A 57671-nucleotide genomic window follows, 5' to 3' on the forward strand; every position below is an offset into this window, starting at 1 on the left:
ATATGCCCTGGGTCTTGAAGGACGTAAGTTTTACCATCGGTCCTGATGAATGGGTAGCCATCATTGGACATAATGGTTCTGGCAAATCGACGATTGCCAAGTTAATGAATGGGCTGCTTTTTCCGCAAGAGGGAGAAATCATTGTGGATGGAGTGAAAGTGACCCCTGAGAACATTTGGGATGTCCGTAAGCAAGTGGGGATGGTATTCCAGAACCCTGACAACCAATTTGTGGGGACGACGGTCCGGGATGATGTTGCGTTTGGAATGGAGAATCACGGCTTGCCGCGTGAACTGATGGTGAAACGGATCGAAGAGAGTCTGAAAGCTGTACAGATGGAGGCCTACGAACGTCATGAGCCTCATCGTTTATCTGGCGGGCAGAAACAGCGTGTGGCTATTGCAAGTGTTCTGGCTGTTTCACCTGGATTTATCATTCTTGATGAAGCCACAGCCATGCTTGATCCTAAAGGCAGAAAAGAAATTATGAAGACGGTTCGTGATGTCCAGCAGGAAAGAGATTTGTCCTTAGTGACGATCACTCACGACCTTCAAGAAGTGACTTTGGCATCCCGAGTGATAGTTATGAACGGCGGGGAAGTTTGGATGGAAGGGACACCGCGCGACGTATTTTCCAGAAAAGAACAATTGACTGAAATTGGCTTGGATACTCCATTTGTCAGTAAAATGGCTGATTACCTGAAAGAAGAAGGTTTGAGCCTGAACCGTGAGCCACTCAATCACCAGGAGTTGTTGGAGGACATATGCACATCTCGTTTGAACACGTAAGTTACACCTATCAACCAAACAGTCCATTTGAATATAAAGCGTTGGATGATTTGACTTTCTCGATCCAGTCCGGATCATTTGTGGCTGTCATTGGTCATACGGGGTCAGGGAAATCTACACTCATTCAGCATTTAAATGGACTGCTGCAACCGACAAAAGGTAAATTACAAGTGGGTGACTATACCATCGAAGCTGGTGAGAAGAGTAAACACTTGCGTTCTCTTAGGGAGAATGTAGGAGTTGTCTTTCAATATCCTGAGCACCAATTATTCGAAGAGACGGTCGCCAAGGACATCGCCTTCGGTCCCCAGAATTTTGGTGTGCCGCAAGAGGAAATTGACAGAAGAACGAGAACTGCTGTAGAAGCCACTAAGTTACCGGAAGAATTACTGGAACGGTCTCCGTTTGATTTAAGTGGTGGCCAAATGCGCAGAGTTGCAATCTCGGGAGTGCTTGCGATGGACCCTGAAGTACTCGTCCTGGACGAGCCGACTGCGGGGCTTGATCCGAGTGGGCAAAGAGAAGTGATGGACATGTTCTATAATCTTCACCAGGATAAAGGGCTGACAACGATTCTTGTCACTCATAGTATGGAAGACGCTTTGAAATATGCGGATCATATTCTAATTATGAATAATGGGCAACTTTATAAAGAAGGAACCCCTTTAGAGATTTTCCGCCAAAAGGAAGCTCTTGAACAAGTTCAGCTGGATGTTCCGGAAGTCATTTCCTTTTTAAGTAAAGCAGAAAAAGAATATGGCATTGATCTGGAATATAGAGGTCAGACCATAGCTGAGTTAGCAAAAGAAATCGCCCGAAAAGTGAAAGGGGGCAGCGATCATGAGTAGTTCTATGATTATCGGTCAATACATTCCGACAGATTCCGTGATCCACCGCCTCGACCCACGTTCAAAAATCGCTATCATCTTTTTTTATGTTGTGATCGTATTTTTTGCTAACTCTGTTATGAGTTACGGAGTGCTTGCTCTGTTCGCAGTTGGAAGTGCATTGATGTCACGTGTACCTTTCCGTTATCTGATGAAAGGGCTGAAGCCTGTATGGTTTCTTATTATTTTTACGTTCCTACTTCATCTGTTTGTAACAAGGGAAGGGGAGGTCGCCTTTTCTCTCTTCGGCTGGGAGATTTACAGAGAAGGACTCGTTCAAGGGGGGGCCATTTCTTTAAGGTTCTTCCTCTTGATCCTGGTGACTTCTCTGCTTACACTTACGACTACTCCTATTGAGATTACGGATGCGATTGAGGAGCTTTTAGGGCCGCTTAAAAAGGTGAAGTTCCCTGTTCATGAATTGGCATTAATGATGTCGATCTCCCTTCGTTTCATTCCGACATTAATGCAGGAGACAGAGAAAATCTCCAAAGCTCAGGCTTCACGGGGTGTGGATTTTCGCACAGGGGCTCTTAAAGACCGTGTGAAGGCGATTGTTCCTCTGTTGGTCCCATTGTTCGTCAGTGCATTCAAACGTGCTGAAGAGCTCGCTATGGCCATGGAAGCACGTGGCTATCAAGGGGGAGAGGGACGGACGAAGTTAAGAGAACTGAAGATTTCGAAACTGGATTTCATGTTATATGCTTTATTTATCATAGTCGTCGTCGGCTTATTCCTGACGAGAAGCTGATGTGGAGGATCAATGTATGAATAGAATCCGTATGGTCATCCGTTACGATGGAACGAATTACGCCGGTTATCAAGTTCAGCCTAATGGCGATACAATCCAGGCCGAGCTGGAAAAAGCGTTGAGGAAAATGCATAAAGGAGAACAGGTCAAAGTAGCTGCCTCTGGTAGAACGGATGCACGGGTGCATGCAATTGGCCAGGTCATCCATTTTGATACACCTCTCCATATTCCAGCATCCAATTGGAAGCGGGCATTAAGCTCTCTGCTGCCGGAGGATATTCAGGTTCTTACTGCAGAATCAGTCTCCCAGCAATTCCACTCACGTTACGACGCCGTAGGGAAAGAGTATCGTTACTATGTATATAACGGAAAGGACCTTGATATCTTCCGCCGCCATTATACGTATCATGTACGGGCGGAATTAGATCTTGCACATATGAAAGAAGCCTGCCGTTATCTTGAAGGGGAACATGACTTCACATCGTTTTGTTCACCGAAGACAGATATTAAAGGGACTAAAGTACGGACGATTCACCAAGCGGATGTTTTGAGAGAAGGGCAAGACATACTATTTGTATTCAAGGGCTCTGGTTTCCTGTACAATATGGTGAGGATTCTTGTGGGTACGCTTTTGGAAATCGGAAGGAAGGAACGTGAACCTGAAGATATCAAACGGATCATAGCTGCAAAAAGCCGTATAGAAGCAGGGAAAACTGCACCCCCACAAGGGTTATTCCTTTGGGAAGTCTTCTACTAGGAGAGAAGAAAGTGTTCCGGCAATCCTCTCTTTCAAAAAAACAACGAATCCAGGTGTACATGCCCTTGACATTTAGTTACAAGGTGTTATATTATATTCTATGGCATTTTATTTCTGTACCACGGTTAGCCCCGGAAAACTAATCGTATTTGAGATAAATGATAAAGTAGTAACGAAGTCTATGAGAAATCAAACATTTCAGGAGGGAAACCGATATGCGCACAACTTTCATGGCAAATGAAAACAACGTTGAACGTAAATGGTATGTTGTGGATGCTGCAGGGCAAACACTTGGCCGTTTAGCGAGCGAAGTTGCTGCGATCCTTCGCGGTAAGAATAAACCAACATACACACCACACGTTGATACAGGTGATCACGTTATCATCATCAATGCAGGTGAGATCCAACTTACAGGTAACAAAATTAACGATAAGATCTATTATCGTCACTCTAACCACGTAGGTGGTCTGAAATCCCGTACGGCTAACGAAATGCGTACGAAATACCCTGAGCAGATGCTAGAGCTTGCTGTAAAAGGTATGCTTCCAAAAGGAAGTCTTGGACGTAAAATGGGCAAGAAACTTCATGTTTACGCTGGCGCTGAACACAAACATGAAGCACAAAAACCAGAAGTTTACGAACTTCGCGGATAATTAAAGGAGGTAATCTTAGTGGCACAAGTACAATACACAGGTACTGGTCGTCGTAAGAGCTCAACAGCTCGTGTACGTCTCGTTCCAGGAACTGGTCGTGTAGTAGTAAACAAACGTGATGCTGAAGACTTTTTCCCATATGAAACGCTTCGTATGATTCTGAAACAGCCTCTAGCTGTTACAGAAACAGAAGGTAACTATGATGTATATGTAAACGTAGATGGCGGTGGATTCACAGGACAAGCTGGTGCAATCCGTCACGGAATCGCTCGTGCATTGTTAAAAGCGGATCCTGAATACCGTACACCATTGAAACGCGCTGGTCTATTGACTCGTGACGCACGTATGAAAGAGCGTAAGAAATACGGTCTTAAAGGTGCTCGTCGCGCTCCACAATTCTCCAAGCGTTAATCGATGCTTATACAAAAGACTCTCAACCGACTCGGTTGAGAGTCTTTTTTTTAACTTTTGAAATGCTGAACGAAAAAAGAGGGCTGGATCATGGCAGACAGGGTGGGAGCACATATGGGTGCAGATCCGCTGCCTGTTTTTGTATACTGAAGAGAAAGAATGGAGGGTTTGAGATGCTTTTTCATCAAATAGAGAACGCCCATGTCACGCAAATCACGTTGAAGGTTAAGGATCTGGAGCATTCTGTTGAATTCTATACGAAAATATTAGGTTTTCAAAAATGGAAGGGGGCGGAAGGTCACGTCTCTTTGAGTGGAGGAGAAGGGAGACCGCTACTCCATCTGGAAGACGCTTCTGAGGCATTTCCCCCTGAGCGAAAGGCAACAGGATTGTATCATTTTGCTCTCCTATTACCCGAAAAGGCTGATCTTGCTGACTTGGTCAAACATTTGTCCAGGAACAACATCCCGTTGGCCTCGGCGGACCACTTCGTCAGTGAAGCTATTTATTTCTCCGATCCTGATGGAAATGGAATCGAAGTGTATATCGACCGGCCCTCTTCGTTATGGCAATGGACCGGAAATGAAGTTAAGATGACCGTCGACCCGCTGGACTTTGATCATTTGTTCTACTTTGGGACAAACGATGGCTGGTTCAGTCTTCCGGAACGTACGATCATGGGTCATGTTCATCTTCACGTTGCTGATTTGGAAGAAGCGGAGCGGTTTTACTGTGAGGGCCTCGGGTTTGATGTCGTCAACCGCTTCGGCAATCAGGCTTTATTTATATCGACAGCGGGCTACCACCATCATATAGGGCTTAATACGTGGAAAGGCGTCGGTGCTCCGGCACCAGGAAGAAGCGAACTCGGATTGAAATGGTTTGATATTCAATACCCGGACGCTGTATCCCTCGGAGAAGCGGTTATGAGAATCCGGGTGATGGGGGCTCCAGTCGAGGAGGAAGATGGAGTGTTTTATACAATGGATCCTTCGCAAAATCGCATTCGTCTCTATGTTTTCGATAACGGATGATGATGCCCCTCACACCTTCACATATTTCCCCTTCTTGTCCCATATAGTGGGAAGGGAGGAGTAAAAGGGAGTGTGAGGGATGCGAAAACCAAGGTTGAAAACATTTATATGGTTGGCGGGGATTATTGTATTGGTATGCGCGGTTTCTTACCCGATTCAGGAAGCAAAAGATGCCTGGACCGTATGGTCATCCCCTCTGTCTGGAAAAGTCATTGTATTAGACCCAGGTCATGGTGGCCCTGATGCAGGAGCTTCCGGCAAAGATGGGACAGAAGAAAAAGTCATCACCCTGCAGCTGGCGGAGTATCTTCGTGATTATTTGCAACAGGCGGGTGCCCTTGTGTACTTGACACGTGATGACGATAATGATCTCGCCTCGGATGAAGCAGAAAGGGCACGGCGCAGGCAGGCGGAGGATGTACGGAACAGGGTGCAGTACATCGAAGAAAAAGAAGCGGATTTATACATCAGCATACATTTAAATGCTATTCCTTCTGAGAAATGGAGCGGAGCTCAGACTTTTTATTATCCGAAAAACGAGGAAAGTAAAACCTTGGCCACGTTTATTCAATCAGAAATCAAAGAGAATGTAGGGAATACGGATGGGGCGCTTTTGGTCTTTCCAACATTTATATTCTTAAACATGCCAAAGCTCCTGGGGTATTGGTTGAAGCTGGCTTCCTGTCAAATCCTGGAGAACGGGAACGGTTAAAGGATGATGATTATCAAAGACAAATGTCCGCCTCTATTTATCAGGGCGTGCTCCGTTATGTAACAGAAAGAGAAATTCCTTCGGAAGACTGATTCAAGCATATCACTTAGAAAGCGTTTCATGTATGTTATACTAGCCGTAGTGAAACATTTTTCTAAGGATGGTGAACCGGCTTGTTGACAGAAGGAAAAGTACTAGAAATCCTCCATTCGATTGAAGACCCGTTTTTACATAAAACGTTGGAAGAAACCGGTGGAGTTGAAGAGATAAAAATTAAAGAAGAAAAGAACCATGTCAGCGTAAAAATTCTGATCGGAAAGACGAATACAGCTGAACAGATGGAACTGCAGCAAAAAATCGTCAATGAACTGAAAAGCGGAGGAGCGGCTACCGTCGGTCTACGCTTTGATCAGCTTCCTGACGAAGTGCTTGAAAGGTTCCAGCCTGAAGCGGAGCAGGAACAAGAAGCATCATTACTTGGCGGGAATACCGGGACGAAATTCATTTCAATCGCCAGTGGTAAAGGCGGCGTGGGCAAATCAACGGTGACCGTGAACCTTGCTGTAGCCTTGACGCGCCTAGGTAAAAAAGTCGGTATCATTGATGCAGACATTTATGGATTCAGTGTACCTGATATGATGGGGGTGGAAGAGCGCCCGGTCGTCCGAGGGGAGAAGATCATCCCTGTTGAAAGGTTTGGGGTTAAGCTTGTTTCCATGGGCTTCTTCGTAGAAGACAATTCTCCTATTATTTGGCGTGGTCCTATGCTTGGGAAGATGCTGACGAGCTTCTTTAAAGAAGTGGAATGGGGCGATCTCGATTACCTTCTTCTTGATCTGCCGCCGGGAACAGGTGATGTCGCATTGGACGTTCATTCCATGCTTCCGTCTTCTAAAGAGATTATCGTAACGACCCCGCATCCAACAGCTGCATTCGTAGCTGCCCGTGCTGGCCAAATGGCATTAAAGACAGACCATGAAATTCTTGGTGTTGTTGAAAACATGGCGTATTTCGAAAGTAAAGAGACAGGGAATAAAGAATTCGTCTTTGGTAGAGGTGGCGGCGTGAAGCTTGCCGATACTCTACAGACAGGAGTCCTCGGACATGTGCCGCTTCAGCAGCCTTATGAGGAAGAAGATGTTTTCGCACCGTCCGTGTATCAATCTGATCATCCAATCGGCGTCATCTATCGAAACATGGCCGCAAAAGTTATCGATAAATATTAATGAAAAACACGCACTTCTCAAAATAGAAGTGCGTGTTTCTTTAATTCTGCTGACTTTTTTCTCCGTCTCCACTGCTGCTGCCGGACTGTTCTTCGCTGCTTTGTCCGCCTTCACCTGAGGATTCAGAACTACCCCCGCTGCCACTTTGCATTTTTTCCGCTGCTTTCAATAAGGTTTCACTCATTTTCGCTTGGAAAACCGGGCTGTTCAACGTTTCCTCAATGGTTTTCTCTAAGTGTGAACGGAATTGCTGCCCTTCCATGACTGTAACCATTTCTTTCATCATTTCGGGGTTTTTATAGAGCTCAATCATCAATTTCTGATATTCAGCATCTTTCATCAGACCTTTCATCAGCTTTTTCTGCTGATCTTCAAGGACCTTACTGAATTCTTGAACGAACTTCGGGTCGGAGAACAATTTACTCCAAAAAGCTTTGCCTTCTTCTGATACGAGCGTCTTTTGGACGGCCTGTGAAACAACTTCAGATTCCAAAGCCATCGATTGCTGCATTTTTTCATCAGAAAGAACTTCGGTCATTGCTTTTTTCCCGTCGTCAGACTTAAGAATATCAACGATCATTTTTTTCGTTGTATCATAATCCGTCTGTTCACTTGCACTGGATGAGCCGCTGCACGCGGTTAAAAGTACAAGGATCAGGACAGGACCTAACCATCGGAGTTTGGACATTTTGGATGTCCCCTTTCATAAGTTCTCCTTACGTTTACTATCTGCGATTCGCCGGAAATTATACGAGTGCTGGAGGAAAAAAGCGCGAGTTCGTGGTAAAATACGGTGGAAAAGTCTTTTGAATAATAGGGGGAACTTTCGTGAATAGTCGTAAGTGGGTAAGGTTGTTTTTATCAACCTTATGGATTGGTGGTTTAACGACATTAATCCTCAGCTTCATTTTTAAATATGATTCATATGCCGACGTATTGGATCCATTCCAATTCTTCGAGCTCTTTGGTTTGTTGTTATTTTTCTCAGGCCTAGGTTTTATATTCAGTGTCATTAGTCAAATGGGATTCTTTGCTTATTTGACAGTAAACCAGTTCGGGAAAGGAGTTTTCCGATCTTTTTGGACGCCTGTCCAAGTATTTTTAATTGCATTTACGCTTTTTGATCTTGTTTATTTCAGATATCAAGCAGGGGAAGGTTCGTCCATATGGCCGTTTTTATGGACAGCTATAGGTTTACTTATACTTTCCGCCATCGTCTCCTACATAAAAGCCAAAGAAACAAAGTGGCACGCCTTTATCCCCGCTTTATTCTTCATGGTAGTAGTCACGAGTGTCGAATGGGTTCCGGCCTTAAGGGCTCAGGGGAGCGATTATGTATGGTTAATGATTATTCCGTTATTTATATGTAATGCCTACCAACTGATTCTGCTTCACCGTTTAACAAACTCTGCAGAAAAAGCTGCTTCATGAAAAAAACCACCGCCCGTCGGTGGTTTTTTTGTATTCTAAAAAGTTGTGGTTAATCAATTTGCGTTGTTTCTGATTCTCCGCCACTCACCAATTCTGTGATATTGACAAGTTTCAACCCTTTTTGTTTAAGTCCTGGGAGGATGACTTCCAGTGCTTTTGCTGTCTGTTTTACGGAGTCAGAAGCATGCATCAAAATTATATCCCCCTCTGCCCCGTTGTTTAAAACCGTGTCGATGATCGTATTGGTTCCCGGATTCTCCCAATCCCGTGTATTAATGCTCCATTGCACGGCCTGCATTCCCTCATTTTCCACCATTTTTAAAATATCTTTATCCATATGTCCATGAGGCGGGCGGATCCATTTGATTTCCTCAAAGCCCAATTTTTCAAAAGCTTCCTTCGCCTCGTTCAAGTCTTGTTGAACTTGAGCGGGCTTCCGTTCAAGGTAACTTTCATATTGATAGCCCATCATTCCGATTTCATGATTTCCATCGTGAATGGCTTTTATAATATCAGGGTGACGCTCTGCCCATTCCCCTGTGACGAAAAAAGTAGCCTGAGCTTTGTGAGCTTCCAGCTGTTTCAAAACATCGTGAACCTTTTCTGTCCCCCAGCTTATATTAAATGTCAGGGCGACATTGGAATTTTCATCACTGCCCTGGGTCAATGCACGTGGCTCGCCTTCATTGGAAAAGACGGGGAGCTGACTCCATTGTCCAATCCATAGCATTAGGGCACAAAAAAATGCCAAAGCCACGACGACACCATAACGTTTCATCTGCTCAGCCTTCCAACTGTAGAAACTCATCGTACCATTCACCTTCCTTCCAATATGTTCTATACATATGAAAAAAAGGACAACCTATGCTAAAAGGAGAGAAATTAGGGTAAAAATATAGAGAGTTGTTTAAGGGAGGTCCATGAAGATGCACGGTTTAATGATTAATGAACAAGAACGTCGTGAAATTGAATATCTGCTGAAAAGAGAAATGGAAGAAATCACGTTCGAATCTCGGAGACCATAGAATTGACCAGGGACTCAAGAGGGCTATGGAAGAAAGATACGAAGTGCTGTTCCAAATCTTCCGACGGTTTGCGACAAGAGAAGAGTGTCTTCAATATATGCCCCGTAAGAAAAAACAAAACTAAAGCAATAATGACTACTGTTTATCTATAATGAGACCCAATGATGAAGAAACCCTGAAGTATTGATCAGGGTTTTTCCTATGTTGATCGTTAACGTAAAAAAAACAAAAGGAATTTCATAAAAAGCATTGCTTTTCTTTTTAAGCCTATGCTATATTATTAAACGTTGTCGGAAAAACAAAACAACGCAGACACATCGATAAAACTTGTTTCAAAAAGTTATTGACACTGCGAGGCAGGCATGATAAATTATTAAATGTCGCCAAAACGACACCGAAAAAATCACAAAAAAGTTGTTGACACCAACAACTGGAAGTGATAAGATGATTAAGTCGCTGACAAAGCGGCAAACAACATTTTGATCTTTGAAAACTGAACGAACCAACCAGTACGTCAAAACATTTCTTCTTTTATAGAAGAGATTTGAAACAAAGCACATTCGGTGTGCAAATGAGCAAGTCAAACTTAACTTTTATGGAGAGTTTGATCCTGGCTCAGGACGAACGCTGGCGGCGTGCCTAATACATGCAAGTCGAGCGCGGGAAGCGAGCGATTCCTTCGGGGTGAAGCTCGTGGAACGAGCGGCGGACGGGTGAGTAACACGTGGGCAACCTGCCTGTAAGATCGGAATAACCCCGGGAAACCGGGGCTAATGCCGGGTAATACTTTCTTTCGCATGAAGGAAAGTTGAAAGATGGCTTCTCGCTATCACTTACAGATGGGCCCGCGGCGCATTAGCTAGTTGGTGAGGTAACGGCTCACCAAGGCGACGATGCGTAGCCGACCTGAGAGGGTGATCGGCCACACTGGGACTGAGACACGGCCCAGACTCCTACGGGAGGCAGCAGTAGGGAATCTTCCGCAATGGACGAAAGTCTGACGGAGCAACGCCGCGTGAACGATGAAGGTCTTCGGATCGTAAAGTTCTGTTGTTAGGGAAGAACAAGTACCGTGCGAATAGAGCGGTACCTTGACGGTACCTAACGAGGAAGCCCCGGCTAACTACGTGCCAGCAGCCGCGGTAATACGTAGGGGGCAAGCGTTGTCCGGAATTATTGGGCGTAAAGCGCGCGCAGGCGGTTCCTTAAGTCTGATGTGAAAGCCCACGGCTCAACCGTGGAGGGTCATTGGAAACTGGGGAACTTGAGGACAGAAGAGGAGAGTGGAATTCCACGTGTAGCGGTGAAATGCGTAGATATGTGGAGGAACACCAGTGGCGAAGGCGACTCTCTGGTCTGTTTCTGACGCTGAGGTGCGAAAGCGTGGGTAGCAAACAGGATTAGATACCCTGGTAGTCCACGCCGTAAACGATGAGTGCTAGGTGTTAGGGGGCTTCCACCCCTTAGTGCTGAAGTTAACGCATTAAGCACTCCGCCTGGGGAGTACGGCCGCAAGGCTGAAACTCAAAGGAATTGACGGGGGCCCGCACAAGCGGTGGAGCATGTGGTTTAATTCGAAGCAACGCGAAGAACCTTACCAGGTCTTGACATCCTTGGACCTCCCTAGAGATAGGGATTTCCCTTCGGGGACCAAGTGACAGGTGGTGCATGGTTGTCGTCAGCTCGTGTCGTGAGATGTTGGGTTAAGTCCCGCAACGAGCGCAACCCCTAATCTTAGTTGCCAGCATTCAGTTGGGCACTCTAAGGTGACTGCCGGTGACAAACCGGAGGAAGGCGGGGATGACGTCAAATCATCATGCCCCTTATGACCTGGGCTACACACGTGCTACAATGGATGGTACAAAGGGCAGCGAAGCCGCGAGGTGTAGCAAATCCCATAAAACCATTCTCAGTTCGGATTGCAGGCTGCAACTCGCCTGCATGAAGCCGGAATCGCTAGTAATCGCGGATCAGCATGCCGCGGTGAATACGTTCCCGGGCCTTGTACACACCGCCCGTCACACCACGAGAGTTGGCAACACCCGAAGTCGGTGAGGTAACCTTTTTGGAGCCAGCCGCCGAAGGTGGGGCCAATGATTGGGGTGAAGTCGTAACAAGGTAGCCGTATCGGAAGGTGCGGCTGGATCACCTCCTTTCTAAGGATATTACGGAAACGTACTGTGTTGGTTGTTCAGTTTTGAGAGATCAAACTATGAAAATATGATCTTCCTTCATTTGGATGGGCCTGTAGCTCAGTTGGTCAGAGCGCACGCCTGATAAGCGTGAGGTCGGTGGTTCAAGTCCACTCAGGCCCACCATTCAAAATGGGGCCTTAGCTCAGCTGGGAGAGCGCCTGCTTTGCACGCAGGAGGTCAGCGGTTCGATCCCGCTAGGCTCCACCATTTAAATGCAACACTTAAACACAAGAATCTATTTTGTGTTTTATATTCAACCCTGAATAAGGGCGTGAACCTTGAAAACTGGATAAGGAATCATTGTTTCATCTAACGATGAGGCAATTGATGACAAGACATCTAATTGAAATTGTAAACGTCTTTTCACGAAGATAGTTAAGTGAATAAGGGCGCACGGTGGATGCCTTGGTACTAGGAGCCGATGAAGGACGGGACTAACACCGATATGCTCCGGCGAGCCGTAAGTAGGCTTTGAACCGGAGATTTCCGAATGGGGAAACCCGCTGTTCGTAATGGGACAGCATCCTATACTGAATCCATAGGTATAGGAAGGCACACCCGGGGAACTGAAACATCTAAGTACCCGGAGGAAGAAAAAGCAAACGCGATTTCCCAAGTAGCGGCGAGCGAAACGGAATCAGCCCAAACCAGAAAGCTTGCTTTCTGGGGTTGTAGGACACTCCATTGGAGTTACCAAAGAGGAAGATAGGCGAATCGATCTGGAACGATCAGCCAGAGCAGGTAACAGCCCTGTAGTCGAAATCTTTCTCTCTCCGGAGTGGATCCTGAGTACGGCGGAACACGAGGAATTCCGTCGGAATCCGGGAGGACCATCTCCCAAGGCTAAATACTCCCTAGTGACCGATAGTGAACCAGTACCGTGAGGGAAAGGTGAAAAGCACCCCGGAAGGGGAGTGAAAGAGAACCTGAAACCGTGTGCCTACAAGTAGTCGGAGCCCGTTAATGGGTGACGGCGTGCCTTTTGTAGAATGAACCGGCGAGTTACGACCGTATGCGAGGTTAAGCAGCAGAAGCGGAGCCGCAGCGAAAGCGAGTCTGAATAGGGCGAGTGAGTATGCGGTCGTAGACCCGAAACCGTGTGATCTACCCATGTCCAGGGTGAAGGTCAGGTAACACTGACTGGAGGCCCGAACCCACGTAAGTTGAAAATTACGGGGATGAGGTGTGGGTAGGGGTGAAATGCCAATCGAACACGGAGATAGCTGGTTCTCTCCGAAATAGCTTTAGGGCTAGCCTCAGAATAGAAAGTCATGGAGGTAGAGCACTGATTGGACGAGGGGCCCCTATCGGGTTACCGAATTCAGTCAAACTCCGAATGCCATCGACTTTGTTCTGGGAGTCAGACCGTGGGTGATAAGGTTCATGGTCGAGAGGGAAACAGCCCAGACCGCCAGCTAAGGTCCCAAAGTGTGTGTTAAGTGGAAAAGGATGTGGAGTTGCTTAGACAACCAGGATGTTGGCTTAGAAGCAGCCATCATTCAAAGAGTGCGTAATAGCTCACTGGTCGAGTGACTCTGCGCCGAAAATGTACCGGGGCTAAACACACCACCGAAGCTGCGGATTGATCTTATGATCAGTGGTAGGAGAGCGTTCTAAGGGCCGTGAAGTCAGACCGTAAGGACTGGTGGAGCGCTTAGAAGTGAGAATGCCGGTATGAGTAGCGAAAAAAGAGTGAGAATCTCTTTCACCGAATGCCTAAGGTTTCCTGAGGAAGGCTCGTCCTCTCAGGGTTAGTCGGGACCTAAGCCGAGGCCGAAAGGCGTAGGCGATGGACAACAGGTTGATATTCCTGTACCACCTCCTTTCCGTTTGAACGACGGGGGGACGCAGGAGGATAAGGAGAGCGCGCCACTGGATGTGCGCGTCCAAGCAGTGAGACGGTCGGATAGGCAAATCCGTCCGGCAACGTTGAGCTGTGATGGGGAGGGAAATATAGTACCGAAGCTCCTGAGTTCACACTGCCAAGAAAATCCTCTAGTGAGGAAAGAGGTGCCCGTACCGCAAACCGACACAGGTAGGCGAGGAGGGATCCTAAGGTGAGCGGGAGAACTCTCGTTAAGGAACTCGGCAAAATGACCCCGTAACTTCGGGAGAAGGGGTGCTCCTCTGCCGAGGAGCCGCAGTGAAAAGGCCCAAGCGACTGTTTACCAAAAACACAGGTCTCTGCGAAGCCGTAAGGCGAAGTATAGGGGCTGACACCTGCCCGGTGCTGGAAGGTTAAGGGGATGCGTTAGCTTATGCGAAGCGTTGAACCGAAGCCCCAGTAAACGGCGGCCGTAACTATAACGGTCCTAAGGTAGCGAAATTCCTTGTCGGGTAAGTTCCGACCCGCACGAAAGGTGCAACGACTTGGGCACTGTCTCAACGAGAGACCCGGTGAAATTATACTATGTGTGAAGATGCACATTACCCGCGACAGGACGGAAAGACCCCGTGGAGCTTTACTGTAGCCTGATATTGAATGTTGGTACAGCTTGTACAGGATAGGTAGGAGCCTTAGAAGCCGGAGCGCTAGCTTCGGTGGAGGCGCTGGTGGGATACTACCCTGGCTGTACGGACATTCTAACCCAGGACCGTGATCCGGTCCGGAGACAGTGTCAGGTGGGCAGTTTGACTGGGGCGGTCGCCTCCCAAAAGGTAACGGAGGCGCCCAAAGGTTCCCTCAGAATGGTTGGAAATCATTCGCAGAGTGTAAAGGCACAAGGGAGCTTGACTGCGAGACCTACAAGTCGAGCAGGGACGAAAGTCGGGCTTAGTGATCCGGCGGTTCCGCATGGAAGGGCCGTCGCTCAACGGATAAAAGCTACCCCGGGGATAACAGGCTTATCTCCCCCAAGAGTCCACATCGACGGGGAGGTTTGGCACCTCGATGTCGGCTCATCGCATCCTGGGGCTGTAGTCGGTCCCAAGGGTTGGGCTGTTCGCCCATTAAAGCGGTACGCGAGCTGGGTTCAGAACGTCGTGAGACAGTTCGGTCCCTATCCGTCGTGGGCGTTGGAAATTTGAAAGGAGCTGTCCTTAGTACGAGAGGACCGGGATGGACACACCGCTGGTGTACCAGTTGTTCCGCCAGGAGCATCGCTGGGTAGCTACGTGTGGTCGGGATAAGTGCTGAAAGCATCTAAGCATGAAGCCCCCCTTGAGATGAGATTTCCCTTTGCTTTAAGCAAATAAGATCCCTCAGAGACGATGAGGTTGATAGGTCCGAGGTGGAAGCGTGGTGACACGTGGAGCTGACGGATACTAATGGATCGATGACTTATCTATCGAAATGATAGTGTTCGTGAAAAGCGTTTCTTCAAAAGATGTTTCCTTATCCAGTTTTGAGGGTTCACCTCAAACTTTATATTGATGTGGTGGTGAAGGCGAAGAGGTCACACCTGTTCCCATGCCGAACACAGCAGTTAAGCTCTTCAGCGCCGATGGTAGTCGGGTTTACCCCCGTGAGAGTAGGACGCCGCCACATTGATACTCTTTCCTTATTAATGCTTTTGATGATTGTACATTATTCCAACGTAGCTCAGTGGTAGAGCAATCGGCTGTTAACCGATCGGTCGTAGGTTCGAATCCTACCGTTGGAGCCACTTGCTTCCATAGCTCAGTGGTAGAGCACTTCCATGGTAAGGAAGGGGTCGCCGGTTCAAATCCGGCTGGAAGCTCTGAATTTTAATTCGATTGGCCCGTTGGTCAAGTGGTTAAGACACCGCCCTTTCACGGCGGTAACACGGGTTCGAATCCCGTACGGGTCACCACTAATGGAGGATTAGCTCAGCTGGGAGAGCACTTGCCTTACAAGCAAGGGGTCGCAGGTTCGAACCCTGCATCCTCCACCATTATTTTCATAAGCCGGCCTAGCTCAACTGGCAGAGCAACTGATTTGTAATCAGTAGGTTGGGGGTTCAAGTCCTCTGGCCGGCACCACTTATTTAATGAAAGTGGAGGGATAGCGAAGTTGGCCAAACGCGGCGGACTGTAAATCCGCTCCCATCGGGTTCGTAGGTTCGAGTCCTACTCCCTCCACCATTTATTTTTCTAACAAGAACGGCTGACATCCTTGATCAGCTATTTTTTATGAAAATGAACATGCCTTGTATAATGATCTTTAGATGGTATATACTATTTTTGTAACTGTTGGGCCATAGCCAAGCGGTAAGGCAACGGTTTTTGGTACCGTCATGCGCTGGTTCGAATCCAGCTGGCCCAGCCATTTTATAATAGATGTTATACTGGAGTTTAATCATTTATGTGAGCCATTAGCTCAGCTGGTAGAGCATCTGACTTTTAATCAGAGGGTCGAAGGTTCGAATCCTTCATGGCTCATCTTTCAATTTCATATGCGGGAGTAGTTCAGTGGTAGAACACCACCTTGCCAAGGTGGGGGTCGCGGGTTCGAATCCCGTCTCCCGCTCCATTCGGGGCCTTAGCTCAGCTGGGAGAGCGCCTGCTTTGCACGCAGGAGGTCAGCGGTTCGATCCCGCTAGGCTCCACTCTGTGAACCTGACATCAAAATTGATGTCAGGTTTTTTGTATGGGATAGTGAAACCTATGTATTTTTCTATCCTTCAAGCCCCGGATGAGCGATTCAGATTATGGGGGAACGGAATGTCCATTACGATCATCCATAATTTGATGAATGGTCACAAACCTTGTAAACATGCATGTTTACATACGTTTTCATACTGTATTTCGTATATATATGCACAAACATGTCCAGTTGAGTCATCTTAAGCAAAACGGATACAATTATAGTAGAGAAAAAAGGAGGAACTTTGATGAATAAACAGCTTTCCATTATAGGTGTACCTATGGACCTTGGACAGATGCGCCGGGGTGTAGACATGGGACCGAGCGCCATCCGCTATGCAGGAATGGTTGAACGTCTGGAACAATTAAAGTATGACATTGAAATCTAGGGGATATTGAAATTCCTCGTCCTAAACAAAATACGGAAGTGAAACAGGATAACTTGCGCAACTTGAATGAAATTGCCGAAGGAAGCCGAAGACTTGCGAAAGCGGTGGATGAAATCGTAGAAAACAAGCGATTCCCACTTGTTCTTGGTGGAGATCATAGCATCGCAATGGGGACTCTTGCTGGTGTTGCTAAACATTATGAGAACCTTGGCGTTATTTGGTATGATGCTCATGGTGATCTGAACACGGCAGACAGCTCTCCTTCCGGTAATATTCATGGGATGCCTCTTGCTGTAAGCCTTGGCATCGGACATGAGAAACTAACAAGTATCCATGATTATGAACCGAAAATAAAACCGGAGAATATTGTAATCATCGGTGCCCGTTCATTAGATGAAGGGGAAAAAGTGTTAATTGAGGAAAAGGGCATTAAAGTTTATACGATGCATGAAGTGGATCGTATGGGGATGACCCAGGTGATGGAAGAGACAGTCGACTATCTGAAAGACCGTACGGATGGAGTTCATTTGAGTTTGGATCTTGATGGATTAGATCCAAATGATGCACCCGGCGTAGGAACACCTGTGATGGGTGGATTAAGTTATCGTGAAAGTCATTTAGCTATGGAAATGCTTCACCAATCAGAAATGATTACATCGGCTGAATTTGTAGAAGTGAATCCTATCCTTGATGAAAAAAATAAAACCGCCAGCGTGGCGGTAGGTTTGATGGGTTCTCTATTTGGGGAGAGCTTGAAATAAAAGAAGAATTTTAGCAGTAACCCGCTTTTTGTAAGGCGGGTTGCTGTTTTTTATGGGTTATTTCATCATATTCATTTAATAATTCATCTAACTTCACACTTACACGCACAACTTCAGGCGAGCTCAATTTATGGAGACGGGCTAAACGTGTCATTTCCATACGACAGGCTTCGATTTCCTTTGTCAAAGCAATCACTCGCGTCATAATATGTGGCCTCCTAAAAAATTTTTACATTTACAGCTTTATAACCGATACTAAAAAAAGTTAAACTTATATTAGCGAAAAAAATATAAAATTTATGAAACTTTGAGGCGAGGTCATCCGTAAAGGTTATCGACCGCACGTAAAGCGGAGGTATAGAAGATGGAAACCATGATTAAGCAAAAAATTAAAGAAGTGAAAAAAGGCAATCAATCGGCTTTTGAAGATATTGTATCTTTTTATCAGAATAAAGTTTTTCATATTTGTCTACGAATGGTGGGAAACTCATATGAAGCTGAAGACCTTGCCCAGGAGGCTTTTATTAGGGCCTACACGAATATCCATACGTTTGATGAAAAAAGGAAATTCTCGACTTGGATCTATCGGATAGCCACGAATCTGTCCATCGACCGGATCCGTAAAAAGAAACCGGATTATCATCTTGATGCAGAAGTGAAGGGGACCGAAGGGTTAGACATGTATTCACAGCTGGCGGCGGATCAGGCACTACCAGAAGAGGAAGTGGAGAGTCTTGAATTACAAACGTATATTCATAAAGAAATATTAGCATTACCACCGAAATATCGGAGTGTCATCGTCCTTCGTTATTTAGATGAGCTTGCTTTACAGGAAATTGCAGAAGTGTTGGATATTCCTGTAGGAACAGTGAAGACGAGGGTCCACAGAGGGAGAGAGGCCTTAAGAAAAAGGCTTCGACATGTGTGAAGGAGTTGAGAGGGAATGAATTGCAAGAGAGAAGCAATTGAACTCATGCATAAGTATTTAGATGGTGACTTATATAAAGATGAAGAGAGACGACTGAGAGACCATTTACAAAACTGCCAAGCTTGTCAGAATCATTTTCATGAATTAAAGAGAACAACCACGCTTATTACAAATACGACGCCTGTTTCTGCGCCACCCCGGTTTACGGCGAATGTCATGGCCAACTTACCGAAGGAGAAGAAAAGAAAGAATTACATCCGGAAGCTTCAAAAGCATCCACTCCTTACAGCAGCTGCTGTTTTCTTTATTCTCATGTTCAGCGGTATATTCACCGCCTGGAACCAGGATCAGCAGGTGACGGTTTCGAAACAGGAGAACCTTGAAATCCGTGATCATACGGTCATCGTCCCTGAGGGTGTTACTGTTAACGGGGATCTCGTAGTGAGAAATGGTGACTTGAGAATCGATGGGAAGGTCGATGGGGACATTACCATAATAAATGGGGACATCCTCGAGGTTACGTCAGACGACGGGAACGAAGCGGATGGACTAGACCGTAATAACCTCCGGGCGTATTCAGGTGAACTCACAGAAGTAAACCAGGTGTACGAATGGGTTTGGTATCATACGAAAAAGACAGTCAATGATGTCTTTTCATTTCAATCCGATGAATAAAGCAAGGGGGCCTGTGCTCCCTTGCTTTTTTTATAGCGTATTTTTTGATGAAACGCCGGAGAAACTGAATTCCAATAAGACTTCGCAAGCTCTGATTTCTGATTGTTGCCCCCCTTGTTCCCGATAGAAAAAAGAGGGATTCTGCTCATTCATGGTTCAAGAATCCTATATCCTTTTTCAGTGAATGCCTGTTAAACTTACGGCGGAAGGGAGGGCAGAAATAGAGGGGAACCATAATTAAGGCCGGAAGGCAGACGAGAACTATGAACTCAACATAGACAGCAGATAGAGAAAGGAGTAAAAAACATACTTCATATGCACAGTATTTTTTGGACATTGTTTTATTACATTTCAATCTCATTCAAAAAAATGATGGGGACATTCTCCATTTTATTAAGTAAAAGGATTCATCCCTACATAGGGCAATCGTCAGGCCGGTATGTTCTCCATATATAAGGGAAAGGTTATGTGATATAATGGTAAATGTGAATTTTTAAGGTTTATTATATCTAAAAGGAAGTGTAGGCATGCTTGATGGGGGATTGGATGTTTTAGATTATTTTTTGATTACTGTGGATATCGCCCTTGTCTGGTTTGTTGTATATAAATTAATCATGCTGATCCAGGGGACGAAAGCGGTCCAGCTTTTGAAAGGGATATTCGTAATCCTGGGTATATGGTTATTGAGTAATTTATTTGGACTGACCACTTTAAGATGGCTGATGTCACAAGCAATTACGTGGGGTTTCCTAGCTATAATCATTTTGTTCCAGCCCGAACTGAGAAGGGCATTAGAACAGTTGGGACGGGGAAGTTTCTTCAGCAGGAACACCTCAGAAGAAGAAGACACCGAAAAAACGTTACAGGCCATCATCAAGTCCTGTAATTATATGGCGAAACGCCGGATCGGTGCTTTGATAACAATTGAGCGAGATACCGGTATGGGAGATTATGTGGAGACGGGAATCCGCGTAGGCGGCCACTTGTCGAGTGAGCTTCTTACAAATATTTTTATACCGAATACCCCCCTCCATGATGGAGCGGTCATACTTAAGAATGATGAAATAGTAGCTGCGGCGTGCTACCTCCCCCTTTCGGAAAGCCCATTCATTTCAAAAGAACTCGGGACGAGGCACAGAGCGGCCATGGGCATTAGTGAGGTCACGGATGCATTGACCATCGTTGTATCTGAGGAGACAGGAGCGATCTCCTGTACTAAAAACGGTGAACTGCACCGCGAGCTTGATCAAGTGAAACTTGAAGAAATTCTGCGCACAGAGTTGGATTACTCCGCCCCTGCGGTAAAAAGCTGGAACTGGAGGGGGAAGAAGAATGGATAATTGGTTCAAGAGTGTTTGGTTTATCCGCATTATATCCTTGATGCTTGCCGGTCTTCTCTGGGTGACGGTGAACGTGGATAACAATATGGATTCTGATTCTTTATTCTTCGATCAGTCTTCTTCTGATATGGAGGTAATGGAAAACATCCCATTGGAGATTCAGTTCGACAGCGAAGAATATGTAGTAAGCGGCATTCCTCAAGAAGTATCGGTGTCCGTTGAGGGCCCTACATCTGCGGTCGCCCCAGTATCCAGACAGAAGAATTTCAAAGTATTTGTAGACTTAAATGGCCTGGGACCTGGCACACACGAAGTGTCCTTGCAGCACTCAGGTATTTCCAACCAGTTGAATGTCACACTTGATCCCAAGATTATTGAGGTGACGATTGAAGAGAAAGTAACCGAAAATTATGAAGTGAGTGTTGATTATATCAACGAGAAGAACCTGGATAGTTCCCTTGAAGTTGGTGAACCGGAGCTTGAGCCTTCGAGTGTGGCCATAACGGGGGCATCTTCTGTTATCGATCGTGTCGCTTCTGTTAAAGCGATCATTGATGTTGGTGGAGTAACAGAGTCTCTGGAAGATCAGGAAGCCCCGGTGAAAGTTTATGATAACCAGGGGAATGAATTGAATGTACTCGTAGATCCGACGGCCGTGAATGTATCTGTACCGGTTTCTGCAAGGAGTAAAACGGTTCCGATCAATGTGGCTGCAAGAGGAGGAAATACAGAAGGGGTGCTGATTGAATCTGTCAGCACGCAAACAGAGGAAGTCACCATCTCAGGTCCTAAGGAAGTCCTTGATGGCATCGAGGAGCTCCCAGAAGTCCCTGTGGATGTATCGGAAGTGACCGAAGACCAAACGGTGGAAGTGGATATTCCGCTACCGGAAGGGGTCACATCCGTTCAGCCAGAAACGATTGAAGTGGATATAGGAGTCGTTGAAGGTGATTCGGAAGACGGAGACGGTGAAACAGACCAACCCTGAACCGTACACCGCAACGTAATAACTTAGATAAATGGATAGAATAGAAAGAGAGGTCGAATGACAATGGGCAAATATTTTGGAACGGATGGCGTCCGAGGCGTCGCAAACAAAGAACTAACTCCAGAGCTAGCCTTTAAATTAGGTCGCTATGGCGGTTATGTTGTAACCAAAGGTGTTGAGCGTCCGAAGATTTTAATCGGTCGTGATACGAGGATTTCAGGCGAAATGCTCGAAGGTGCACTAGCCGCCGGGTTATTATCAATCGGAGCGGAAGTGATGCGTTTAGGTGTCATTTCTACACCTGGGGTAGCCTTCTTGACGAAAGCTTTACAGGCAGAAGCCGGGATTATGATTTCAGCTTCCCACAACCCTGTAGAAGATAATGGGATTAAATTTTTCGGTCCGGACGGGTTCAAGCTGACGGATGAACAAGAACAGGAAGTCGAAGCATTGATTGATGCAGAACAAGATGACCTTCCGCGTCCTTCAGGGGCTGACCTTGGTCAAATCAACGACTATTTCGAAGGCGGGCAAAAGTATCTGCAGCATTTAAAACAAACCGTTGATTATGATTTTGAAGGGATTCACATTGCCCTTGACTGTGCCCATGGAGCAACTTCGTCCCTGGCGTCCCATTTATTCGCAGATCTTGAAGCGGATATTTCCTCCATTGGTTCCTCTCCGGATGGACTGAACATTAATGATGGAGTCGGTTCCACACACCCTGAATTGTTACAGGATCTTGTAAGAGACAAAAAAGCGGATGTAGGTCTTGCTTTTGACGGTGATGGCGATCGTTTAATTGCGGTTGACGAAAAAGGAAATATTGTCGATGGCGATCGAATCATGTACATTTGTGCGAAACATATGAATGACAACGGAACATTGAATCATTCCACAGTCGTATCCACCGTCATGAGTAATCTCGGCTTTTATAAAGCAGTAGAAGCGAATGGCATGAAAAGTGACAAGACGGCTGTAGGTGATCGTTATGTCATGGAAGAAATGCGCCGAGGTGGTTATAACCTTGGTGGGGAACAATCTGGTCACATTATTTTCCTTGATCACAACACGACAGGAGACGGCATGCTTTCTGCCCTTCAGTTGGTCAACGTCATGAAGGAGACCGGCAAACCGCTTTCCGAGCTTGCTGCTGAAATGGAAAAGTTCCCGCAAGTGCTGAAGAATGTTCGTGTCATTGATAAGCAAAAGGTGCAGACACATCCTCGAATCCAGGAAGCCATCCAGGCGGTGGAAGAGGAAATGGGAGACAGCGGACGAGTTCTGGTGCGCCCTTCCGGTACAGAACCACTAGTAAGAATCATGGTGGAAGCACCGACAGAAGATCAATGTGAAGAGTATTGTCAAAAAGTTGTTCAAGTCGTAGAAGAAGAGCTTGGGATGCAAGAATAAGAACAGGGCTTGCGCAGGTCGCACACGGTGAAGACCTGCGCATATCCTATTACAAGGTCCTTACATTTATGTAACGGTTGCAGTTTTTGTTGACCGGGATGAGAGGGCTGTGTAGAATTAATGATATCCTATTAAATTTTGAGATTTCGGGTTTACGTTAAATCATTTCCGGAAACGAGAAAAGAAGGACTTTATTTTGAAAAAGCTGAGGAGGATCGAGGTCATTCAGCTATATAAAGCGCCAGGACTGTGCACTGCCGCCATGCAGGGACACAGTTGACGAGGTGGAGGTTCATCGATGATTCGGCGGATGCCTCCCGGTTGTACCACTTCAACCGTATGTCCGAATGTAAAACGGGAAGGCGACTTTCCGAACAAAACATTCTGGACGAAGTGACTAAAGATAGAAAAACGGGAGAGGGGCAGCGGAAAGCCCCTTGAAGATTTATGCTTTGGAGCCTTCGTTGCCCTTCTCATAAAACAGGAGGACAACAGTTATGTGTGGAATTGTAGGTTATATTGGACAGAAAGATACGAAAGAAATTTTATTGAATGGATTAGAAAAGCTTGAATATAGAGGCTATGATTCAGCCGGTATTGCAACTCTGAATGACAAAGGTGTAGAAGTCACGAAAGTAAAAGGTCGTATTGCTTCTCTTCGTGCGGCGGTCGATGAAAACGTGAAATCGACACACGGCATCGGTCACACGCGCTGGGCGACACACGGTGCGCCGAGTGAAGAAAACGCACACCCGCATCAAAGTACTTCCGGACGCTTCACAATCGTTCACAATGGTGTTATTGAGAACTATGTGGATGTTCGCGATGAATACTTGAGCGATGTTGCATTCAAGAGTGAAACAGACACGGAAATCATTGTACAATTGATCGAAGTATTGAACGATGAAATGAACGATGTCGCTGCAGCTTTCCGTAAAGCTGTTGAAATGCTGACAGGTTCTTATGCGATTGCTATGATCGATCGTGAGAATAAAGATACCATTTACGTTGCGAAAAATAAGAGCCCGCTACTTGTAGGAATCGGTGACGATTTCAATGTTGTAGCCAGTGATTCTATGGCCGCTCTTCACGTGACGGATCAATTCCTTGAGCTTATGGATAAAGAAACAGTCATCGTACGTCGTGATGGCGTTGAAATCCAGAAGCCTGATGGTACAAAGGTTGACCGTGAACCATTCACAGCTGAACTGGATACAACCGATATCGAAAAAGGCACGTATCCTCACTTCATGCTGAAAGAGATTGATGAACAACCGTTCGTCATCCGTAAAATTATTCAAGAGTATCAAAACGAAAATGATGAGATCAAGCTGGATCCGGAAATTCGTCAGGCGATGAAAGAATGCGACCGCATTTACATTATCGCAGCAGGTACGAGTTATCATGCCGGACTTCTTGGGAAGCAGTTCATTGAAAAACTTGCAAATATCCCGGTGGAAGTCCATGTAGCCAGTGAATTCTCTTACAACATGCCACTCCTATCTGAGAAACCATTGTTTGTCTATATTTCTCAAAGTGGTGAAACGGCAGACAGCCGTTCTGTCCTAGTCCAGACGAAAGAACTTGGTCATCCAGCACTTACGGTTACGAATGTGCCAGGATCCACCCTTTCCCGTGAAGCAGATTATACGATGCACCTTCATGCAGGTCCGGAAATCGCTGTAGCTTCTACTAAAGCGTACACGGCTCAAATGGCTGTACTTGCGATTCTTGCTGTTGATACCGCACGTGCCAAAGGAATCGAACTTGATTTCGATCCTATGCAGGAACTTGGAATCGTAGCAACGGCAATGGAAGCCTTGACCGATCAAAAAGAGAAACTTGAGGAATTGGCACGTGAGTATCTTTCTACGACTCGTAACTGCTTCTTCATCGGCCGTGGCATTGATTATTACGTAGGATTGGAAGGGTCTCTCAAGTTGAAAGAGATTTCCTACATCCAGGCGGAAGGTTTTGCCGGGGGAGAATTGAAGCATGGGACGATCGCTCTTATTGAAGACGGTACGCCTGTCATTGCTCTTGCTACCCAGAAAAACGTCAACTACTCCATCCGTGGCAATGTCCAGGAAGTAGAAGCGCGAGGAGCAAACAGTATGATCATCAGTATGAAAGGATTGGATAAAGAAGGCGATGCTTTTGTCATCCCACAAGTCCATGACTTGATGACACCGCTCGTTTCTGTCATTCCAATGCAGTTGATTTCGTACTATGCGGCTCTTCATCGCGACTGTGACGTTGATAAACCACGTAACCTTGCGAAAAGTGTAACAGTAGAATAATACAAGTGTGACACTATGGTACGGTGTTAGGTTTTAAACGGGTCGTCCAATCGGAGAAGACCTTGGATAACAATGTTGTTTTGATAAAAGGAACTCCTATGATATAGGAGTTCCTTTTTGTTATGTAGAGGAAATATTAAAACCGTCCTTGGGTTCAACAAGTTCCCATCCTCCATTACTATCTACTGGTTTTTTACTCAAGAAGGAGTTAACGCGCCTTGTTAGAACAATGGCTGCCCGACTAAGATAGTAGTCCATACGAATGTCATAAAAGTCATCACTCAAGTGAATCTTATTTACTAAAAATGTAAAATTTGATACGGTGTATTAATTATCCTAACGGTATATTTTAGGTGTTAATACCCGTGCTTAAAGTCCTTTGTTGCTTTCGGATTGGAAAAGTAGGTCTATATACCCTTCAGCTTTTTCCAGTCCACAAGTAGATTTAATCATTGGCAAGCAAATAAATTCAACTTAGAAGGAGAATCGATATGGTTACAGAACTCAAGTACAGGCACTTCTTCCATTTTGCAACGGTTATGGTCGTTATTTTCATGATGAATTTCTGGCTTTTCCCTAATCAAGTAGCCGCTAAAGCGTTCAAAGATGTTAACGAAGGCAGTATTTATTACGAACCCATCCATCACTTATCAGACGAAGGGGTTGTGAATGGCTATCCCAACGGAGAGTTTAAAATTAAAGCATCGATCACTAGAGCCGAAGCGGCTGTTATGATGGCAAGATTACTGAACTTAAATATGGACTCAGCCCCCCCAGCCCCGTTTGATGATATAAAGCAAGAGAAATGGTATGCAGGTGCTGTTAATGCTTTATATGATGAAGGTATGATTGATGGGGTGGCTAAACACCAATTCGCCCCCGAGAACCAGATTAAACGTGCATCTCTATCCCGTATGCTAGTAAACGCCTATGATTTACAAGCTGAAACGGATAAATCATTGCCCTTCTCAGATGTCCCTCCAAACACATGGTACACGGAAGACATTCGTACTTTGTATTCCCATGGATTAATATCAGGCACCACAAAAACAACATTTGAACCGAACGCTCCAATGAGACGAGGAGACTTTGCTTTATTATCTTATAATACTTCTCAGGAAAATGATGAATATGATGACGCCTACACTTATGTCGACAATCAGTCCAGTGCTTTAATCGATGGAAGAGAGGATAGCGAATTTTCTTTTGTATCGCAGGCGCTATCAAAAGCAGCAAGTGGCAGCATATATAATTACTACACATTTAAATCAGATTCTTCTTCTTCATCTAATCACAATGTTCCCACTGTTTTATCTCTTGAGGGGAAAGCGGGTGTGTCTGCCGCTACCGTCATCGAAGGGACAAGTTCACAGTTGAAAGCGATGGTCAAAAAGCATCTTGAGCTCAACGGTTTTGATGCCTCGATACGTTCCACTACCGGTTCCACTACTTCCGAGGCTGCTGTCATTTATCCAGAATCACTGGCTAAACAGTTTTTTGAGAATGAAGAGCTTTCTTCTCCATCCGCTCAACCAACGTCTATTTTCAAGAAGTATTCTCAAGCTATTCAGGACGCACTTCATGAATTTACGACAGAGAAAAATGTGTGGTTATGGAATAGCTCTGCCGTTTCGAAAACACCTGATGATACGTTGGGTTTCCTTTCAGAACAGAACATCAAGAACATTTATCTACACTACAACCCTCTGGTGCAGGGTCATTATCCTTCCTTTATTTCTAAGGCTGTAGACAAGGGAATGACAGTTCATGCCCTCATGGGAGCACCTTTCTGGGCATTGCGAGAGAATAGAGCGATTGGAAAAAACCGAGTGGACCTTGTGCATAACTACAATAAAAATGTTACAGATAAACAATCGTTTAAAGGCATTCATTTTGATATTGAACCACATGCTCTTGAACAGTGGGATAAGGACCGGGCAGAAGTCATTCAGCAATGGGTAGATTCTGCCGAAATATATACACAATATGCAAAAAATAAAGGATACGTCACAGGAAGTGATGTACCTTTCTGGACCGATGGGCCGAGTGTGGCCCCTTATTATTCCGGTTTTTACAATGAAATGATCAGGCAGAATGATTACGTGACGATTATGGCTTACCGTAATACAGCGTTAGGGCCAAATAGCATTACCTCTCTTTCTGATGAAGAAGTCAATTCCGTCAATACTCCAAAAGTGGAGGTTGGTGTCGAGTTTAAGCCTCATTCTTACGATCATGTAAGCTTCAATAATTCCACAACATCGACAATGGAAAAAGAATTGGCAAAAGTCCGCGCCTATTATATCAGTCAGAAAACAAAAGGGTTTAAAGGAATTACTTTTCATAGTTACACGGAGTGGAGAGAATTAATCGAGAAGGGGAGGTAATGAAAAGGAGTTCTAAGGATTGTCAATAGGTGAAAGGACAGGAGGGGTTGTATTGAAGCGGAAAATTGCGGGGATGTCTCTCTTTGTTCTGGCCGTGCTTGCGGCATGCACGACACAGACTTATCATTTTTCTGGAGAAACTGAGGAGTGGAAGGCTGATTTAGAGGTGAAGCAAACAAGTGACGGTTATGAAACGCAAGACTTTATACTGGAATATCAGGGGGATGACGTAAACTCCGTCGGTGATATCACTTATTATGTTGATAGTATCGGAGGATTCGGAGAAAATGGGGCAGTCTTAAAGGAGAACGGAAAGCTTCACGCAAGCGATGAAGCAAACCCTACGAATGCCCAAGTATCTGAAAACACGGAGGTCGAAGTGAAAATAGAGTGGGGCGACCATACGGAAACCTTTCAATTAACGAGAGAATAATACACCCCCTCCCACTTCCATATAACCCATGGGCCGTGTGGGTGTTATGAATCTATAGTAGGAATAAGTCCAATAAAAAAAGAGGAACTTCAAATAGAAGTTCCTCTTTTTAAGCTATTCACCGAACATATAGGTCTTATGGTGATAGGACACGGAAAAGGCGATGCCGAGTGCCATTAGATTACCGAGCAAGGCACTTCCTCCATAGCTGATGAACGGTAGTGGGATTCCGGTAATTGGAAGAAGCTGAACCGACATTCCGATGTTTTGGAAGACGTGGAAAGCTATCATACTGATGATCCCGACCATTACATATGAGCTGTAGTTGCTGTTGGCCTTGAAAGCGATGGTTGTGAAACGGTAGATTAGCAGGAAGAACAGGATGATGACGATACATGAACCTAGAAAACCGTATTCTTCAGCAATGATACTGAAAATGAAGTCGGTTTGGGCTTCCGGCAGGTATACTTCCCGTTCCCCGAATCCTTTCCCGTACAACTGACCGGAACCGATCGCCCGCATCGCTTTGACGAGATGGTACCCGGAGGAGTCCTCATATTTGGTCGGCTGGAACCATGAATAAATTCGTCCCAGCTGATATTCTTTCACTCCTAAGTATCGGTCAAGGAGCTGAGGGGCTTTCAGCGCAAGCCAGATCAACCCTGTTCCAAGGGCAGAGATGGTAGCGAAAATCGGTAAGATGATTTTCCATTGAATGCCGGAGATCAAGACGAATCCTGCTAAAATGGCAATGAACACAAGGCTTGTCCCTAAATCGGGCTGCTGCATGATCAACAGCACCGGGAGGCCTGTAGCTGCTCCAAGCTTCAATAAAAGGAACAAATCCATTTTCACCGACGATCGATGCTTGGCATTATGATCAACGGCAATCCTTCCAAGAACAAGGATAGTAAAAACCTTAACCAATTCTGCAGGTTGTAAGGATAGCCCTGGCAAGGCAAACCAGCTTTTCTGTCCTTTAATGACCGGAGCGATGGACGGAGGAGCGACAATTAAAGCAATCAATAGAATAATGCCGAATCCATACAGGTACCAGCTGATCTTTTTGAAATCTTCAGGGTCGACAAGGAGCATAAACCCTATGACGATGCCCCCGAGCCCGTACCAGACCAATTGTTTCAATACAAAGTTATCATTATATTGAGTGCTCTGCTGGGCACTGAAAAGAGCGACTGCGCTTACAGCGATAAAACAACACATAATAAAAAAGAGCTGCCAATCGAATCTTTCTTCGAATTTCATTTTTGGTTATACATCCTCTCATGCAGGCGAAACAAAAAAGCGTGCTGTTGACTATTATAAGCACATGTCACCTTTTTGAAAAGTGACCCTTTCCTTATTCTTCAATATTAACGCATTCTTTTCTTCCTTGGGTGAGATTAAGATGCGCCAGTCCAGTAAGAGTGCTGGCTTCGGGTGAACGAATCAGGGACGGAAGCCTTGAATTCACGCTCCTCCATGCAAACAAAAAAATCACCAAAAGGCTGGTGATCGGATGATATTCGTTAGAAACAGGTGAAAATTCGCTGGACCTTCATGTATTGATATAAAGTTCTTGCATGACGACCTTCTAACGTATGAGGGGTTTGTAATCTTTCAAGCTTGCGGATGAAGGCTGTATCACACGCGCAATAATTCCTGTCGTATCGATAGCATTCATCATGAGCTTTGCAGGCTGCATCTACAGCATTTACAGGTTCTCCAGGTCCAGTGCATCCGGGACCGCAGTATTTGTAGCCAGGAAAAACACAGAACCCTGGTCTGCGTATCGGTCTTCTTCTATACATGAGTATCTCCTCCATCAAAAAAGTTGGCTAAGATTAGTTTATGTTGGACCTGCCGTTTTCGGGTGGTCTCTTATCCTGAAGAGGTTTATAATATCTGAATTTGAGTTACATACTAACTAACAAATAGTAAGGAGGAATTTGTAATGTCTCACGAAAAATATCAAGACCTCGTTCAGAAGCTGCATGCCTGCATGGAAGCCTGCAATCATTGTTATGATGCTTGTTTGAAAGAGGAAGATGTGAAAATGATGGCGGCATGCATCCGGACCGATCGTGAATGTGCGGATATTTGTGGATACCTAGAACAAGCGATTACAAGGAACTCTCCGTTCATTTCTGAATTGGCAGGAGTTTGTGCGAAGATTTGCCATGCCTGTGGAGACGAATGCAGCAAACATGAGCATCAGCATTGCCAGGATTGTGCCAAAGCCTGTTATGACTGTGCAGAAGCATGTAAACAAGTGGCATGATGGAAGAGAGGGTCCCCTGAAAAGAAGGGGACCCTCTTTTTACTTTTGCGTCCGTCTTCATTAGGGAGTAATAGCTCTATGTTCAGCGTTTCTTTCCTGAGGAGAGGATTGTTCCATAAAATGTTCAATGGATAGGAGAGGTTTGATAGGAGCAGATCCATCCTCGTATGCATGGTTTGTGAGCGGCGCTCATCACCCAGGGTTTTAACTTTTTTATTTTGGAATGTATCTTTCACCGGGCCATCTTGAAACGGAACTTCCTTCATAAAAAGCCCTTTATGTATCAACTATGTTTGAATATTCCATGTAAAGGCTTTGGAAAAGATCTTATGCGTGTGAGAGAAGACCAGTGGATAAGCAGGGAGCAGGCGGCATTTCTACTAGGGGAAGACGTCAGCTTTATAGAAAGGCTTGAAAATGAAAAAATATATCCTTCTTCTTACCTCATATCAAAGTTGTCGGAGATTTTTTACATGGATATTGATCCGGATCTCCCAACGCATTTGGTCTGATTCTCCCACTGAGTGTTCCATTTGGTGATATTTTTCTCTTGCATATATAAGCATATGCTTATATAATGATGGAGGGTGAGGTGATTCTGATGGAAAAGACAATCATTGAATTGGAGCAAGCGGCCCAGACGTTGAAACTTCTGGGAGATAAAACACGGCTCACGATTCTTGGTTTAGTGAAAGATAGCGAGTGCTGTGTATGTGAGTTTGTGGAAGTGTTGCAAATGAGTCAGCCTTCAATTAGTCAGCACTTGAGAAAATTGCGGGATGCTGGATTTGTGAAAGAGAAGAGAAGAGGGCAGTGGATTTTTTACTCCTTGAATACGGACCACGAAACATATCCGATCATCCAACAAGTGCTGGAACAAATTCCAGACCAAAAAGAGAAATTGACCGCATTGGAAGAAGCGGGAATGCGTATCCAATGCGATAGCTAGGGGGATTGTTTTGAGTTTAGCTTTGATTGCTACGATTATTTTTGTACTTACACTCGTCTTTGTGATTTGGCAGCCGAAAAACCTCGGAATCGGGTGGTCCGCTTGTGCGGGTGCTGTCCTTGCCTTGGCTTTTGGCGTCGTTGATTTTCAAGACGTGCTGGCCGTGACCGATATCGTTTGGAATGCGACGTTAGCTTTTATAGCGATCATCATCATTTCATTGATTCTGGATGAGATCGGGTTCTTTGAATGGGCAGCGCTTCACATGGCCCGTGTGGCTAAAGGTGATGGGAAGCGGATGTTCGTTTATGTGACCTTACTTGGGGCTGTCGTTGCTGCGTTATTCGCCAATGATGGTGCAGCCCTGATTTTGACACCAATTGTCCTTGCGATGGTCAGGAATTTGAATTTCAAGGAAGCGATGATCCTGCCGTTCATCATGGCAAGTGGGTTTATTGCCGATACGACATCGCTGCCACTGATTGTCAGTAACCTAGTGAACATCGTGTCGGCAGATTTCTTTGAGATCGGGTTTGTGGAATATGCTTCACGCATGATTGTTCCAAACCTGTTTTCACTGGCAGCAAGTATCCTCGTGTTGTTTTTATTTTTCCGTAAAAGTATTCCGGATAACTACGACTTGAACCAGTTGAAGAAGCCGAAGGAAGCCATTCAGGATGATAAAATGTTCCGGATGTCCTGGGGGGTTCTTGCTGTCCTGTTGGTCGGGTACTTCGCGAGTGAACCACTGGGGATCCCGGTTTCAATTATCGCAGGTGTTGTTGCAATTTTCTTCCTGATGATGGCAAGAAGAAGTGCAGCTGTCCAGACGGGAGAAGTCATCAAAGGAGCGCCATGGGCCATCGTATTCTTCTCGGTAGGAATGTATGTCGTCGTTTATGGACTCCGAAATGTGGGCCTCACGGATGTACTTGCGAACGTCATTCAATATACAGCAGACCAGGGAATGTTTACGGCCACCGTCTCGATGGGATTCATTGCGGCTATCCTGTCATCCATTATGAATAACATGCCGACGGTCATGATTGATGCACTTGCGATTGCCGATACGAGCACAACAGGAACGATGCGGGAAGCACTCATTTATGCCAATGTCATCGGTTCGGATCTCGGTCCTAAGATAACACCGATCGGGTCTTTAGCGACGCTACTTTGGCTACATGTTCTATCCATGAAAGGATTCCGGATTTCATGGGGATACTACTTCAAAGTTGGAATTATTTTAACCGTGCCGACCTTGTTCATTACACTCGTCGGACTTTATCTATGGTTATTGATCATTTAACTAAATCATTGAAAAAGGGAGAAATGCTACATGTCTAACAAACCAGTCATCTATTTTCTTTGCACAGGAAACTCTTGCCGCAGCCAAATGGCCGAAGGGTTCGGTAAAAAATACTTGAGCGACAAATACGAAGTTAAATCTGCAGGAATTGAAGCACACGGATTGAATCCGAATGCTGTTAAAGCAATGAAAGAGGTAGATGTGGATATCACAGATCAGACATCTGATATCATCGACTCTGATATCTTAAACAATGCTGAATACGCGATTACTCTTTGCGGGGATGCCAACGACAAATGTCCAATGACCCCTCCGCACGTCAATCGATTCCACTGGGGATTCGATGACCCGGCAAAAGCGGAAGGGACGGAAGATGAAAAATGGGCCTTCTTCCAGCGTGTACGTGATGAAATTGAAGCACGCATTCAGAAGTTTGCTGAAACGGGAGAGTAATAAACATCTATTCTTGTATGAAATCATGTGAAATCAGGCATGAATCAAGTGATTTCAGGTTATATCTTTAAAGAGATAGATCATTGGGTAAGGAGGAGTTCAGGATGGCTTATCGATCAATTATTCTAGGAACCGGTCCTGCGGGCTTGACGGCTGCTGTATATCTAGCGAGAGCTGATATGGAACCCCTTGTCATCGAAGGTCCAGAACCGGGAGGACAACTGACACTTACGACAGAAGTAGAAAATTTCCCGGGTTTTCCTGATGGCATCATGGGGCCTGAGCTTATGGATAACATGAAAAAGCAGGCGGAACGCTTTGGAGCGACTTTCAAGCGAGGCTGGGTGACGGATGTGGAAGTTGGGAAGCGTCCATTTAAACTCCAAGTGGATGGTTTAGGTGAGCTGGAAACCGAAACGTTGATCATTTCAACAGGGGCATCAGCTAAAATGCTTGGAATTCCGGGAGAGAAGGAAAACCTCGGCAAAGGGGTCAGCACCTGTGCGACTTGTGATGGATTCTTTTTCCGGGGAAAAAAGGTGGTCATCATCGGTGGAGGAGATTCTGCGATGGAAGAAGCCACATTCCTTACAAAGTTCGCAAGTGAGGTTCAGGTTATTCACCGTCGTCATGAGCTCCGTGCTTCCAAAATCATGCAGACAAGAGCCCAGGAAAATGACAAGGTAACTTGGGGATTAAATAAGACACCAGTGGAAATGATTTCTGATGGTATGAAAATCAACGGTCTCAAAGTTCGAGACAATGATTCTGGTGAAGAAGAAGTCATTGAAACGGATGGTGTTTTCGTTGCCATTGGTCATAACCCGAATACGGAATTCGTCAAAGGTAAGCTGGATATGGATGAAAAAGGTTACATTCTCGTTGAGCCTGGAACGACGAATACGAACATCCCAGGGGTGTTCGCATGTGGAGATGTTCAGGATCAAAAATACCGTCAGGCAATTACAGCAGCGGGTACAGGCTGTATGGCTGCGATGGACACGGAGCGTTTCCTTGAAGGAGAAGCTACCATCGATTGGAGCGAAAACTTGTCCTAACCGAACAGGAAAAGCATCGATCTGTATAATCAGATCGATGCTTTTTTTATGTTTCAGATGGCGTTCCTCCCTAAATATTGGGTGACCAGGTCTTACATAAAATGGATAAACGGAAATGTAATCTAATTATATTGAACATTTTGTTCTAAAAGTATAGAATAATGCCAAGAGGTGATCATATGGAAGTATTTTCTATGGGTTCGAGAAAACGGGAGACGTATAACGTTGAAGTGAAGTATTCACTTATGTGGGAGACGGCGATGGGAATCGCTGCGGTGACGAATGAGCGACTTTTGGATACGCTGGAATATACAAAAGAACAATGGCAGGAGATCAAGGACTCGTTAGAGGGTGAGATGTTGGATCAATTAGAAATCGTGAAACAGCACAATACGTGGAAGACGATTTTACTGCTGTTGCATGAAAGGGATGTCCAATCTGTAGATGAATTCAACGAATTCGTTGATGGTTTGAGCGAAGAGCGGCTGCGCTGGATCGCAATCCCTTACCTGGGAGAGCGGCACGAAGAAGACAGAAAGCAAGCCTCTCGAGGAGATGAGGAAGCCGTACAAAGATTGAAGGAAGGATCAAAAGAAAATGTATTTTTTCCTGATTACATTGCCTACATTTTCAAAGTGGATGCCGGTCATTTAAAACATCATGTCAAACAAGTGATGAGAGGCTGGTATGAATCAGTTCTCCGTCCAGATGAGAAGAAACTTACAGGCCTGCTGCACCGGGATGCTGCTTCCAAAGAAAAGCGTCTATCCCAACTTGATGCCGAAGCGTTTGTGGAGTGGGCCACTGGTGGCATCCGTTATCATCCGGAACCGAGTGTACATAAAGTGATCATGATTCCGCAGTTCATCTACCGGCCGTGGAACATCGAGGCTGAGATCAAAGGGGCGAAAGTTTTTTATTATCCGGTCTCCAATGAGAGCATTTACCCGACCGACCCGTTTGTACCGGACCAAACGCTTGTCCAGAAATTCAAAGCGCTGGGAGATGAAAACCGTCTCCGTATTTTGAAAATATTAATGAGCGGCAGCCGGACGCTGAAAGAAGTAACAGAGGAAGTTGATATGGGGAAAACAACGGTTCACCACCATTTGAAATTGTTAAAATCCGCCCGGCTACTCGTTACCGATGGTTCTAGATATGTAGTCAATCCTGAAGGCCGTGCAAAGCTTCTGGACGAATTGGAGTGGTTTTTAGGAGAGAAACCATGACCGAAGAGAGTTTCCTTCACCAGGAGAAAAAGCCTTCTTTCACAGCCAATCGCCAGGCGTTCCGGTTTATCGGTGGTAATTTGGTATCGTTTTTTGGGGATCAGATCTATTTAATTGCCCTCCCTTTAATGGTGCTGTCACTGACAGGATCTCCGCTCAGTATGGGTATCGTCGCAGCGATTGAGCGGGTGCCGGTCCTGCTTCAGCCGTTGGCGGGAGCTCTTGCTGATCGAATGAATCGTAAACGTATTCTTTTATTTTGTGATTTTTCCCGTTTCCTGCTGCTGGGCGCTGTGGGTTTGTTATTCCTTCTTGAAGCAGCAGCGATTCAATATCTTTATGTGGCTGCTTTTATCATCGGAATCCTCGGTCAGCTTTATCAGACGTCTCAGTTCGCTGCCATTCCTAAGCTTGTAAGAAAACAGGACCTTGATGTGATGAATTCTCTGAATACCGGAGTACTTCAAACAGCGGTTTTTCTCGCACCAGGAATTGGGGGATGGATGGTGACCCTATACAACCCGGGCATCGGCATGCTTATCAACAGCATCAGTTTTTTCATTGGCTTTCTCGTGGTTTGGAGTCTGCGTTTAGATGGGGAAAGGTCTCCTGAAACCAATGCTCCCTTTTTCCATGATATTCACGAGGGGTTCCGTTTCGTTCTATATCAAAAACCGCTGTTTTACACCAATCTGGCGATGTTATTTTCGGTATTTGGTACGACGCTTTTCCTGACGATGATGATCGTTCATTTGAAGGCAACGCTTGGTTACAGTGGAACTATGATTGGATGGATTCTTTCGGCAGGTGGATTAGGAGCAATTGGGGGTGCAGCAATGGCTCCGGCGTTGAGAAAGCGTGTAGCGTACCGCTCGTTGTTGTTTGGCTGCGGGACCGCAGGGGGCATGTCCATCGTGTTGTTTAGTCTCTTTCCATCCTTTCTGCCCCTTGCGCTCTTGAACGCTGCAGGGACCATCTGTGCTTCCATCAGCAGTCCATGTATTGTAACGTTGAGACAAAAGCTGACTCCTGAACATCTGCTTGGAAGGGTACAGGCGACCAGCCGTTTCATGACATGGGCATTGATGCCTGTGGGTGCCCTTGTGGCTGGACTGATTGGCGAATACATAAGTACATCCATGACAATTGCGATCGGAGGAAGTGTCTCCGTCCTCGCTTCTTTCATCTATTTACATCCTGCTTTGAACCAGGTGGCTGATGAGTAGGAAAAAGCATGCATCGCAAATACCATCCCCCCTGGTCTTGATCCTGTGTTTATATAAAGGGCGACACATGTCTGTATCTATAATCATAGTTTAAAAGAGAGAATGACTCTTACGTTGGCAGAAAATGCTTTGAAGCAAAATACAGGAGTGGATTTGGTATACTGAATATTCAGAGAGGAGAGGGGCTATGGATGTATTTGGTGATGGAAAGAGGGAGCGGATGAGACCTATCAAGGCAGCGGAGCAAATACTGACTGAGAAGTTCCCCTCTTGTGATGCGGCTATCCTTGCCGGCAGTGTTGTACGAGGCGAAGCGACCTCTACATCGGATTTGGACATCGTCATATTTGATGGCCGCCTGAATGCTTCTTACAGGGAGTCTTTTGATACAGAAGGCTGGCCGGTAGAAGTGTTTGTACATAATTGGTCTTCATACCGGAAGTTTTTAGAGAGCGATTGCAGTCGTGGACAGCCTTCCATGCCGAGAATGATTACAGAAGGAAAGGTCCTCAAGTGGGAAGACCGGCTCACGAATGTGCAGAATGAAGCAGCCCTCTGTCTTGAAAAAGGACCGCCGGCATGGTCGAAAGAAGCCGTGGAGATGAAGCGGTATTTCTTAACGGACGCTTTGGACGATTTCATCGGATGTCATGACCGCGGGGAAGCGCTTTTTATCGCAGCTACTTTGGCGAAGGAGACCAGTGACTTTTATTTGCGGGTGAACCAACAGTGGAGCGGTTCTTCTAAATGGATGGCACGAGCTTTACGAAACTATGATGCTGCTTTTTCAGCACGTTTGATTCGTTGTTTTGATCATTTTTATCGGGAAAACGAAAAAACAGGCGTCGTCCAATTGGTGGAGGATGTATTACACCCTTATGGCGGTCGTTTGTTTGACGGCTTTTCCATGGACAAGCCGAAAGGGAGGTAAATGATGAAGAGGATCATGGTTATCGGTGTATCACCTGGGGTGGGGAAGTCGACATTTGCCAAAAAGCTTGGGGAGAAACTTGCAATCAATGTCTATCATCTCGACCGATTCTATTGGGAGCCGGGGTGGAAGGAAGCGAGTATGGAAGATTTTATTTCAAGGCAGAAGAATGCTGCTGAAAAGGAGCAGTGGATCATCGAAGGAAATTACCGGAGTACGTACGAGGTCCGTTCGGTGAGGGCAGATACGATCATTTATTTGGAGCTGTCGTTAGCAACCTGTCTTTTCAGAGTGTTGAAAAGGTGGTGGAGGTACCGGGGGAATACACGTCCTGATCTTGGTTTCGGCTGTCATGAACGACTGGAGTTCGACTTTCTGAAATTCATTGTGACGACCTACCGCAAAAGGAAAAAGAACATGCAGGAAAGGCTTCTTTCGTTTCAGGAAATCGGAAGAGAAAAGCGTGTCGTTCAATTGAGGTCCAAAAAAGATATTCAGAAATTCCTTGATCATCTTTAAGATTCATACGTAAAAAAGCGCTCCGAATCTAGATTCGGAGCGCTTTTTCTTTTTAGGCTGCTTTGTCTTTTTTCTCTTCCGGTAGAAGGAGTGGCTTCGGCTGAGCTTTTTTCTTGGTGAATTCAGATACCGCAAAAATCATAAGGAATGCGGCAATACACGCGAGTGTACGGAAAGGGAAGAGAACGATTCCATCCGCGTTAATCATCGGGTATGGAAGAAAAGCCGGCAGTCCAATGGCTGGCTCCCCTCCACCTAAGCGCAGGAATAAAGCGGTACAGAAACCGGCAATCGAACCATACACGTTCGCATTTTTATAAAACAAGGCCATCGTGAGTTGTGGAAAAAGAATCGTATACACAAGGTCTGAGGCTAAATACCAGAGCGTATAAACACTTTTGACGTTCAACGCGATGATCATTGCTCCGACACCTACGATGATGATCGTGCGCTTGATGACTTTTTTCAATTGTTCGGAGCTTGCGTTCGGTTTGATTAATGGACGATACACATTCCATGACGCCATCGAAGAAGCTGAAAGAATGGAAGAGTCCATGGAAGACATCACTGCTGCCGCCAGTGCACCGAGTCCGATAGCGGATACGAGTTCAGGCGTTAGATATCTTAGAATGTGCGGCAGGATAACGGCTGGGTTTTCAGGTGCTGGAAGTCCCATCCCGGCCCAGTCCATATTTACACCGACAACTCCGATGAGAACGGCAGGAATTGCAGCAATAATGCAGACAATCCCTGCTGTGATGGATAACCACATCGCTGTTTTTTCATCTTTGGCTGATAGCACACGCTGGAAATAAACCTGCCAGGCGATCCCACCAAAAATAAGGAGCAGGGCATAGTCCATCCAATTCCAGAACCAATTGCCCCACGCAGGGTCTTCCCATCCGTTCAAGGGAGGAAACAAGTTGGCGTAGGATCCGAATTCTGCTGAATAGTTGCTCCAGGCATTTTCGATTCCCCCTACGTGTCCGAGCGTAAATGGAACGACTAAGAGGAGACCGAGCAAAAGAATCGCCATTTGAAAGACATCGGTGTAAGCGACGGCCCACATGCCTCCTGCTACAGTATAAGCAATGGCGATGATTCCTGAGAGAATAATGGAGGTTGTGAAGTCTATGTTCAGAATCGTCCCGAACGTTGTACCAAGTGCCGTCAATATCGCCGCACTCCAGAACATTTCTCCAAGTAAGGCCGGGAGATAAAGGACGCCTGCCATTTTCTTTCCGAAACGTTGTTCTAATGGATCGATGATGGTGAGGAATTCATAACGGCGCATTTTACGGGCATAAAAAATACCCCCGATGATCAGACTCAGGGCATATCCCCATGGAGCTTGGGCCCATACGAGGCCATCGCTGTAAGTGAATTCGGCAGTACCATTGACGTAACCGCCGCCGACCCATGTGGCCGCCATCGTGAACATAGCGATTCCGAGAGGCAACCCGCGGTTGGCAACCATCATATCGGATAAGGAGCTGGATTTGTTTGTGGCGAAGACAGCTCCGATGTAATAGACGAGGGCATAAAAGACGATCATGGCGATAAAACCGCCCCATTGGATGTTTTCGTTCGTGAAGGCCATATAGAGGACAAATATACTCAAAAGCGTCCCGAGCATGATGGCCGCTTTGTTTTTAGTGAAAAAAGAAGGTTGTTGATTTGATTGCAATGACATCACTCCTTATATTATCAGAATATTCAGTAAACTATAAAGTACATACCTCTCCCACAAATAACAGTTGAATGTTATTCAGAGAGGTTTTTTATTATTGTTCTTGGTCGACAGGAAGAAAATCGAAAATTTCTCCGCTCTCAATGGAGTCTACGAGCTTCTGCAGCCAATGATAATAGGGTTTGGATGCTTCGAGCTGCTGAAAGATTTCTTCAGCTTCCTGTTTCATGTCTGAATGTGTGTCGGTGTCTTGAATAAGGTCAATCAATTCTTTCTGAGCGAGTTTGATCGCGTCCAGATTGGTTTTAGCTTCTCTTAACCATTTTTTCGTGAAAAAATTGGAGAAGAAGTTAAAGAAATCTTTCTCAGCAACAAAAGTCTGCCTGCGTGTCCCCTTACGGAACGTCTGCTTGACAATATTGTAATTCTGGAGTTTTTTCACTCCGGTACTCATGCTTGGCTTACTCATTCCAAGTTTTTCACGCATTTCATCCAGTGTCATATCGTCCTCGAAGTACATCGTTCCATACAAAGTGCCTGCACTCCGGGTCACTCCATACAAATCCATCGTTTCTGCAATGGAGTCAATCACAAGACCTTTAGCATGCTCAATGGTCTGTCTGGAGCTGTCCTCATGATGATTTGTCATTAAAAACCTCCTCACAGGCGTAAAAGCAATAAACTTTATTAAATTTTTTCTTTACAAGCTTTATCTTAACGAATAAAAAAAGCTTGTCAAAATCAATAATTTTTAAAATTCGCCTTAACCCCTATCATCTCATAGGTTATAGCCTATTTAAAAAAAATTATACTTTGACAAGCTTCATCTGCCTTGTTACTGTAAAGAACGTTCAAAAAGTTAAATTTTTTATTAACAAAATTAACGAATCTATGTAACTAGACATGTTTTTACATACAGGTAGCTGAAAAAAACAAAAAGGGATCTAGAAGAAAAAGGGGGCATTCGGGGTGCTGACTCTTTTATATATGGTGTGGCTTGTCCTTACGGGCCAGGCAAATTAGCAGGTAGCACACGGGAGAGTTTTTGATTTCATCTTTCTGAGGAAAAGGTTTGCCGCACTTGTGGGGTATTGATTGCGGAAGTGCGCCCTCAATAGACAACCTTTGGCCAGATTCCTTCAGGCGTGTGATAGACTAGTGTCAGCCTACTTATGGAGGCAAGAAAGGTTGAAATATATGAAAAAGAAATTATTTGGATTGGTGCTCTTGGGCGCATTAATGTTGCCTCAGACTGGGATCCATGCGGATACATATAATCCGATAGATATTGAAAACCATTGGGCTGAAGAAGAATTGATTCAGTTCAATCATTCCTCGTTACTTCAAGGGTACAAACAAGAAGATGGCACTCATGAGATGAAACCGGACGCCTCGATCACACGCGCAGAATTTGTTTCCATTTTAAATCGCGCCCTGGAGCTTGAAATGAACGACGGTACGGTCAATTTCGTAGACGTGAAAGATGGATGGTACAAAGACAGTGTGTATATAGCGGCATCGAATCAACTTGTTCATGGAGTCGGAAACAATACATTTGAACCGAACCGTCCGATTACACGCGCCGAGATTGCTTCAATACTTGTGAGAGGTTTCGAAGAAGGGATTGATTTCTCGGAAGGGGAACCTAAAAACTTCACAGACACGGAAGGACATTGGGCAGATGCTACGATCGACCAGGCCAGCCGGGCAGGAATCGTAGCGGGTACCACAGCTACCACCTTTAATCCGAACAGAAAAGCGACCCGGGCAGAGTCTGTTGTCATGATTAAACGTGCGATGGATAAAGACCGTCCAGAGAAGGGCGATAAAGCGGACGCAATAGCTTTAGTGGATGCTTATAATGATAAGCACAAGACTTCCCTGGACACTGAGGATACAGAGGGACTTGCTGATCTCGAGAAGAAAACGATGGGATACTATGAGGTCATACAATCTATCCGTACGCATTATGATACTCTGGCAATAGAAGATGAAGGCGTGACGTATTCGTTCGATTCTACAGAAACTCCCTCTCCTGAGATCACGCATCTCTCCAACTATTTTGCAGAAGCGAGAATTGATGAGGGGGAGTATGATGTAACGATCACTCGCACTGATCATAGTGGGGGGGAGAGATCGAAGACTTATTCGTATTCAGATGAGGCCGTATATAAGCTTCGTAAAACTCAAGGACAATGGAAGATCTACGATATATCACCTGCAGGGTACTAAAGGAAGGAAAGATCAGCTTATGGCTGGTCTTTTTTTGTATATCGTTCGGCAAATATGTAAACGTCCAGGCATTCACTCAAGTTGCCTGAGACTCTATTTCTCTTTCATTTGGATAAGGGGGATGAGGCGATTCTTTTGATCAGTGAAGGAGGTATGGGTGGTGTTTATTAAGGGGACGATGTTATAGAATTGTCATAGAATCATCTGTTTTACATTTAGCAATCCTTTGGCTGATGATTTATAATGAAGGTAATGTGAAAGTTTTCACAAAAAAGGTTGATAAGGGGTTTTATATAGATGAAACACCTCAAGAGATTTGCTTTCGCAGATCGCAAAGTTCTCATGCTTTTGGTCCTCACCTCGATATTGATCGGTGCGATGATCATTGGTCAGTCTTATTTTTTTGTAGCCATCGTCGATCGTATTTTTCTTGAGGAGCAGCGATTCCGAGATGTTTTTCCTCTTCTGGGAGGACTCCTCATCGTGCTCGCCGGCCGGTCCCTATTTACGTGGTTGAACGGACGGACAGGCGTTGCACTTGCTTCCAAAGCGAAACGGCATTTCCGTCAGTCCGTCATAGACAAATACACGCGTAATCCTGTCCAGTCCTCCTTACATGGTCAGTCGGGAAGGAAAGTGAGTGTACTGATGGATGCTGTGGATGAGGTGGATGGATATTTCAGCAGCTATATTCCACAAATGATACAGACCATGATCATCCCTTTGATGATCCTTATCGTCGTATTTACCCAGCATTTTTATTCTGGTTTAATCATGATCATCACAGCTCCTTTCATTCCGCTTTTCATGGCAATAATCGGCGTGATGACTAAAAAGAAATCAGAAGAGCAGATGGAGAAGTTGAACACGTTCTCTGGGAAGTTCCTTGATACGCTCCAGGGTCTGACGACTTTAAAACTTTTTGGACGATCAAAACAGCAGGAACAGGAGATGGAAAAAAGCAGCCTGGGCTTCCGTGATGCGACGATGGAAGTGTTGAAAGTGGCTTTCGTTTCTTCCTTGATGCTTGAGTTCATCTCCATGCTCAGTATCGGATTAATTGCCTTGGAGATTGCTATCCGACTTGTCGTATATGAGAGTGTCTCCTTCTTCACCGCCTTTTTCATCCTCATTCTCGCCCCTGAATTTTACTTGACTTTGAAAGACTTCGGGAGCGCTTTTCATACAGGAAGAGGGGCTTCGGGGGCTGTCAATCAGCTGACGACTGAGCTTGAGAATGAAGAGCAGCAAATAAGCTTTGGAAGTGGAAAATTAAAGGAAGGGATTCCTCCTGAAATCAAACTGGATCAAGTGGGCTTTCGCTATGAGCAGGGCTTCGAATTGAAAGGTTTATCGGCAACGGTTGCTCCTTTCACTCAGACCGCCATTGTAGGAAAGAGCGGTTCCGGTAAATCCACTCTTCTTCATTTGCTAGGCGGGTTAGCTCCACCATCTTCAGGGTCCATATTCGTCGATGGCCGTTCGCTGTTTGATTACGAGGAAGAAAACTGGTTTGGTCAGGTGAGCTACATTTCCCAGCACCCTTATCTCTTTTCCGGGACCATTGCAGAAAATATTGCCATCGGAGGGAGAGGAAATCATTCGATCGAAGAAATTCAAAAGGCAGCTGAGAAAGCAGGAATTCATGACCTCATATCTTCTCTGGAAAAAGGTTACGACACCCCTGTTGGTGAAGCAGGAAGGGGACTTTCTGGAGGAGAGAAGCAACGGTTGGCCCTGGCACGGACGTTCTTGAAGCGGCCTTCCATCATTTTGTTTGATGAACCGACGACAGGTCTCGACCTGAAAACAGAGCGGGTGCTGCAGGCATCCATGGAAGAGCTGTCCGAAATGGCATCGATCATCACTGTTGCCCACCGGATGCACACCATCCGGCACGCCGATCAAATTCTTATGCTCGATCACGGCCGGATTATTGGCAAAGGGACACATGGTGAATTATTCCAGAGTGTGAAGGAATATAAGGAAATGGTGACCGTCCATCAAGGAGGGAACTCTCTATGAATGAACTGAAGGAAGTTATCCGTCTGGTCGTAACAGAAAAGAAAGATATTGTGCTCTCTGTCGTCTTCGGGTTTCTTGCTGGAATATCGGCGGTCGGTCTGTTTGGAGCCAGTGGATATTTAATATCAAAAGCGGCGCTTATGCCTCCGTTGTATGCACTGACCGTTCTGATTGCCTTTTTGAAATTGTTCGGCTTTGCCCGTGCACTCGGGCGTTATGCCGAGCGGTATTTTTCTCACCGGGCGACGTTTACGATTCTCGGCAACCTGCGCCTTGCTTTTTACAAAAAACTCGAACCGCACGCCCCGAGGATTTTTCAAAAGTATCGGAGTGGTGATTTACTATCAAGAATCGTCGGCGATGTGGAAAGTCTCCAAAATTTCTTTCTGCGTGTCTATTATCCGCCGGTAGTTCTTGTCATCGTATTTTTGGGGACCATCGTCTTTACAGGAATTTTCTCCCGGGCAGTAGCCCTGGTATTTTTCCTGGGACTGCTCGTCACTGGGATTCTCATCCCAGCCTGGTACACCATCAAGCAGCGAAAAGTTGCCAATAAAGTCAGGCATGTCCGTGGTCAGCTTTCCACAGAATCTGCTGAACTGCTGCATGGTTTCCGAGATTTGAAAATCCATCAGCAGCTGGAGAACAAAAAAAAGGTGCTGCTGCAGGCCGCGGATGATTATGTAAAAAAAGAAGAACGCGAGAGACTGCAGATGCTTTCGAGCCACTCCTGGAATACATTTGCGACATTGATCGTCTCGTGGATTGTCACAGGTCTTGGTGCCTTTCTCGTAGCGGAAGGGGACTTGAACGGCCTTTTCCTGGCGATGCTCGTCATGATTTCTTTGACGGTCTTTGAGAATGCCGCACCTATGGCTGTCCTTCCCACTCATCTGGAAGACAGCAGGAGGGCTTCTGAGCGACTCTTTTCAATCGGGGAGAAAGAAGAGGCGGGCCAGGGTTCCGGGGAAATCTCTGCCCTCCATGCGCCCAATCTGGAGGTTTCTCATGTCCGGTACCGATTCCCTGAGGAGGAACGAGAGGCATTAAGGGATGTAAGCCTCACAATTCCTGCAGGAAGCAAAAATGCTATCGTCGGTGCCAGCGGGTCCGGAAAGTCCACGCTGCTGCAATTGTTCATGAAGTTCCAAGCCCCTGTTGATGGATCCGTTCATATTTCAGGGCAAAACCTGATGGACGTGTCTGAAGAAAGTGTGTGGGGGAACAGTAATGTCATTCTCCAAGAGAACCATTACTTTTACGGAACAGTCAGGGAAAACCTCGCACTTGCCGCCACGGATATCCCGGATGATGAGATGCACAACGTGCTGGAAGAAGTCGGCTTGGACCTGAGTCTTGATCAACTTGTGTTTGAAAAAGGGGAAAACCTTTCAGGCGGGGAGCGTCAACGCCTGTCCATCGCTAGGGCTTTTCTGAAAGGCAAGCGATTATGGCTCCTTGACGAACCGACCTCCTCGGTGGATGCTCTCACTGAACGCATGATTTTTAACCATTTGTACAAACGTGCAGCAGAGGATACCGTCATCGTCATCAGCCACCGTTTGAGCGGGCTTGAAAAGATGGATCAAATCATAGTCATGGACGACGGAAAAGTCGTAGAAACAGGTGATTATACGAAGCTGATGGAAAAACAGGGCTACTTCTACGAAATGAAACAAATCGAAAAAAACGTACTCAGCACATAAAAATGCCGTACCAGATATTCCATAATATGGATGACCTGGTACGGTAAATTATTCCATGTAATGAGATAAGGGGACATCCGGCCGGGAAGTGAATTAATAGTAATATGGGTAAGGGTAGGGATACGGGTAGTAATAAGGATAAGGCCGGGCGAAATATGGGAACAGCGCAAGCGTCGCCAGTCCTGCAATAGGTAAGACTTCACGGCGGAAGCGACGGGCACGTCGTCGTCCATAGCCATACTGCCTCTCTTCTGTGGTGTTGCCATTTTCATCGACCATAACATCTTCGCTGATCAAGATCGTCATCTGATCATGGTCTACCTCGGTGATGATGCCATCAAATTGACGTCCATCTTTCGTTTCGACCATGACGTGGTAGTACTTCATTTTATTGCATTGCTGATAGGAAGGCTGCGTATGACCTTGTTGGTGCATGTTGCGTTCTTCTGTCATTTTAACCATCTCCTCAACATCCATGATATTCACCCAGCCCAAAAGTGTGACTCGCCCTCGAATACTCCTTTCCCTCTGCCATCTCCTCCTGGCGTTCTGACCTACTCAAAAAGTACCTTTCTTGACAAAAAATCCTTTCTTTTTGGAAAGCGCTGTCATTATCTAGTAAACTGAAAGTAATTCATAAGGTGAGGTGAAGCGATTTGAAAAAACGAGCGCCCATGGATTTAGATCATGGTGTTTATTTGATTGACGGCTATGATATGGGGTTTGAAGGACGTACCGGTACATACGTATTGATGGGGGATGCAATCACTTTGATTGAGACAGGTCCGAGCCCCTCTGTGCCGAGGGTGCTGGCAGGTTTGGAAGAGCTGAATATATCGAAAGGGGACATTGCTTATGTCGTGCTGACCCATATTCACCTGGATCATGCAGGTGGAGCAGGTCTGTTAATGGAAGAGTGTCCGAATGCAAAGGTCATCGTCCATGAAAAAGGTCAAAGGCATCTGGCCGATCCCTCCCGGTTGATTCAAGGGGCAAAAGCGGTTTATGGCGAAGCTTTTGATAAACTGTTCGATCCGATCCTTCCTATAACGGAAGACAGACTCGAAACCAGGCAGGACGGAGACTCGCTCGTACTCGGGCAGGATCGTACCCTTACTTTTTATGACACTCCGGGTCATGCTAAGCATCACTTCGGTATTTTCGATTCAAGAAGCAATGGCATCTTCACGGGAGATACAGCTGGTATCCGTTATCATCAGACGGAAGACCATGGTTTGACGTTTTATTTACCATCGACCTCGCCTAATCAGTTCGATCCTGAGGCAACAATCGCAAGCATCGACCGCTTTCGCAAGCTTGACCCTGACTGTCTGTATTTTGGTCATTTCGGAAAAACAGAACAGCCTGATCAAACGTTTGACCAAGTAAGCAGCTGGGTTCCTATTTTTGTGAGTGAAGCGAAGGATGCGTTGGAACAAGGCGAGGGGTTGAAAGGGATTCAGCAGCGACTTCACCGCCGGGTATCTTCCTATTTGGATGAAAAAGGAATTCCGGAAGACCACGAAGTGTACTCGATTTTAAAACTGGATATGGAAGTATGCGCTATGGGTCTTGCCGATTACCTTAAAAAGAAAAGCAGAACGTAAAGGTTCTGCTTTTTTTCTTGATGCTACATATAATTGAAACATAATGGTTATTCCAAACGTAAAGAGAATGAGGAAAAAAAGGAGGATACATAATGATTGGAATGTTACTGACAACGGTTTTATCTTTTCTATTATTTTTAGCGTTATCGATAATCGTCTATGTGAAAAATCGAATGAGAAGAAAGAAAATAATGAAGACCTTTCTCGGAGTCCTGATTTTCGGGATGATCGTCATGTTCTTTGTCGTCTATGCTTTCATGCCGACGATTACGGTACCGAATATGCTGATTCTCAACGTGATTGTCGCGGTTCTTTTTGTACCTTTGGTATACGGGGGAGCCAGGGTGCCGGTTCAATACCAAACGATGCACAGGTCCTTGTCGGGGATTGTAGTAATCGGAGTTGCAGTCGCGGTCATCGGTGTTTTCGTGTATAGTATTTTGGCCTTGCAGGACAGCTATGACAGCATTACGAAGTCAGAAGAAGAGGAAGCACGTCCTTTGAATGAAGAGAACACACCGATTTCTGTCGCTCCGGAATCTGCCAGAAACAAAGTGCAGAAGGCGATGAGCGTCGTTCCGAATACACAATTTTATGATTTAGGTAAACTGCAGGCGCAACAAGTCCAAGGAGATATTGTTTATGTCGCGCCGGTTGAATTCACGAGCTTCTGGCGGTATTTACGAGGCAAAGAAACAGAAGGGTACTTTACCATAACCGCTACGAATATCAACGCCCAGCCTGAATTTGTACCGAACAAAATGAGGTATACGAACTCAAGCTTTTTCAATCATAATGTTCAACGTCTTGTCTATGGAAAGCATCCTGACTACATTCAAAGTGGAGATGCTCAAATCGAAATCGATGATGAAGGAAAACCATGGTATGTTCAAACCATTTATAAGCCTCTTCTGTTTTCCAACCGTCCGGACCTTGATGATATAAAAGTTGCCATTGTGGACCCGGTCACAGGAAATGTAGAGACTTACGATTCTGCAGATGCTCCGGAATTCGTAGAGGGATCCGTCAGTTCTGAACTTGCCGCAACTGAAAATGAGTTCTTCGGAAAATACGTAAATGGGTGGTTGAATTCTTTGTTCGGGAAAAAAGATGTTAAGATTCCGAATGAATCAGGCACAGAGAGTAGTGTCACGCCGATTTTCAATGAAGACGGGGAGATGTTCTACTTTACCGATATGGCTTCACCGAAGGAGAACATCGATTCAGCGCTAGGCTACACGCTGATCAATGCTCGGACAGGTGAGCTGACCTACTATAACGGGCAGCAAAACCAGGGCATAATGGACAGCAAAGGAGCGGTGCAGATCGTCAACAAACAGTACCCGGAAAAGAACTGGACGGGAACGATGCCTGTTCTCTATAATGTGGATGGCCATCCGACTTGGATTGTGAACGTCCTCGACCCGAATGGCTTGTTCAAGCAGTATGCCTATATTAAGGCTGCAGACTCAGACTTTGCAGTATTCGGTGATACAGCGAAACAGACGTTGAATGCTTACCGGCTGCAAATCGCCCAGGATCCGAGCAGTGTCGAAGGGAGCCAAGGAGTGGATTTAACCGAGATGTCAGGGGAGATCAACCGTGTTCTTGTCACATCCACGGACTCCAGACAATCTGTCCAATTTATTTTGGAAGGGGACACGACCATCTATACGGTTAATACAAGTAAAGCGCCACTGGCGATCTTCCTTAAAGAAGGCGATCAGGTGGAGATGCAGGCCCGTATCCGTGAGAATGGTACGGCGACAGTTGAAAGCATGCAAATCGAGGGAATCCAGTAATAAGAAGCAGCAGGAGATTCATTCCTGCTGCTTTTTGTTATGATAAAATATATACAGAAATTTAATTTGGAGGGATTCATGATGTCAGAAAAAACTTTTGCAACCGCTATAAACTGTATGGACGGCCGTGTTCAGCTGCCTGTTATTCACTGGATGCAGGAACGTTACGGTACGGAGTATATCGATATGATCACAGAAGCAGGACCGACGAAGTTCTTGTTGGAAGGATCTGAAGATCAACGGTCCGCAGTTAAAACGAAAATCGATATTTCCGTAGATAAGCACGGTTCGGGCGTAGTAGCTGTCGTCGGTCACTACAACTGTGCAGGAAACCCGGTCGATCGTGAAGAAAAGGCAGGCCAGATCAAAGAATCGGTAAACCTTGTGAAGTCCTGGGGCTTTAATGTAGATGTCATTGGTCTATATGTGAACGATCAATGGGAAGTAGAAGTCATCACAGGATAAGAGGATTTTTCTTCCTTTTGACGAATAGTTCTTATGGAGAACATTCGTAAAGGAGTGGCGTTATGGAACAGGCGAGTTGGTTTGACTTCGTCGAAATGGAACGGGATCCCGTTTATATGGAACTTCAGAAATTGACGGAGGAGAACCCAAACATACGCATTGCCTCCTATACCATTACGTTGAACCCTTTTGCTTTGATAGAAATTGAAGGTGATGGCATTCATGACTGCGTCAGTGATATTGAAGCCTGTTACACCTATTTATGCAACCAATGTAAATAAAGGAAAACCCCCTTGGATTGACTGTTCAAGGGGGTTTTCCTTTTTTACAGTATTGGGGACTTCAAAACATCATGGTGCACATCCATGCGGAGAGCAAGCCGTGTTATTTCCTCTATTAGGAAACAGGGGGGTAGGACAAGGGAAAAGGAGGTGAATGCTGGAGGGGCTAACCCCAGTGCTGGCATGAGTGAAGGATTTCATACAATGGCACAGAGGTTTGAGCAAGGGGGCCTTTTTCTATACAATGGTCATGGAACTTAAAATACGAAGGAAAAGGTGTTCACCTATGAAGAAATATATCGTCGTAGGCGGTGGTGTCCTTGGAGCATCTACGGCTTACCACTTAGCGAAAGAAGGCGTCGAGGTGAAAATCATCGACCGCAAAGATGAAGGACAAGCGACTGAAGCAGCTGCCGGAATCGTCTGCCCGTGGCTTGCACAACGCCGCAACAAAAGATGGTACCGTCTCGTCAAAGGAGGCGCCCGTTACTATCCAGAGTTGATTCGTCAGTTGGAAGAAGAAGGGGAAACCCGGACAGGCTACCGGCGTGTTGGAGCGATCAGCCTGCAGAGGGATGAAGGGAAGCTTGAAAAAACGATCGAACGCGCCTTGAAGCGCCGGGAGGATGGCGCTCCTGAAATTGGAGAGATCACGAGGTTATCCCCTGAAGAAGCGAAAAGGATGTTTCCTCCGCTTGCCGATGGTTATGAGGCCATCCATGTCAGTGGCGCGGCCCGGGTTAATGGTCGGGAGTTGAGAGATGCGTTGCTTAGGGTGGCAGAGAAAAACGGTGTAAAAAGAGTGGCAGGCGATGCCACCCTTATCCATAAAGGGAATAAGGTGACAGCGGTAGAAGTGGACGGTGTCCATCACGAAGCGGATGAAGTAATCGTGACTGCTGGTGCATGGTCGAAAGCTATCTTGGCTCCGCTCGGAATTGAATTTCTGGTTCACCCTCAAAAAGCCCAGATTGTTCACTTGGATCTTCCAGATACAGAAACGGAAGACTGGCCGGTCATCATGCCTCCCAATAATCAATACATGCTATCCTTCGGAGGCGGCAGGGTCGTAATCGGAGCGACTCATGAAACGGATGCTGGATTCGATGGCAGGTCCACTGTTGGCGGGCTTCATTACGTATTTGATAAAGCATTGGACGTAGCACCGGGGCTGTATGACAGCACTTTCGTTGAAACCCGGGTCGGCTTTCGACCATTCACCCCCGGCTCCCTCCCGGTTTTCGGTGGGATCCCTGGGTGGAAGAACTTGTTTGTAGCCAATGGACTTGGAGCTTCCGGTCTTACATCGGGGCCATATTTGGGTGCAGAACTTGCCCGTTTGGTTCTCGGCAAAGAAACCGAGCTGGATCCAGCGGACTATCATGTAGGAGAAGCGTTACGTTCATAATCGTGTGTATAAAAAATCCTTGCAGCAGCTACTGCAAGGATTTTTTATTGATTTGGATAATCACAGTATTCAATGATCGTACCCTCTGTATCTGCCGGGTTCAAGTAGATGAGACGGCGCCCATGTTTATTCGTCCTTAATGACCATTCCAACGTTCGGATGCCCTTTGTCTTCAACTCTTCGAGCGCTGCATCCAGATCTCCTACGTCATAGGCAATGTGATGGACACCTTTCCCTTTTTGCTTGATAAAACGTGCGATCGGAGAGGTAGTGTTATTCGTCGGCATCAATAGCTCAGTCCGGTCACCCTTCAGGTCAATGATGGCGATCTCACTTTCCACTCCTTGAGCTTCACTCCGGTAACGGTCAATCAGAGTACCGCCAAGAACTTCTGTGTAAAATGTGATGCTGTCCTCTATGTTGCGCACGGCTACGCCTATATGGTCGAGTCTTTTTTTCATTTTGCATTCTCCTCAGGTGTGAAGTAGCTTTTATTTTAACATACCGATTGTTTAACTTTTATAATGGGATCTCTTTTAGATTTCCTTAGGGAAGTACCCATTCTTTTGGTGAAGGTCCTAGTTGAAAAGCCCGTTTTAATGCAATCTATCAAAACGTACAAGCTGATTTTGTTCTATCACATATGGTAGAGCAGGAGGTGATTTTTGATGCCTGCCTGGATCAGCAACAGTTTTAGAATCCTGTCTTCTGTAGTGCTGCATATTGTCATAACCTTAACCTTATTTGCAGCTGTCATCCTTACACTCGTCACAGGTTTGACATGGATAAAGGGGTTGATCGTCATCGCTCTCTTGCTCCTATGGCTCGCTTCTTTTGTGTGTGTCGCTCAAAAGCTCTACGCGTATTTGTTCGGCCGTTGGAAAGACGACGATGAATAAAAAAAGGATCCTGATCATACAGGATCCTTTACATATTAACTCAGTTGCTTCACGACTTCTTTTGCAACAGCTTCTGTTGATTGAGGGTTTTGGCCGGTAATCAGGTTGCCGTCTACTTCATAATGTTCTGACCAGTTCGGTCCGCTGACGAATGTGGCACCAAGTTCATTCAATTTGCTTTCAAGCAGGAAAGGCATGTGCTTGTCGAGCGTCGTTTCTACTTCTTCTGCATCTGTGAAAGCATTGACGGTTTTCCCTTTCACTAAAGGTTCCCCGTTGGATAGTGTGGCTCCTACAAGCCCGGCAGGTCCATGACAAACAGCTGCAACAATCTTGTCCGCTTCATAAAAGTTGCGAAGGAGTTTCTGCAGCTTTTCATTATCTGGAAAGTCGAACATTGTTCCGTGTCCGCCTGGAAGGAAAATCGCATCGAAATCTTCCGCTTCTACATCGGCGATTGGCGTCGTGTTCTCTAAGTGCGGTTTAGTATTCAGAATTTCCTGGGGTTCATCTTCACTAACACTTCCCGGGTCTACCGGTGCTACGCCGCCTTTAGGGCTTGCCACGGTTACATCATATCCGTGTTGTTGAAATTCGTTATACGCTTCACCGAATTCAGAAAGCCAAATTCCCGTTGGCTGCTCGTCCGTGATTTTTTCATGATTGGTAACGACCATTAAAACTTTCTTAGGCATGATTGTCATCCTCCTTTTAAGTAAGTGTTATCCTAATATTCATAAGTGGACATGCCAAATTATTTGTTTCAGTGCACATCCTTTGAATTTCCCGTTTTGCAATGAATAAAACATGACCTGGCACACATTGACAAATGATGGGGTTGCTCATACTCTGAATGTACATGAATAGGCGCGCATATAAGGAAGGTGTAGATGATATGAGAGAAGATGAAAAGAAAGTAAATGATCGTGAAGAAAAGGAAGTTCATGAATTGGATGAAGAAACGTTGTTTGTCGTTTCTCAGACATTTAAAGCGTTATCCGATCCGACAAGGATTAGAATTCTGCATCTTTTGTGCGAACAAGAAATGTCCGTCAATGAAATCTCCGATACATTAGAACTTCGACAATCCACGGTTTCCCACCAATTGCGTTTTCTGAAAAACCTTCGATTGGTAAAATACCGGAGAGCAGGTACGACGTTGTTTTATTCTAACGATGATGAACATGTCATGGGCCTCTTGCAGCAAACCATTAATCACGCCCTTCACCACTAAGCGATTCATAAGTCGTGAGAAAAAGCCTCACAGCTAGAAAAATGGGTATATTTGCCACACCAGGTCATCCAAATATTGGATGACCTGGTGTGGTTTTATTTGGAAGAAAAGTAGTCAGAGTGGACCCTTTTTGGCGGATGTGTAGGTTTTACGTTTGCAATAGTTGAAGGAAAGGGAAAAGTACCTCATGATAATACGGTAAATAGTGGCTTTGTTTCCGTTAAAACAAGCTATCTTCTATACATACTTTCCCAATGAAAAGACGACGATAAATCATATAGACAGAGTGAGGAAAATGGCTATGAAGATAAAATTTAAAGACATAAAAAAACTTCATATCAAGCAGGTATATGGCCCTGAGCAACAAGAAATTGGAACACTTGCTTTCCATTCGAAAAGGGTAGAACCTGCAGCTGCTTTTTTTTGTTTGAAAGGAGAGAGCTTTGACGGCCATGAATATGTCGAAGAAGCGATCGGGCTGGGGGCTTCCACCATTATCGGCAGCAATGAAGCATGGCTTCGGGAATTAGCTGAGACTTACAACCGGACAAGCTTCCTAATTGTAGATGAGGTCCGTGAGGCTATGGCTGTGTTCTCTAAGGAGTTTTTCCAGCAAGCGGATGAAGAGCTGAAAACCATCGGAGTTACAGGTACGAATGGAAAAACGACCGTTACGGCTTATATTCGTTCCCTATTGACGCTTCTCGGTCTCCCTACAGGTTCCATTGGTACGACAGGCATTTGGTCGTCCGAAAGGAAATTAGCGTATAAAAAGAGTACACCGACGACTCCGGAGTCCTTAGATCTGCACCGAATATTCAGGGATTTGAGAGACCTTGATGATCACGGGGCAGTCATGGAGGTATCTTCCATCGCTCTGGACCAATGCAGGGTAGAGGGCATTCAATTTGATGTGGCCGTCCATACGAACTTTTCGGAAGAGCATTTGGAGTATCACCGCACAATTGACCATTATCGAGAATGTAAGATGCGCCTGTTCCGGCAAGCGAACACACGCGTGGTAAACATAGATGATGATGGAATGGCGGAAGAGCTGGTTTCCATGGGAGAGGAAGGTCTCCTGACCTACAGCATTGAAGGGCACCCAAAGGCTGATTTAACGGCTGATCGTATCGACGTGACGGAAAAGGGGTCTTTATTTGATCTCAATTACCAAGGAGAGACGAAAAGGGTCCTGGTCCCTGTTTATGGAACCTATAATGTAGCGAATGTACTCGCAGCCATTGCAACGGCTTTCCACCTGGGTTTTTCGTGGCAGGAAGTTCTTGAGGTTCTGGAAGATCTGGAAGGTCCTGAAGGAAGGTTTCAAGTCATTGAAACCCCTCTCCATCAAAAAGTGATCTTAGATTATGCCCATACCCCGGTTGCATTGAACCGGTTATTGGAAGAAGTGAAAAAACTGGATTACCGTCGATTGATCGTTATGATTGCGGGGATCGGCATCCGGGATTTCAATAAGATGCCTAAGATGGCTAAAGCGATTGAGGGGAAAGCAGACGAGGTCATTGTAACCGTTGACCACCCGGGATATCATGACCCTCAAGTCATCGTTGATCAAGTGATGAAGGGATTCAATGATCCTTATTCACCAAACATCCACCCTACTCTAACGAGAGAGCAGGGGGTTCGCCAATCCATGGAACTTGGCGGAGAAGGAGACATAATATTGTTGACGAGCGGCTGTATCAATAACGCCCAAATCGTCAAAGGGGAAGAGATTCCTCATTCAGATGAAAAAATCATTGAAGGTTATTTCCCATCAGTAGCTCAGTAAAAACATCCAGTCTCTAAAGGAGGCTGGATGTTTATTGTTTTAATCAAACGTTTGTTCAACTAATTTTTGGTATTCTGTGAAGAATGCAGGGCTCGATTTATGGTCAATTTCCTTGAACATGTTGTCAGCGATGGACTGGTAATACCATTTCTGTTGGTCATAACCTGCATTGAAGTTCGTCCAAATGTTCTCTCCGTACACTTTTCGATCTTTTTGGATCGACGACAGATTATCCAGTTTATCCGCCACAATCAAGGCTTTTACTTCAAGCGGGGCTGATGATAGAGTGTGGATAGTCTGTTGCTTACGTTCCATCCATGATTTGTTTTTATCTTCTGTATGAGCGGCTACGAGTTCCCGGACATCTTTTCCAAATTCATGCTCAATGTCATCAAAGGTGTAGGGGGTGTCTTCGACTACATCGTGCAGAAAGCCCGCACAAATCAATGCCTCGGAAAAACCTGCTTCGTTCAAAATTTCCGCCACTCTTATTGGATGGACAATATAAGCGGTCGATGAGTTTTTACGCTTTTGACCCGCATGGGCGTTGGATGCAAATCTTCTCGCATGATCAATCATCCTTGTCTTTCCTCCCCGTTTTTTGTTCATCATAACAAATTAAGGGCAGAATGATTGCAAAAAGGTGTAAAGGTTGATTAAATAAGAGTGGATATTATATAATTAATAGGTTTAATCAACAGGTTGAAGGGGATGCTTTGCAAATGGAAATGATTGAAGTACAAGGACAACCGCCTCACAACTCAGAGCCCATCGTATTGATCATCGGTAAGATGGATGGCGTACATTTGGGGCATCAATCTCTTTTGCAGGAGGCAGAAAGACTGGCAGCAGAGGAAGACAAAATTGCTGTCTATGGCTTTTCTGATCATCCGAAATGGGTGCTGAGAGGTGATGAATCATACAAATATTCGCTGTCTACGATTGAAGACCGCCAGAGCCGCCTGGAGCAGTTCGGTGTCGATCGTTATTATCACGTCCATTTTACAAAAGAATATGCAAAGACATCTCCTGAAGAATTCGTGCTCCACCACTTGGACAAGTTGAACGTCCGTCATGTGATTGTCGGTGAGGATTTCCGGTTCGGGAAAGGGAGAGGCTCGGACGCTGAAGGGCTGGCTGAGCTCTGTCATCAAATAGGGGCTGAAGTTTCCATCGTTCCGGGAGTCATGCTTCATGACCGGAAAGTGAGCAGCACTGATGTACGTGATCATGTCATGAACGGACGAATGGAGGCCGCACAGGCTATGCTGGGGCGACCATTTGAAATCACTGGTACGGTGGAAAAAGGCGAGCAGCTGGGGCGTAAATTGGGCTTTCCGACCTTAAATGTCGGAGGAATTGACGATTATGTCAAAGTGAAGCCGGGCGTCTATCTCGGGCTCGTAAAAAAAGTACAGGAAGCGCCAGAATATTATTATACGTTGATCAGCGCAGGTTATCGCCCGACAGTGAATGGCGATTCCTACAAAGTGGAAGCGTATCTGCTGGATTTCTCGGGAGATCTGTACGACCATAAAGTAACCGTCCAATTCCTGCGCCATATGCGCGGCGAAGAAAACTTCGACGGAATGGATGCGCTGATTGAACAAATGCATCAGGACGAGCAGGATGCACGTGCGATTTTGGGCTTATAAACGAAACTGACACCTTAGAAAGGAGGACGCACCATGGGAATTGTCGTTGTGGAAGTATGTGACGGGAATTTGATCAATGAAATGGATATTGAGAGTATCATCGAATCCGAATATCCAGAAGTAGCGGTACTCATTAGTGAATGCCTATCCTTCTGCGGCATGTGTGCCGTCCGTCCGTACGCCCTTGTCAATAATCAACGGGTATTTGGAAAGACACCCGAAGAAGCTTTGCAGAAAATCCGTACGAAAATCGAAGAAGAACTAGCGATCTACGCTGAATAAGGCAGGAGAAGATGATGGGGTTTTTTGACTCACTTTTGAACAGCTTGCGTTTGCCGAAAAAAGAGGCGATGTTCCATTTGAACCGTAAGGGGATCACCCACACGATCGGTTATTTGTTCGTGTTGCTGCTGCTGCTCTTTTTACCGGATATGGTTACATCGATTATGTATTTAGAAACGAACGTCACAGAAGTTTCCAGAGGAATGTATATCGCACAGTTTCTCGTATTCTACCCTCTGTTGATCGTTTTTCTCATCCTTGTGGGAGTTTCAATTCTTGCCGGTGGAAGCCTGCTCATGCGAAAAGTTTTGTCTAGAAAGCTTTCGTATCAGCAGTTGTGGAAGCTGACCGCCTACGCTTGTACCCTGCCCTTGATCTTAAGTGTAGCTTTAAAATATATGACCGTACCGAACGTGGTCAGTGCGCTTATTTTTATGGCCATCTTTGTGTACTATATGTACCAGATGATTACGATTTATCCGAAAGCACCAGCGAACCCTTGAGTTCATGCGGGTGCTTTTTATATTTGCTTTTTTTTTCTGAATTATTTAGAATATTCATTATTTAATGAAAAGGTGGGGTTACAATGACGAACGCATTAGTGCTGCAATC

General features: G+C 45.5%; 52 protein-coding genes, 12 tRNA genes, 3 rRNA genes and 2 pseudogenes (2 of these 69 cut by a window edge). 58 read left to right on the forward strand and 11 right to left on the reverse strand.

Annotation, left to right across the window (positions count from 1 at the left end; genetic code table 11):
- From ACXADE_RS00665 to ACXADE_RS00705, 9 genes and pseudogenes are all read left to right on the forward strand, one after another.
- Window positions 1-788, forward strand: partial view of an energy-coupling factor ABC transporter ATP-binding protein gene (locus ACXADE_RS00665; protein ID WP_474978612.1) — the 3' portion only. Its footprint begins 52 nt before the window's first position; 788 of the gene's 840 nt are visible here — the last part of the coding sequence; its start codon lies off the left edge, out of view; its stop codon occupies window positions 786-788.
- On the forward strand, window positions 764-1636 hold the full coding sequence (locus ACXADE_RS00670; RefSeq protein ID WP_474978613.1) for an energy-coupling factor ABC transporter ATP-binding protein: 873 nt from the start codon (window positions 764-766) through the stop codon (window positions 1634-1636). The genes ACXADE_RS00665 and ACXADE_RS00670 overlap by 25 nt, the downstream gene beginning before the upstream one ends.
- Complete coding sequence (locus ACXADE_RS00675; RefSeq protein ID WP_474978614.1) at window positions 1629-2426, forward strand: energy-coupling factor transporter transmembrane component T family protein; 798 nt, start codon at window positions 1629-1631, stop codon at window positions 2424-2426. Before ACXADE_RS00670 ends, ACXADE_RS00675 begins: the two co-directional genes overlap by 8 nt.
- A 16-nt stretch (window positions 2427-2442) precedes the next feature.
- A complete protein-coding gene (truA, locus tag ACXADE_RS00680) occupies window positions 2443-3183 on the forward strand; it encodes a tRNA pseudouridine(38-40) synthase TruA (protein ID WP_474978615.1) in 741 nt (246 codons plus the stop codon).
- 215 nt (window positions 3184-3398) lie between these two features.
- The gene (gene rplM / locus ACXADE_RS00685; RefSeq protein ID WP_075038156.1) at window positions 3399-3836 is read left to right on the forward strand and encodes a 50S ribosomal protein L13; all 438 of its coding nucleotides are present in this window, start codon (window positions 3399-3401) and stop codon (window positions 3834-3836) included.
- 18 nt (window positions 3837-3854) lie between these two features.
- Window positions 3855-4247: a 30S ribosomal protein S9 gene (gene rpsI / locus ACXADE_RS00690; RefSeq protein WP_474965735.1), complete on the forward strand. Its 393-nt coding sequence runs from the start codon at window positions 3855-3857 to the stop codon at window positions 4245-4247.
- Window positions 4248-4420: 173 nt separating this feature from the next.
- The gene (locus ACXADE_RS00695; RefSeq protein ID WP_474978616.1) at window positions 4421-5281 is read left to right on the forward strand and encodes a VOC family protein; all 861 of its coding nucleotides are present in this window, start codon (window positions 4421-4423) and stop codon (window positions 5279-5281) included.
- A 79-nt stretch (window positions 5282-5360) separates the two neighbouring features.
- Window positions 5361-6085, forward strand: a pseudogene (gene cwlD, locus ACXADE_RS00700) (N-acetylmuramoyl-L-alanine amidase CwlD).
- Between the two features lie 81 nt (window positions 6086-6166).
- Entirely contained in the window at window positions 6167-7219 is a 1053-nt protein-coding gene (locus ACXADE_RS00705) for an Mrp/NBP35 family ATP-binding protein (protein WP_474978617.1), read from the forward strand.
- 40 nt (window positions 7220-7259) lie between these two features.
- Here the strand turns inward: ACXADE_RS00705 and gerD are convergent, their stop codons facing one another.
- Window positions 7260-7907, reverse strand: coding sequence for a spore germination lipoprotein GerD (gene gerD, locus ACXADE_RS00710; RefSeq protein WP_474978618.1), 648 nt, complete (start codon window positions 7905-7907; stop codon window positions 7260-7262).
- A gap of 140 nt (window positions 7908-8047) precedes the next feature.
- Between gerD and ACXADE_RS00715 the strand changes: the two genes are divergently transcribed.
- Window positions 8048-8650 carry a KinB-signaling pathway activation protein gene (locus ACXADE_RS00715; RefSeq protein ID WP_474978619.1) on the forward strand — a complete coding sequence of 201 codons (603 nt, stop codon included), beginning with the start codon at window positions 8048-8050 and terminating at the stop codon, window positions 8648-8650.
- A 49-nt stretch (window positions 8651-8699) separates the two neighbouring features.
- Here ACXADE_RS00715 and ACXADE_RS00720 read toward each other — a convergent pair whose 3' ends face one another.
- The gene (locus ACXADE_RS00720) at window positions 8700-9458 is read right to left on the reverse strand and encodes a polysaccharide deacetylase family protein (RefSeq protein WP_474978620.1); all 759 of its coding nucleotides are present in this window, start codon (window positions 9456-9458) and stop codon (window positions 8700-8702) included.
- 809 nt (window positions 9459-10267) lie between these two features.
- Between ACXADE_RS00720 and ACXADE_RS00725 the strand changes: the two genes are divergently transcribed.
- The 16 genes and pseudogenes from ACXADE_RS00725 (at window position 10268) to rocF (ending at window position 17565) form a co-directional block, all read left to right on the forward strand.
- Window positions 10268-11831: ribosomal RNA gene (locus ACXADE_RS00725) — 16S ribosomal RNA — on the forward strand.
- Between the two features lie 85 nt (window positions 11832-11916).
- Window positions 11917-11993 (forward strand) — tRNA-Ile (locus ACXADE_RS00730).
- An 8-nt stretch (window positions 11994-12001) separates the two neighbouring features.
- Window positions 12002-12077 (forward strand) — tRNA-Ala (locus ACXADE_RS00735).
- 166 nt (window positions 12078-12243) lie between these two features.
- Window positions 12244-15158 (forward strand): 23S ribosomal RNA (locus ACXADE_RS00740).
- 85 nt (window positions 15159-15243) lie between these two features.
- Window positions 15244-15357, forward strand: a 5S ribosomal RNA gene (rrf, locus tag ACXADE_RS00745).
- The 16S, 23S and 5S rRNA genes sit together here with 12 tRNA genes alongside, the layout of an rRNA operon.
- Window positions 15358-15400: 43 nt before the next feature.
- Window positions 15401-15475 (forward strand) — tRNA-Asn (locus ACXADE_RS00750).
- A gap of 3 nt (window positions 15476-15478) precedes the next feature.
- Window positions 15479-15550, forward strand: a tRNA-Thr gene (locus tag ACXADE_RS00755).
- Window positions 15551-15568: 18 nt separating this feature from the next.
- Window positions 15569-15643, forward strand: a tRNA-Glu gene (locus ACXADE_RS00760).
- 5 nt (window positions 15644-15648) lie between these two features.
- A tRNA-Val gene (locus tag ACXADE_RS00765) sits at window positions 15649-15724 on the forward strand.
- 12 nt (window positions 15725-15736) lie between these two features.
- A tRNA-Thr gene (locus ACXADE_RS00770) sits at window positions 15737-15812 on the forward strand.
- 16 nt (window positions 15813-15828) lie between these two features.
- Window positions 15829-15914 (forward strand) — tRNA-Tyr (locus tag ACXADE_RS00775).
- A gap of 109 nt (window positions 15915-16023) precedes the next feature.
- Window positions 16024-16098: transfer RNA gene (locus ACXADE_RS00780), tRNA-Gln, on the forward strand.
- A gap of 40 nt (window positions 16099-16138) precedes the next feature.
- Window positions 16139-16211: transfer RNA gene (locus ACXADE_RS00785), tRNA-Lys, on the forward strand.
- Window positions 16212-16227: 16 nt separating this feature from the next.
- Window positions 16228-16302 (forward strand) — tRNA-Gly (locus ACXADE_RS00790).
- 3 nt (window positions 16303-16305) lie between these two features.
- Window positions 16306-16378, forward strand: a tRNA-Ala gene (locus ACXADE_RS00795).
- 285 nt (window positions 16379-16663) lie between these two features.
- Window positions 16664-17565 (forward strand): annotated as a pseudogene (rocF, locus tag ACXADE_RS00800) (arginase).
- A 10-nt stretch (window positions 17566-17575) separates the two neighbouring features.
- Here rocF and ACXADE_RS00805 read toward each other — a convergent pair.
- The gene (locus ACXADE_RS00805) at window positions 17576-17770 is read right to left on the reverse strand and encodes an aspartyl-phosphate phosphatase Spo0E family protein (RefSeq protein ID WP_474978621.1); all 195 of its coding nucleotides are present in this window, start codon (window positions 17768-17770) and stop codon (window positions 17576-17578) included.
- 159 nt (window positions 17771-17929) lie between these two features.
- Between ACXADE_RS00805 and sigW the strand changes: the two genes are divergently transcribed.
- The 8 genes from sigW (at window position 17930) to ACXADE_RS00845 (ending at window position 28029) form a co-directional block, all read left to right on the forward strand.
- Window positions 17930-18493: an RNA polymerase sigma factor SigW gene (sigW, locus tag ACXADE_RS00810; RefSeq protein ID WP_474978622.1), complete on the forward strand. Its 564-nt coding sequence runs from the start codon at window positions 17930-17932 to the stop codon at window positions 18491-18493.
- 15 nt (window positions 18494-18508) lie between these two features.
- Window positions 18509-19168, forward strand: a complete 660-nt coding sequence (locus tag ACXADE_RS00815; protein ID WP_474978623.1) for a zf-HC2 domain-containing protein — start codon at window positions 18509-18511, stop codon at window positions 19166-19168.
- Window positions 19169-19695: 527 nt separating this feature from the next.
- Window positions 19696-20508, forward strand: coding sequence for a diadenylate cyclase CdaA (gene cdaA / locus ACXADE_RS00820; RefSeq protein ID WP_474978624.1), 813 nt, complete (start codon window positions 19696-19698; stop codon window positions 20506-20508).
- Entirely contained in the window at window positions 20501-21496 is a 996-nt protein-coding gene (locus ACXADE_RS00825; protein WP_474978625.1) for a CdaR family protein, read from the forward strand. Before cdaA ends, ACXADE_RS00825 begins: the two co-directional genes overlap by 8 nt.
- Before the next feature lie 63 nt (window positions 21497-21559).
- Complete coding sequence (gene glmM, locus ACXADE_RS00830; RefSeq protein WP_474982168.1) at window positions 21560-22909, forward strand: phosphoglucosamine mutase; 1350 nt, start codon at window positions 21560-21562, stop codon at window positions 22907-22909.
- A 497-nt stretch (window positions 22910-23406) separates the two neighbouring features.
- Window positions 23407-25209 (forward strand): glutamine--fructose-6-phosphate transaminase (isomerizing), encoded by a 1803-nt coding sequence (gene glmS, locus ACXADE_RS00835; protein ID WP_474978626.1) that lies wholly within the window; start codon window positions 23407-23409, stop codon window positions 25207-25209.
- A gap of 491 nt (window positions 25210-25700) precedes the next feature.
- Window positions 25701-27596 carry an S-layer homology domain-containing protein gene (locus tag ACXADE_RS00840; RefSeq protein WP_474978627.1) on the forward strand — a complete coding sequence of 632 codons (1896 nt, stop codon included), beginning with the start codon at window positions 25701-25703 and terminating at the stop codon, window positions 27594-27596.
- Window positions 27597-27648: 52 nt separating this feature from the next.
- Window positions 27649-28029 (forward strand): hypothetical protein, encoded by a 381-nt coding sequence (locus tag ACXADE_RS00845; protein WP_474978628.1) that lies wholly within the window; start codon window positions 27649-27651, stop codon window positions 28027-28029.
- A 114-nt stretch (window positions 28030-28143) separates the two neighbouring features.
- Here ACXADE_RS00845 and ACXADE_RS00850 read toward each other — a convergent pair whose 3' ends face one another.
- Together ACXADE_RS00850 and ACXADE_RS00855 are read right to left on the reverse strand one after the other, a co-directional pair.
- Complete coding sequence (locus ACXADE_RS00850; RefSeq protein WP_474978629.1) at window positions 28144-29292, reverse strand: FtsW/RodA/SpoVE family cell cycle protein; 1149 nt, start codon at window positions 29290-29292, stop codon at window positions 28144-28146.
- A 263-nt stretch (window positions 29293-29555) separates the two neighbouring features.
- The gene (locus ACXADE_RS00855; RefSeq protein ID WP_474978630.1) at window positions 29556-29852 is read right to left on the reverse strand and encodes a phospholipase; all 297 of its coding nucleotides are present in this window, start codon (window positions 29850-29852) and stop codon (window positions 29556-29558) included.
- 128 nt (window positions 29853-29980) lie between these two features.
- On the opposite strand from ACXADE_RS00855, the gene ACXADE_RS00860 reads away from it, so the two are divergent.
- The 9 genes from ACXADE_RS00860 to ACXADE_RS00900 all read left to right on the forward strand — a co-directional run bounded on the left by ACXADE_RS00860 (window position 29981) and on the right by ACXADE_RS00900 (window position 37978).
- Window positions 29981-30307, forward strand: a complete 327-nt coding sequence (locus ACXADE_RS00860) for a four-helix bundle copper-binding protein (protein WP_474978631.1) — start codon at window positions 29981-29983, stop codon at window positions 30305-30307.
- 601 nt (window positions 30308-30908) lie between these two features.
- Window positions 30909-31256 (forward strand): ArsR/SmtB family transcription factor, encoded by a 348-nt coding sequence (locus ACXADE_RS00865; RefSeq protein ID WP_474978632.1) that lies wholly within the window; start codon window positions 30909-30911, stop codon window positions 31254-31256.
- A gap of 10 nt (window positions 31257-31266) precedes the next feature.
- Window positions 31267-32562, forward strand: a complete 1296-nt coding sequence (locus ACXADE_RS00870) for an arsenic transporter (RefSeq protein WP_474978633.1) — start codon at window positions 31267-31269, stop codon at window positions 32560-32562.
- Between the two features lie 30 nt (window positions 32563-32592).
- Complete coding sequence (gene arsC, locus ACXADE_RS00875) at window positions 32593-33015, forward strand: arsenate reductase (thioredoxin) (RefSeq protein WP_474978634.1); 423 nt, start codon at window positions 32593-32595, stop codon at window positions 33013-33015.
- A gap of 104 nt (window positions 33016-33119) precedes the next feature.
- Window positions 33120-34073: a thioredoxin-disulfide reductase gene (gene trxB / locus ACXADE_RS00880; protein WP_474978635.1), complete on the forward strand. Its 954-nt coding sequence runs from the start codon at window positions 33120-33122 to the stop codon at window positions 34071-34073.
- A 179-nt stretch (window positions 34074-34252) separates the two neighbouring features.
- Window positions 34253-35302 (forward strand): ArsR/SmtB family transcription factor, encoded by a 1050-nt coding sequence (locus ACXADE_RS00885; RefSeq protein ID WP_474978636.1) that lies wholly within the window; start codon window positions 34253-34255, stop codon window positions 35300-35302.
- Entirely contained in the window at window positions 35299-36528 is a 1230-nt protein-coding gene (locus tag ACXADE_RS00890) for an MFS transporter (RefSeq protein WP_474978637.1), read from the forward strand. Before ACXADE_RS00885 ends, ACXADE_RS00890 begins: the two co-directional genes overlap by 4 nt.
- 220 nt (window positions 36529-36748) lie before the next feature.
- Complete coding sequence (locus ACXADE_RS00895) at window positions 36749-37459, forward strand: nucleotidyltransferase domain-containing protein (protein ID WP_474982169.1); 711 nt, start codon at window positions 36749-36751, stop codon at window positions 37457-37459.
- Between the two features lie 3 nt (window positions 37460-37462).
- Window positions 37463-37978, forward strand: coding sequence for a P-loop NTPase family protein (locus tag ACXADE_RS00900; RefSeq protein WP_474978638.1), 516 nt, complete (start codon window positions 37463-37465; stop codon window positions 37976-37978).
- 52 nt (window positions 37979-38030) lie between these two features.
- Here ACXADE_RS00900 and ACXADE_RS00905 read toward each other — a convergent pair whose 3' ends face one another.
- Window positions 38031-39614 (reverse strand): high affinity choline transporter 1, encoded by a 1584-nt coding sequence (locus ACXADE_RS00905; RefSeq protein WP_474982170.1) that lies wholly within the window; start codon window positions 39612-39614, stop codon window positions 38031-38033.
- A 148-nt stretch (window positions 39615-39762) separates the two neighbouring features.
- Window positions 39763-40317: a choline uptake/conversion transcriptional regulator CudC gene (cudC, locus tag ACXADE_RS00910; RefSeq protein WP_474978639.1), complete on the reverse strand. Its 555-nt coding sequence runs from the start codon at window positions 40315-40317 to the stop codon at window positions 39763-39765.
- Between the two features lie 548 nt (window positions 40318-40865).
- Here cudC and ACXADE_RS00915 point away from each other — a divergent pair.
- From ACXADE_RS00915 to cydC, 3 genes are all read left to right on the forward strand, one after another.
- Window positions 40866-41900 carry an S-layer homology domain-containing protein gene (locus tag ACXADE_RS00915; protein WP_474978640.1) on the forward strand — a complete coding sequence of 345 codons (1035 nt, stop codon included), beginning with the start codon at window positions 40866-40868 and terminating at the stop codon, window positions 41898-41900.
- A 297-nt stretch (window positions 41901-42197) separates the two neighbouring features.
- On the forward strand, window positions 42198-43925 hold the full coding sequence (gene cydD / locus ACXADE_RS00920; RefSeq protein ID WP_474978641.1) for a thiol reductant ABC exporter subunit CydD: 1728 nt from the start codon (window positions 42198-42200) through the stop codon (window positions 43923-43925).
- Window positions 43922-45631: a thiol reductant ABC exporter subunit CydC gene (gene cydC / locus ACXADE_RS00925; RefSeq protein ID WP_474978642.1), complete on the forward strand. Its 1710-nt coding sequence runs from the start codon at window positions 43922-43924 to the stop codon at window positions 45629-45631. Before cydD ends, cydC begins: the two co-directional genes overlap by 4 nt.
- A gap of 93 nt (window positions 45632-45724) precedes the next feature.
- Here cydC and ACXADE_RS00930 read toward each other — a convergent pair whose 3' ends face one another.
- Entirely contained in the window at window positions 45725-46084 is a 360-nt protein-coding gene (locus ACXADE_RS00930) for an LSm family protein (RefSeq protein ID WP_474978643.1), read from the reverse strand.
- 203 nt (window positions 46085-46287) lie between these two features.
- On the opposite strand from ACXADE_RS00930, the gene ACXADE_RS00935 reads away from it, so the two are divergent.
- The 5 genes from ACXADE_RS00935 (at window position 46288) to ACXADE_RS00955 (ending at window position 51194) form a co-directional block, all read left to right on the forward strand.
- On the forward strand, window positions 46288-47238 hold the full coding sequence (locus tag ACXADE_RS00935) for an MBL fold metallo-hydrolase (RefSeq protein ID WP_474978644.1): 951 nt from the start codon (window positions 46288-46290) through the stop codon (window positions 47236-47238).
- A 92-nt stretch (window positions 47239-47330) separates the two neighbouring features.
- Window positions 47331-49040, forward strand: coding sequence for a DNA-binding protein (locus ACXADE_RS00940; RefSeq protein WP_474978645.1), 1710 nt, complete (start codon window positions 47331-47333; stop codon window positions 49038-49040).
- A gap of 81 nt (window positions 49041-49121) precedes the next feature.
- Complete coding sequence (locus ACXADE_RS00945) at window positions 49122-49505, forward strand: carbonic anhydrase (RefSeq protein WP_474978646.1); 384 nt, start codon at window positions 49122-49124, stop codon at window positions 49503-49505.
- A gap of 62 nt (window positions 49506-49567) precedes the next feature.
- Window positions 49568-49786, forward strand: a complete 219-nt coding sequence (locus tag ACXADE_RS00950; protein ID WP_474978647.1) for a hypothetical protein — start codon at window positions 49568-49570, stop codon at window positions 49784-49786.
- Window positions 49787-50072: 286 nt separating this feature from the next.
- Window positions 50073-51194, forward strand: a complete 1122-nt coding sequence (locus ACXADE_RS00955) for an NAD(P)/FAD-dependent oxidoreductase (protein WP_474978648.1) — start codon at window positions 50073-50075, stop codon at window positions 51192-51194.
- 44 nt (window positions 51195-51238) lie between these two features.
- Here ACXADE_RS00955 and ACXADE_RS00960 read toward each other — a convergent pair whose 3' ends face one another.
- Complete coding sequence (locus ACXADE_RS00960; protein ID WP_474978649.1) at window positions 51239-51655, reverse strand: VOC family protein; 417 nt, start codon at window positions 51653-51655, stop codon at window positions 51239-51241.
- A 207-nt stretch (window positions 51656-51862) separates the two neighbouring features.
- On the opposite strand from ACXADE_RS00960, the gene ACXADE_RS00965 reads away from it, so the two are divergent.
- Window positions 51863-52093 carry a hypothetical protein gene (locus ACXADE_RS00965; protein ID WP_474978650.1) on the forward strand — a complete coding sequence of 77 codons (231 nt, stop codon included), beginning with the start codon at window positions 51863-51865 and terminating at the stop codon, window positions 52091-52093.
- A gap of 35 nt (window positions 52094-52128) precedes the next feature.
- On the opposite strand, the gene ACXADE_RS00970 is transcribed toward ACXADE_RS00965, so the two are convergent.
- Window positions 52129-52788: a type 1 glutamine amidotransferase domain-containing protein gene (locus ACXADE_RS00970; protein ID WP_474978651.1), complete on the reverse strand. Its 660-nt coding sequence runs from the start codon at window positions 52786-52788 to the stop codon at window positions 52129-52131.
- A gap of 200 nt (window positions 52789-52988) precedes the next feature.
- Here ACXADE_RS00970 and ACXADE_RS00975 point away from each other — a divergent pair, with 200 nt between their 5' ends.
- Window positions 52989-53327, forward strand: coding sequence for an ArsR/SmtB family transcription factor (locus ACXADE_RS00975; protein WP_474978652.1), 339 nt, complete (start codon window positions 52989-52991; stop codon window positions 53325-53327).
- A 301-nt stretch (window positions 53328-53628) separates the two neighbouring features.
- Window positions 53629-55122 carry a UDP-N-acetylmuramoyl-L-alanyl-D-glutamate--2,6-diaminopimelate ligase gene (locus ACXADE_RS00980; protein ID WP_474978653.1) on the forward strand — a complete coding sequence of 498 codons (1494 nt, stop codon included), beginning with the start codon at window positions 53629-53631 and terminating at the stop codon, window positions 55120-55122.
- A 39-nt stretch (window positions 55123-55161) separates the two neighbouring features.
- Here ACXADE_RS00980 and ACXADE_RS00985 read toward each other — a convergent pair whose 3' ends face one another.
- Complete coding sequence (locus ACXADE_RS00985) at window positions 55162-55701, reverse strand: HD domain-containing protein (RefSeq protein ID WP_474978654.1); 540 nt, start codon at window positions 55699-55701, stop codon at window positions 55162-55164.
- Between the two features lie 143 nt (window positions 55702-55844).
- Here ACXADE_RS00985 and ACXADE_RS00990 point away from each other — a divergent pair, with 143 nt between their 5' ends.
- From ACXADE_RS00990 to ACXADE_RS01005, 4 genes are all read left to right on the forward strand, one after another.
- Entirely contained in the window at window positions 55845-56777 is a 933-nt protein-coding gene (locus ACXADE_RS00990) for a bifunctional riboflavin kinase/FAD synthetase (RefSeq protein ID WP_474978655.1), read from the forward strand.
- Between the two features lie 33 nt (window positions 56778-56810).
- On the forward strand, window positions 56811-57059 hold the full coding sequence (locus tag ACXADE_RS00995) for a YuzB family protein (protein ID WP_474978656.1): 249 nt from the start codon (window positions 56811-56813) through the stop codon (window positions 57057-57059).
- A gap of 14 nt (window positions 57060-57073) precedes the next feature.
- A complete protein-coding gene (locus tag ACXADE_RS01000) occupies window positions 57074-57562 on the forward strand; it encodes a DUF1189 family protein (RefSeq protein ID WP_474978657.1) in 489 nt (162 codons plus the stop codon).
- Between the two features lie 83 nt (window positions 57563-57645).
- Window positions 57646-57671: the beginning of an SAM hydrolase/SAM-dependent halogenase family protein gene (locus ACXADE_RS01005; RefSeq protein ID WP_474978658.1), read on the forward strand. 811 nt of this gene lie beyond the right edge of the window; 26 of the gene's 837 nt are visible here — the first part of the coding sequence; it begins with the start codon at window positions 57646-57648; its stop codon lies off the right edge, out of view.

The organism is Halobacillus sp. ABR2_026 (genome assembly GCF_056158545.1).

What these genes read in the sequence shown, in the direction of transcription:
- ACXADE_RS00670 (WP_474978613.1), top strand. Translation starts at nt 764, where the DNA reads ATGCACATCTCGTTTGAACACGTAAGTTACACCTATCAACCAAACAGT.
- ACXADE_RS00675 (WP_474978614.1), top strand. Translation starts at nt 1,629, where the DNA reads ATGAGTAGTTCTATGATTATCGGTCAATACATTCCGACAGATTCCGTG.
- truA (WP_474978615.1), top strand. Translation starts at nt 2,443, where the DNA reads ATGAATAGAATCCGTATGGTCATCCGTTACGATGGAACGAATTACGCC.
- rplM (WP_075038156.1), top strand. Translation starts at nt 3,399, where the DNA reads ATGCGCACAACTTTCATGGCAAATGAAAACAACGTTGAACGTAAATGG.
- ACXADE_RS00695 (WP_474978616.1), top strand. Translation starts at nt 4,421, where the DNA reads ATGCTTTTTCATCAAATAGAGAACGCCCATGTCACGCAAATCACGTTG.
- gerD (WP_474978618.1), bottom strand. Translation starts at nt 7,907, where the DNA reads ATGTCCAAACTCCGATGGTTAGGTCCTGTCCTGATCCTTGTACTTTTA.
- ACXADE_RS00720 (WP_474978620.1), bottom strand. Translation starts at nt 9,458, where the DNA reads ATGAGTTTCTACAGTTGGAAGGCTGAGCAGATGAAACGTTATGGTGTC.
- ACXADE_RS00805 (WP_474978621.1), bottom strand. Translation starts at nt 17,770, where the DNA reads ATGACGCGAGTGATTGCTTTGACAAAGGAAATCGAAGCCTGTCGTATG.
- sigW (WP_474978622.1), top strand. Translation starts at nt 17,930, where the DNA reads ATGGAAACCATGATTAAGCAAAAAATTAAAGAAGTGAAAAAAGGCAAT.
- ACXADE_RS00815 (WP_474978623.1), top strand. Translation starts at nt 18,509, where the DNA reads ATGAATTGCAAGAGAGAAGCAATTGAACTCATGCATAAGTATTTAGAT.
- cdaA (WP_474978624.1), top strand. Translation starts at nt 19,696, where the DNA reads ATGCTTGATGGGGGATTGGATGTTTTAGATTATTTTTTGATTACTGTG.
- ACXADE_RS00825 (WP_474978625.1), top strand. Translation starts at nt 20,501, where the DNA reads ATGGATAATTGGTTCAAGAGTGTTTGGTTTATCCGCATTATATCCTTG.
- glmM (WP_474982168.1), top strand. Translation starts at nt 21,560, where the DNA reads ATGGGCAAATATTTTGGAACGGATGGCGTCCGAGGCGTCGCAAACAAA.
- glmS (WP_474978626.1), top strand. Translation starts at nt 23,407, where the DNA reads ATGTGTGGAATTGTAGGTTATATTGGACAGAAAGATACGAAAGAAATT.
- ACXADE_RS00840 (WP_474978627.1), top strand. Translation starts at nt 25,701, where the DNA reads ATGGTTACAGAACTCAAGTACAGGCACTTCTTCCATTTTGCAACGGTT.
- ACXADE_RS00850 (WP_474978629.1), bottom strand. Translation starts at nt 29,292, where the DNA reads ATGAAATTCGAAGAAAGATTCGATTGGCAGCTCTTTTTTATTATGTGT.
- ACXADE_RS00855 (WP_474978630.1), bottom strand. Translation starts at nt 29,852, where the DNA reads ATGGAGGAGATACTCATGTATAGAAGAAGACCGATACGCAGACCAGGG.
- ACXADE_RS00860 (WP_474978631.1), top strand. Translation starts at nt 29,981, where the DNA reads ATGTCTCACGAAAAATATCAAGACCTCGTTCAGAAGCTGCATGCCTGC.
- ACXADE_RS00865 (WP_474978632.1), top strand. Translation starts at nt 30,909, where the DNA reads ATGGAAAAGACAATCATTGAATTGGAGCAAGCGGCCCAGACGTTGAAA.
- arsC (WP_474978634.1), top strand. Translation starts at nt 32,593, where the DNA reads ATGTCTAACAAACCAGTCATCTATTTTCTTTGCACAGGAAACTCTTGC.
- trxB (WP_474978635.1), top strand. Translation starts at nt 33,120, where the DNA reads ATGGCTTATCGATCAATTATTCTAGGAACCGGTCCTGCGGGCTTGACG.
- ACXADE_RS00885 (WP_474978636.1), top strand. Translation starts at nt 34,253, where the DNA reads ATGGAAGTATTTTCTATGGGTTCGAGAAAACGGGAGACGTATAACGTT.
- ACXADE_RS00890 (WP_474978637.1), top strand. Translation starts at nt 35,299, where the DNA reads ATGACCGAAGAGAGTTTCCTTCACCAGGAGAAAAAGCCTTCTTTCACA.
- ACXADE_RS00895 (WP_474982169.1), top strand. Translation starts at nt 36,749, where the DNA reads ATGAGACCTATCAAGGCAGCGGAGCAAATACTGACTGAGAAGTTCCCC.
- ACXADE_RS00900 (WP_474978638.1), top strand. Translation starts at nt 37,463, where the DNA reads ATGAAGAGGATCATGGTTATCGGTGTATCACCTGGGGTGGGGAAGTCG.
- ACXADE_RS00905 (WP_474982170.1), bottom strand. Translation starts at nt 39,614, where the DNA reads ATGCTCGGGACGCTTTTGAGTATATTTGTCCTCTATATGGCCTTCACG.
- cudC (WP_474978639.1), bottom strand. Translation starts at nt 40,317, where the DNA reads ATGACAAATCATCATGAGGACAGCTCCAGACAGACCATTGAGCATGCT.
- ACXADE_RS00915 (WP_474978640.1), top strand. Translation starts at nt 40,866, where the DNA reads ATGAAAAAGAAATTATTTGGATTGGTGCTCTTGGGCGCATTAATGTTG.
- cydD (WP_474978641.1), top strand. Translation starts at nt 42,198, where the DNA reads ATGAAACACCTCAAGAGATTTGCTTTCGCAGATCGCAAAGTTCTCATG.
- cydC (WP_474978642.1), top strand. Translation starts at nt 43,922, where the DNA reads ATGAATGAACTGAAGGAAGTTATCCGTCTGGTCGTAACAGAAAAGAAA.
- ACXADE_RS00930 (WP_474978643.1), bottom strand. Translation starts at nt 46,084, where the DNA reads ATGACAGAAGAACGCAACATGCACCAACAAGGTCATACGCAGCCTTCC.
- ACXADE_RS00940 (WP_474978645.1), top strand. Translation starts at nt 47,331, where the DNA reads ATGATTGGAATGTTACTGACAACGGTTTTATCTTTTCTATTATTTTTA.
- ACXADE_RS00945 (WP_474978646.1), top strand. Translation starts at nt 49,122, where the DNA reads ATGTCAGAAAAAACTTTTGCAACCGCTATAAACTGTATGGACGGCCGT.
- ACXADE_RS00950 (WP_474978647.1), top strand. Translation starts at nt 49,568, where the DNA reads ATGGAACAGGCGAGTTGGTTTGACTTCGTCGAAATGGAACGGGATCCC.
- ACXADE_RS00955 (WP_474978648.1), top strand. Translation starts at nt 50,073, where the DNA reads ATGAAGAAATATATCGTCGTAGGCGGTGGTGTCCTTGGAGCATCTACG.
- ACXADE_RS00960 (WP_474978649.1), bottom strand. Translation starts at nt 51,655, where the DNA reads ATGAAAAAAAGACTCGACCATATAGGCGTAGCCGTGCGCAACATAGAG.
- ACXADE_RS00965 (WP_474978650.1), top strand. Translation starts at nt 51,863, where the DNA reads ATGCCTGCCTGGATCAGCAACAGTTTTAGAATCCTGTCTTCTGTAGTG.
- ACXADE_RS00970 (WP_474978651.1), bottom strand. Translation starts at nt 52,788, where the DNA reads ATGCCTAAGAAAGTTTTAATGGTCGTTACCAATCATGAAAAAATCACG.
- ACXADE_RS00975 (WP_474978652.1), top strand. Translation starts at nt 52,989, where the DNA reads ATGAGAGAAGATGAAAAGAAAGTAAATGATCGTGAAGAAAAGGAAGTT.
- ACXADE_RS00980 (WP_474978653.1), top strand. Translation starts at nt 53,629, where the DNA reads ATGAAGATAAAATTTAAAGACATAAAAAAACTTCATATCAAGCAGGTA.
- ACXADE_RS00985 (WP_474978654.1), bottom strand. Translation starts at nt 55,701, where the DNA reads ATGATTGATCATGCGAGAAGATTTGCATCCAACGCCCATGCGGGTCAA.
- ACXADE_RS00990 (WP_474978655.1), top strand. Translation starts at nt 55,845, where the DNA reads ATGGAAATGATTGAAGTACAAGGACAACCGCCTCACAACTCAGAGCCC.
- ACXADE_RS00995 (WP_474978656.1), top strand. Translation starts at nt 56,811, where the DNA reads ATGGGAATTGTCGTTGTGGAAGTATGTGACGGGAATTTGATCAATGAA.
- ACXADE_RS01000 (WP_474978657.1), top strand. Translation starts at nt 57,074, where the DNA reads ATGGGGTTTTTTGACTCACTTTTGAACAGCTTGCGTTTGCCGAAAAAA.